Here is a 57,671-nt window from a genome sequence, read left to right on the forward strand (position 1 = left end):
ACCTACCACGCTTAAAAGGAAGTGTGACGTTAGATAATCACGCATATTTACGCTATATGGGAGAATTACAAATTGCCAAAAGAGATTTGGTTAAAGACGATAAAGTCAATGTTGTCGCATATGTGATTGAAAAAGACATTCCCATAATAGACCACATCAAAGCAGGCATGCGTTATGAATTAAGAAAGGATGATGATAATGAGTAAAGTCGATTTAACTAATTTAACTACCGAACAGCGCAACCAAGATACATTAGGTTTAGATACGATGAGTGTCAAAGAAGCTCTTTTATTAATGAATCAAGAAGATGAAAAAGTAGCCGAAGCAGTTAAAGATGAATTAGCTAGCATTGAACCAGTGATTATCCAGACAATTGAAGCCTTTAACCAAGGAGGACGTCTTATTTATATGGGGGCTGGCACAAGTGGCAGACTGGGTGTTTTAGACGCAGCTGAATGTGTCCCAACTTTTGGTGTTAGTCCTGATATGGTGATTGGTTTAATTGCCGGTGGAGAAAAAGCGATGACTATTGCAGTCGAAGGGGCTGAAGATTCCATGGAACTTGGTAGAAAAGATTTAGTTGATTTAAATCTTTCAAAACACGATATGGTCATTGGGATTGCCGCAAGTGGTAGAACTCCTTACGTGATTGGTGGTCTCAACTACGCTAGAGAAATAGGGGCAAAAACAGCTAGCTTATCTTGTAATAAAAACGCGTTGATTAGCCAAAGTGCTGACTTTCCAATTGAAGTTAGCGTTGGTCCAGAATTTTTAACAGGATCCACTCGACTAAAATCAGGAACAGCTCAAAAACTCGTTTTAAATATGATTTCAACTATTAGCATGATTGGAATTGGAAAAGTCTTTAATAATTTAATGGTCGATGTGAAAGCAACTAATGAAAAACTCGTAGAGCGTGCAAAACGCATTATTATGCAAGCAACAGAAGTAGATTATGAGACAGCTGAAACGTATTTTTATGAAGCAGATGAAGATGTCAAATTAGCTATTGTCATGATTTTGACAAATAGTAGCAAAGATGACGCAACGGAAAAGTTAACTCAGGCTAAAGGTTTTATAAAAAAAACATTATAAAGGAGAATCACTATGGCAAAGAATGACTTAAGTTTAAACGAATTATCACAACAAATTTACAATCATGTTGGTGGAATGAAAAACGTTGTCTCTATTGTTCATTGTATGACACGCGTTAGAATGACTCTTAAAAATCGTGATTTAGTTGATTTAGATGGGTTAAAAGCTATTCCTGGCGTACTAGGAGTAGTCGATGATGATCAATTACAAATTATTATTGGACCAGGAAAAGTCAATAAAGTAGCTAAAGAGATGGTTGATATGGCTGGCGTTGATTTAGGTGAAACGTTCCCTGAAGCCCATTCAGGAAAAGAAATGGTTAATGAAAAAGCAAGAGAAATGAAAGAAGCTCAAAAAGCCAAGCAAAAACAATCTACCTTAAAAGTCATTCTTAAGGACATTTCTAATATTTTCGTTCCGATGATTCCAGCTTTTGTTGGTACTGGTATTGTTGCAGGGATTGCTGCTATTTTAACCAACTTAGTAACAGCTGGTAGTATTAATGGGGCAACTTGGCAACAGTATATCGATGTGATGAATATTCTAAAAAATGGGATGTTTGGTTATTTAGTTATTTATACAGGGATTAACGCTGCTCAAGTATTTAAAGCAACACCCACTCTAGGTGGGGTTATTGGGGCTGTTGTCATGCTAACAGGTATGAACCCTGAAGCACCACTTAAAAATCTCTTCACCGGGCAAGCTCTTTCTCCTGGCCAAGGTGGGATTTTAGGTGTTATCTTTGCTGTTTGGTTACTTTCTCTTGTTGAAAAAAGATTACATAAGATCATTCCTGATTCGATAGATATTATTGTGACTCCAACTCTATCTTTGATTATTATTGGACTAATTGAAATATTCTTTATTATGCCTCTAGCTGGATTTATCTCTGATGGTATGGTTGGTGGGATTAATTGGGTACTAAACGTTGGTGGAGCCTTCTCTGGATTTATTTTAGGAACATTCTTCTTACCAATGGTGATGTTTGGTTTACATCAAATACTAACACCCATCCATGTCCAAATGATTAATGAAACAGGACAAACCATGTTACTACCAATTCTAGCAATGGCAGGTGCTGGACAAGTCGGAGCTGCGATTGCACTATGGGTTCGATGCAAAAAAGACAAAGAATTAACAGAAATGATTAAAGGAGCTTTACCTGTTGGGATTTTAGGTATTGGTGAACCTTTAATTTACGGTGTAACCTTACCTTTAGGCCGTCCATTTATTACTGCTTGTATCGGTGGTGGTATTGGTGGGGCTGTTGTTGGATTAGTTGGAAATATCGGCGCGATTGCTATTGGCCCTTCTGGTGTAGCCTTAATTCCATTAATTGCGAATGGTAGATGGTGGGGATATGTTTTAGGATTACTTGCTGCTTACGCTGGTGGATTTTTAGCGACTTACTTCTTTGGTATTCCAAAAGAACAATTAGAAAAAAACACCTTAGCAGAAACAACAGAGGATATTATTGTCAAACCTACAACTCAAGTAAAAGAAGTGAGTTTAACTTCTATTGCAAATGGTGTAGCTCATACATTAGAAGAAGTAAGTGACCCTGTATTCCAAGAAAAAATGATGGGCGATGGTTATTTTATTGATCCAAGTGATGGTCATATCTATTCTCCAGTTGACGGAACAATTACCACTGTTTTCCCAACAAAACATGCCATTGGTATCACAACAACTAATGGACTAGATGTTTTAATCCACATGGGAATTGATACTGTCAATCTTGATGGAAAACCTTTTGATGTTAAAGTAACACAAGGTCAGAAAGTAAAACAAGGTGACTTATTGGCCAGGGTTGATTTAGAACAAATTAAAGAAGCGAAAAAAGAAACTTCTATGATTGTTGTTTTAACTAACATGGATGATATTGACACATTCGTTTTAACAAAAACAGGCACTGTAACACATACAGACCATCTTTTAAATGTAAAAATGACATAACGAAAAACGCTTGGAAAAATTTTCCAAGCGTTTCTTTTATCTTGTTTTTGTCACTTTTAACGCATCTTTAAATACTTGCATCATACTCTTATCACTATAAATTAAAACAGTTGATTTGTATACTTTAGCTGAAAGTTTAAGTAATAAAATAATTCCAACTAATAGTATGCCTAAAGAAATAAGAATTTCTGTATTGGTGACACTATCATTTGCGATTCTAACAGGCATAGCAAATGATGAGAAAAACGGTATGAATGAAAAGATTTTAATTAGCATATTTTGTGGATCAGACATTCCTAACATCATTGTTGGTAACGAGGCAATCATAATCAAATAAGTCACAGGTGTTACAGCTTTTGCAGCATCTTCTGATTTACTTACTAACGAGCCTGTAAAAGCTGATAAAATCGTATAGATTAACACACCTAATAGTAAATATAAGAGATTGTAACCTAAAATTCCTTTGATTAATTCATCAATTGATACTGTTTCCAAAAATCCTTTTACCATATCTATGTCTTTTGCTAAAACATAAGCAATCACGCCAGAAAACAGATAGATGAGAACTTGCGTTGAAATTACGAGGAAAATCCCCATAATTTTCCCGTAAAAATGTTTTGCTGCCGTTGTACTGGACAAGATAATTTCCATAATACGTGTCCCTTTTTCAGACGCCACTTCTTGCGCTGTAATAGAAGCATATAGTAAGACTATCATATACATCGCTAAAACAATAAAGAATCCCACTAGTGTTAATGCCATCCGATTATCTTTATTTTCCTTAATCTGTCCATCTGATACTTTGACTTGTTTTTCTGATAAAGTTGCTTGAGATAACAATGTCGTCACTTGCTCTTGCGTTAACCCTAATGAACCTGAATTAATACCTAGCTGCATTTGATTTAGAAATCCAAGTAGTATTTGTTGATTTGTTGTACCAAGTGTTTCTACTCCTGTATACTGTCCTTTTAATTGATTTTCAGAAACCGAAATAGAAAGATACCCATCAATTTCTTCGTTTTCAAGTGCTTTTTTTGCCTCAGATTCTGTCGTAATCTTCTTGTTTATATCGAAATCATCTTTAGCCATTTCTCTATAGGTTTCACTAATAGCCTTATCATCCGAGACAATCGCTATTTCATTTACGTCTGAAAATTTATCTCCAAAGTAACCCATTCCTAAAGAAAAGCCAATTAATAAAAATGGTGCTAAAACCATCATAATAAAACTTGCAGATTTAACATGTTTCTTATACGTTTCAAGTGCAACAACCCAAAATTTATTCATCCTCTTCACCAACCTTTAATTTAAATATTTCCTCTAATGTCGGTGGCTGTTGATTAAATATTGGAATATAATCAGTCACCTTGATTACTTCTTCAAATACATCTCGACCTACCTCTGAAGATTCCAATCTTAGATGATAATAATTTTCTCTTGAATTTTCTACTCTTAATACTCCAGGAATAGCCTCTAATTCTTCTTTAGATAGAGTTGTTTCTATCTCTAAGTGAGTTCTTCCAAATGATTCTCTAATAGCCTGAACAGATCCATCCAATACCATTTCACCATCTCGCAACATGACTAGATGATCACAAATTTTTTCAACATTTTCCATATTGTGACTAGAAAAAATAACACACGAACCGTTTTCTTTTAATTCGATAATACCTTCTTTTAAAAGCTCAGCATTTACTGGATCTAATCCACTAAATGGTTCATCTAAAATAATCAATTTAGGTTCATGGATAAGTGTTGCAATCAACTGAACCTTTTGTTGATTTCCTTTAGATAACGATTTTACTTTATCTGTTTTTTTCCCTTTTACTTGAAATTTTTCCATCCATTTATCAATTAGCGGAACAATTTCTTTTTTCTTTTTTCCACGTAAGCGACCAAAATAAATCAACTGGTCTTCAATTGTTACTTTAGGATAAAGTCCTCTTTCTTCTGGTAAATAACCAATAACATCATAATCTTTCTCTTTTAATGGTTTTCCATTCCATGAAATCGTTCCATCATCTGCATCTAAAAAGTTTAAAATCAAACGAAAGGTTGTTGATTTTCCCGCACCATTTTGTCCGATTAATCCTAAAATCTTGCCATCAGGTATACGAAAAGACACATCATCTACTGCTGCCATATCCCCAAAATATTTTGTTAATCCTTCTACTTCTAACATTCTTTCCCCTCCTATTGATTAAAAAATAACATACTACTAATAAATCCGAAAAGAGCCCCAATAATCATCGCAATAACCATATCTCTTCCAAATTTTTGGCTTCTATCTATTGCCTTGGGATTGTTATACAATTCTGGCCGTTTACGATATATCATTTTGAAATATAATAGTAAAACAGCCAACATCATTGGAAAAATAATCCCCAAAAATAATATGCCACTAATGATTGCTTTTAACCACAAGCCCATGTCAAAATGATTGAAATAAAACAACATCAGATATATAGACAAACTTGGAAAAAAAGCCCATAAAGACTGTAATAACATCCAGACTGTTTCATTTTTCAAACGTTCTTTATAAGTTTGTCTGTCAGTATAGTTAAAAACATGGTTACCAGTTGATTTAAATACAAAATAACGATTTCGATAATTTTCGACTAGCGACCAACCTGAATCTTTATAAAACTCAACATACTCATTAATATCTTCTTTTTTCCCACTATAAAAATCAATGACCCAAGTTGATTCTTCTTCTGCTGCTTTTTTAAATACATAAAATCCTAAAGGACTAATTTTTTTTAGTTGCCACCCCTTACTAGCTTCTTTCGAAAAATAAATACTTTCTTTTTCAGCATAAAAAGCTAAACCTTTAGATAGTTTAATTTTCGTGTTTTTCCATATCATACACATCCACCCTATCTCCCATTAATAGAGAACGTCCCGCTTCATAAAACATACGTCGTCTGTCAACTTCTTTTATCAATTCTTCTTGTCCTTGAGAAGTTATCACATATATTTTTTTTCTATCTTTATCCTCTTTGAGACGAATATCTCCTTTTTTTTCTAATTTTTTTAAAATAGTATACATACTTGCTGGACCAATTGTTACACTATCATGCGTCATCTCACTGATACCCTTCATTATTGCATAGCCATGTCTTGGCTCTAATAAACTTAACAAGATTAAATACGTCGAGTCTGTCATAGATTCCATTTTTTCACTCTCCTTTAATCCATATCCAACTATATCATTATATAATATATCTTTAACTGATATATTATATAATGATATAGTTTTTGTCAACAAAAAAAGATGATTTCAAGTTTCTGCTTGAAATCATCTTTTTAATAATAATCGTTTAAATTAGTTAACTCTTACACCAAAATCTGGTGAATAATATGACATACTTGTCACTTTAACTGATTCTCCTGGTTGTGGAGCATGAATATATTGACCTCCACCAACATAGATACCTACATGGTACGTCGCACCTCTAGAACCCCAGAATACCAAATCTCCTGGTTGTAATTCACCCAACGAAATTTGTGTTCCAGCACTTTCTTGTGGGACAGTCCATCCACCTATTTCTTTTCCTGCCGCTTGACGGAATACATAAGATGTAAATCCTGAACAGTCAAATGAACTAGGTCCTTTTGCTCCCCAAACATATGGTTTTCCAATATGTTTGTATGCTTCAGATACAACAGCATTACCATTTGCAGCTGGTGTTGTAGAAGTTGGTATTGGTGCTGGCGTTGTCGTAACAGGCGTACTTGTCTCTGTTGTATTTGTTTCTTCTACTTCTGGTTGTGTTTGAGCAGGTTTATTTTCATTAATATCGTTTGGTGTTACAACAGTCACTTGTTTATCGACTTTTCCAGAATTATCTGTTGTATTATTAATAGTTTCATTAGAAGTATTATCAGTATCATTACTATTAGCAGTATTATTACTGTCGCTATTAGTTTTAGCAGTGTCTACTTTTTCATTTTTGACAGTTTTAGCTTGTTCTTTCGCTGCTTGAGCTGCTGCTTCTACAGCTTTGCGTTGCTCTTCACGTTTTTCTTCTGCAGCTTTTTGTTCAGCTAAATACTGTTCTTTTTTATTTTCTTCTGTCGCTTTTTCAGCAGAAATTTGGCTAACAGTTGCTCGTTGTGCTAACTCTTGATCTTCTAATTCACCTTTTTTTGCTTCTAAAGTAACAGCTGTTTCCTGTACTTCTTTTGCTTTTTCTTCCGCAGATGCTTTTTTCGCCTCTACTGCTTCTTTATCTTCTTTTTGTTGTTTCATCATATCATTATTAGCACCTACTAGACGATTAGCCGCCATAACTTTTGTCAAAGCATCTGAAACAGAATCAGCGTTTAACACTAAATCAATAACATTTGAGCTGTTTGATTCTACTTGAACCGATCTAGCTTGTTCTTTGATTGATGCATCACGTTTTGCAATACGTGCTTCTAAATCTTTTACTTCACTATTTAAACTAGAAATTTCTTTTGTTAATTCTACTTGCTTCGTTTGCAATGCTGATGCTTCTTCTTTAATAGATGAAATATTTTCTTTTATACTTGATAATTGCGTAGTTGCTTCTTCTTCTTTAGAGGCTAACTCCTTAATTTTTTTATTTTGTTCTTCTACTTTTGAGTCTGTGTTAGCTGCAGTAGCTAACGCTGGGGTACCCACCGTACTTAATAATATACTACTTAATAAAATCGTCGATAATACTTTCTTTTTCAAAGCTAGCCATCCTCCATTTTTTCATTTCACATTTATTTTTATTTGATTAAATTTTTATTCATTTGTTTAAATTTACGTTAACTTTAACAACAATCAGATTCTAACATAGATACATGTCACTGTGATGATAGGAGTGTTACAAAAACATTTCAAATAATCACTTTTTTCTTGTAAACTCCATATACCTTTGATAGAGGTATAACTAACAGACATATATATAATACATTGATTAATAAAGATGGAGCCAGATTTCGCGTAAAAAAGTCTAAAAAGTTAGCATTAGTTAATTTAAAAATACTAAGTAAAACCGCTCTTCCTATGGACATAAGCGTGACAAACACAATAAAACTTAATATAAGTGTCAGAGTATTTGGTTCGACATATTCAAAAAGTCTATACATAAAAAAAACGAGGATAGGTAACAGTATTAAATTAATCCCCAAAACGTTATAAAAATAAGAATCATATAATAATCCAATAACTGTTGCACAAATCATTAAATAAGTTTGATTTACTTTAAACGTCGAAAACATTAAAATTAACAAAACTAAATGACTTGTAAATGTCATAGGAATAGATAACATCCCCATCATTGCACTACTTACATGACCATCAACTAACATTGCAACAAACAATAAAATGGGTAAATAGTATGGATAATATGAATTTTTTTCCATTACTCCACCCCTTGATTTCCAGCGAGGCGTTTAATTACTGTTACGCTTGAAACGTCATACATATCAGCAACAGGAGTTACCAATACTTCAGCATTTAACCCTGTTTTATTTTTTTTCACTTCTTTGACTTCCCCAACAACTAACCCTTCTGGAGAATTATTTCCCAAACCTGATGTTGAAACCAGATCTCCTTTTTTAATGTTATCCACACTCGTTAATTGGGAGACGACTAAAGTATGCGTCTTACTGTTATAACCTTCCATTAATCCATACGCAGATTTATCATCTTTCGTCTGAATCATTACAGGAAAATGATTGGTATTTTGATTTTGAGTCGTTAATAATTCTACCTTTGAACTACCCGATTCAGCAATAATCACTCGACCAATTAATCCTTTATCACCCATAACAGCCATATTCACTTCTATACCATCTTTCGTTCCTTTATCAATAATCAACACATCTTGCCAACTATCTGGTGAACGATTAATGACACTTGCATTAATCACATCATAATCAGTTAATGTATCATTCAATTTTAATTGTTCTTTCAACTTTCTTGTTTCGGCCTTTTGACTTGCTAACTCGGCTTCTAAAGAAACACTTTTATCAATTTGTTTTTTTAACTCTTCATTTTCTGTATAAGTATTAAATAAATTATTTATACTTTTCACTCCGCTTTCAAGCATTCTAAAGGGAGCTTTCACGACATAATCTACTTTCGAAATCACATTATTCATTTGAGATTGCCCTGGCAAACTTTTTTTATTATCATCTCGCTGCATTGCACTAAATGTCACTAATAAAATAATAACAATCACAACAGTAATGGCTATAATAATATTTCGACTCGAATTATTTTTTTTCACTATTTCACCCCGTAATATCTTATAATCTAAAAAACATACATCCTTGATTTTACCATTATTCTTCAATATAAACCACATAACTACCTATTTGTTTTCAAAATTTTAATAAACTAATTTACTATTGTCAGACTCTTTAGACTAATAAGAAGATTATCAACTCATCAGGAGGGTGTATTATGACAGTCAATGGTAATTATTGGTACCTGTCCGAACATTTAATTAACGTTGTATTACCTGTTATCTTATTTATAGTAGCTATCATTCTATTTATTTTATTTGATATTATCCCTTCAACTACAAATGCTAAAAAATTTATAAAATCATTGGACTGACTTTTCTTATCACTACTATCTGTATTTCCACTATTTTTTTAATAACAAAAGATTATCGTAAGCTCATTTCTTTTGAAACAAATGCTAATCAAAAAATAAAAATGGCTGTTTTACATTATCAAACACGACCTAATGATTCCTCAAATCGAGCCTCATTATACGATGTAGATAAAACATTAAATCTTCCATTTTATAAAAAAGAAGTCTCAATAGAACAAAATAGCATAAAATATCTTGGAAAAAACGACGTGTTTTATTATTTTACAGATGATAAGGACATCTACCAATTGGATATATCCCGTGACCTAATCCAGTTTAAACCTGTCAATCAAGTATCTATTTCCAAAGAATACGCTATTTTAACTGATGCCTCTTTTGCATCTGTTGGCTTCAAAGAAAAAATTGGACCAGGTATATCCTCTATTATGGTTCCTATATCTAAAGAAAATGTGCTCTATCAACCCAAAACAAAAACTTACGATTTATTAAAATAAAAGGTCGCCCCAACATTTGGGACGACCTTTTTTAACATGATTCTTTTAGTTACCTTCGTAAGAATCAATAATAATTTGTTTTAATTCACTAATTAATGGTTCTTTAGGGTTAGCAGTTGTACATTGATCTTCGTAAGCAAGTTCAGCCATACGATCAACTGTTTCATCCAATGTTTTTTTGCTTAATCCTTGTGCTGATAAGTTCATGTCGATTCCAACACGTTTTCCTAAATCATCAACAGCTTTAGCTAAAGATTCTACTAATTCTTCTGTTGTGTTACCTTTAAGTCCTAAGAAACGCGCGATGTCTGCATAATCCGTATCAGCTCTAAAGTAATCATATTTAGGGAACAATGCATGTTTTGAAGGATCTTTTGCATTGTAGCGAATAATATGTGGTAAAAGAATCGCATTAGTACGTCCATGAGGAATACCGTATTCTCCACCAATTTTATGAGCAATTGAGTGACAAATACCTAAGAATGCATTAGCAAACGCCATACCAGCCATTGTAGAAGCATTATGCATTTTTTCACGGTTTTCTAAGTTAGGATTTTTAACTGAGTCTTCTAAGTTTTCAAATACTAATTTAATAGCTTGTAAGCTTAAACCTCTCGTGTAATCACTTGCCATAACAGATACATATGACTCGATTGCATGTGTTAATACGTCCATACCAGTATCAGCTGTAACAGAAGCAGGAACACTCATAACAAATTGTGGGTCAATAATTGCCACATCTGGAGTTAATGCATAATCTGCTAATGGGTATTTCACGTGAGTTTCACTGTCAGTAATAACCGCAAATGGTGTTACTTCCGCACCAGTACCTGATGTTGTTGGAATAGCAACCATTTTAGCTTTTCTAGCTTCAGGAATTTTGTAAGCACGTTTACGAATATCTAAGAATTTTTGTTTAGCGCCAAAGAATTCTGTTTCTGGGTGTTCATAGAATAACCACATACCTTTAGCCGCATCAATAGCAGATCCACCACCAATAGCAATAATTGTATCAGGTTGGAATTTCATCATTTGTTCTGTACCAGCATAAACTGTATTTGTTGAAGGATTTGGTTCAACATCTGAGAACATTTCGAATTTCACTTTATTTTGACGTTTCATTAATTCATCAATCACTTTTTGAGCATACCCAAATTCAACCATACCTGGGTCACAAACGATGAATACACGTTCAACGTCTTTCATTTTTTGTAAATATTGAATTGAATTTAATTCAAAGTAGATTTTTTCAGGTAATTTAAACCATTGCATGTTATTTCTCCGTTTCGTTAAAGTTTTAGTGTTAATCAAATTAACTGCTGAAACGTTTTTAGATACTGAGTTTTTACCATAAGATCCACAACCTAAAGTTAATGATGGAATCATTTCATTGTAGATATCACCAATACCACCTTGAGCCGCTGGAGAGTTAATTAAAATACGACAAGCATTCATTCTTAAACCAAATTCCAATTGTAAATCTTCATCTTCAGAATGTAGAACAGCTGTATGTCCTTCACCATTAAGTTTTAACATTTTTTCACATAATTCTAAACCATGTTCAGTATTGTTAGCTTTAAACATTGCTAATACTGGAGATAATTTTTCACGTGATAATGGGTAATCTGGACCAGCATCTTCTAATTCAGCTACTAAAATTTTAGTTCCTTCTGGTACTTTAATTCCAGCATCTTTAGCAATAGATACTGCCGAGTGTCCAACAATTTTAGGGTTAACAGCAGTTTTTGTTTCATTCATTACTGCTTTTTCTAATTTTTCTAATTCGTTTGGTTTAACAAAGTATACTTGATGCGCTTCAAATTCTTTTTTCACTGCATCATAGATTTCTTTATCAACAATGACACCTTGTTCTGACGCACAAATCATCCCATTATCAAATGATTTAGATGTAATTAAGTCGTTTACCGCACGTTTAATTTTAGCTGTTTTTTCAACGTAAGCTGGTGTGTTACCAGGACCTACACCAAGAGCTGGTTTACCAGTAGAGTAAGCTGCTTTAACCATTCCAGAACCACCCGTTGCAAGAACAATTGCAACACCTTCATGGTTCATTAATGTATTTGTTGCTTCAATAGATGGCGTATCAATCCATTGAATACAATTTTCAGGAGCGCCAGCTTTAACTGCTGCATCTCTTACAACTTTTGCTGCTGCTGCAGATGATTTTTGTGCACTTGGATGGAAAGCAAAAATAATTGGGTTACGTGTTTTAATCGCAATCATTGATTTGAAAATGGTTGTTGATGTTGGGTTTGTTGTTGGTGTTACCCCACATACCACTCCGACTGGGTCAGCAATTTCAATGATTTGTTTTTGTTCATCTTCATTAATCACACCAACTGTTTTATCATTTTTAATGTTGTTCCAAATACTTTCAGAAGCAAACATGTTTTTGATTGCTTTATCTTCATAAATACCACGGCCAGTTTCTTCTACTGCTAATTTGGCTAAAGGCATATGTTCATTCAAGGCAGCCATAGCCATTTGGTGAACGATATGATCCACTTTTTCTTGATCAAAAGTTTTCATTTCTTTTAATGCTTCTTGAGCATTAGCGACTAAATGATCAATTGTTTCTGTTACTGATTGTTCTTTTACTTCAGCTTTTTTATTTTTATCTTTCAAAGCAATACCCTCCTGAATTAAATTCGTTATGTATTTCACAAATATAATATACAACACTTTTTTCACCTTGTAAATACTTTTATGTGATTTTTTTCACTTTATTTAAATGAATACGTTTTCTCTTAATAAAACCTTAAAATAAACATTTAAATCTGATTTCATTCTTTATTCGAGTGATATTTTTCTTAATAATTACGATATTGTGACTTACATCACTTTATGTTTTCATTTAAGCTCTATTTAAGTCTTATATCTTAGACTGTATGCATATCCATTTTAAAGAGGTTGATTACGATGGGAATACTAGGAGTGCCTAGATAATAATTAAAAACGAATTAACTAATCAGTTTGTTTAAAACTGATTAGTTAATGTTTGTTTTTTGTGTACTTAAGGTACAAAAGAAGTGTAAATAAAGGAGTGAGATGATGATTAATATTTTAGTAATAGAAGATGAAAAAGAGATTTCTCAACATATCCGAGATATTTTAGTAGAGTTAGGTAATGTCACTCAAGTCTATGATGGAGAGGAAGCTCTTTATGAGGTAGAATCAGGCGGGTATGACTTTGTTATTCTTGATTTGATGTTACCAAATATGGATGGGGTATCTATATTAAAAAAACTTAGAAACGATAAAAATAATATACCTATTTTAATACTAACAGCCAAAGACAGTTTAGATAATAAACTGGAAGGATTTAAAGTCGATGCCGATGATTATTTGACCAAGCTATTTCACCGTGAGGAATTACTAATGAGAAGTAAAGCTATCTTAAAACGAACCTTCGAATTATATGAAGACAATACCCTTAGTTATGACGATTTGACCTGTCTTCTATTGCAACGAGAAGTCAAATACCAGGACAATATTCTACCCATTCAAGGAAAAAATATGATTTGCTTGTGTACTTGCTACAAAACAAAGGCAGAGTACTAACGAAAGAACAAATTTTTAATCGTATCTGAGACTATGACTCTGATACAGCATTATCTGTAGTGGAAGTCTATATGGGTCATTTAAGAAAACATTTGAAAGAAACTAATCTAAACAAACAACTATCTACTATCCGAAACGTTGGTTACATCTTACAAAAAGAGGAAACGCTATGAAGTCACCTGCATCAAAAAAACAACGTTTAAGATTTTTCCTTATTAACTGTAGCGCTTTTGCCGTTATATTTTCTTTACTATCTTTTATCACTATTCAAGTCATCCAATACTCTGCTTATACAGAAACCGATTCTACTTTAGAAAGAATGGCTAGTGATCCCAGTCTATTAGACAGAGAAATCAGAATGTTAAATAAAGTTGGAAAAGACAGCCCTATTGGAACCCCAAAATTTAATTTTGATGGGCCCAATAATCAGTTTAATACAGTCGTTATTCTGTGGGATAAAAATGGAAAAATTTTAAATAACTCTTCGGTAGAAGATAGGTTAGAGAATTTAGAAGAACCTACACTAGATAAAAAAAAATACCGGTATTATTTCTACTCTATCTTTGAAGAATAAAAATAATGACTCTAAATTTTCATTTCGTAGTGTTACCATCTCCCCAAGTGAAAATAACCTGAACATAGCCTATACTCAAGTACTAGTCAATGTTAATCAAATAGATGAAGCAGTTAAACAATCTCGTCTGATTATTTTAATTTGTATGTTTATTTTTTGGATTCTATCGTTAGTTATCAGCTACGGATTATCTAATTTTACGATGAAACCTATATTAAAATCATGAAAAAAAACAACAAGAGTTTGTTGAAAATGCCTCTCATGAATTACGAACTCCTTTGACAATTATTCGTTTAAATTTGGAAAAATTATTTACGCACCCAAATAATACAATAATTAATGAATCTGAAACTATTGCTCAAGCCCTGAATGAAGCACAGCGACTTACCAAACTGACAAGTGACTTACTTCTTTTAGCTAAGGGAGATTCTAATACTTTAATCCTTGATAAAGAAACAATCGATACCAATACATTTATCCATAAAGTATTGGATCCCTTTCAATTACTCGCTGAAGAACAAGAAAAACAATTAATATTTAAAGAAAATAAGTCATTTAACGCCGATATAGATGTAGTAAAACTCCATCAAGTATTGCTAATTTTATTAGATAATGCCTTTAAATACACAAAAACTGGGGATTCTATTACTGTCACTTCCTCTCTTACCAATAAAAAGCAATGGGAAGTTTCGATTAAAAATTTCGAACCTCACATTAATGAAGATAAATTAAATCATATTTTCACTAAATTTTACCGTGAAGATGATTCAAGAAACAAAGAAACTGGTGGAAATGGTTTGAGGTTATCCATTGCTAAGCAGATTGTTGAAGAACATGGAGGCAATATACAAGCAAAAAATCTTACCCCTGTTGGTGTATCATTCACCTTTCGATTGCCATTAATGCATGTAAAAAAACCAAAACACTAATCATGTTTTGGTTTTTATTTACACTGTTACTAGCTTATCATTAAATTTTGTTTTTACAAAAATGAGTAAAATAATGATGGCTAACCCTAGTGCTTGTATAGTTAGCATCAATGAAACATCATAGTGAAACATGCCAAAAATAGCTGATACTAATGTTGGGATGAATAACGCATTCATCACTAAATTGGTTGCTTCACGGTAAGTTTTGATACTAGATAAATCATTTTTTCTAGTTAAATAGATGAACAAACTGGTGCCAAAAATTAGAAACACGCTACTCACTAATACCAACATGCCAATTAAAAAGGTATAACCGATTGTTCGATAGAAAACAGTTTGTTCATTCCAATTCTCCTCAACAAAAGAAATAAATTCTTCCATTGACGCTATTCCATGTATCGTCAGATCTTCATCGTATGCTATTTTTATTGTTTTTTCCCCATCAACTAGCTCTAATCTATCTGAGAAGAAAACAACGTTATTTGTTAATGATGCTTGATCTGTTTTTTCAGGATTTATAACGATATTGCTACTTTTAATGTCACTTGATTTGCCCATTAATTTTCCATCAACAATAGAAATTTCTTTAAGTAACTCTTTGTTAGATGGCTCAGTTTTTAATTGCTGTACTAATTTTGGGTATAGCGCATCTAATTTAATAGAAGGGACATTTTTTGATTGGATTGAAATTGGAATCAACATCAATGACAGTAAAAAGAACACAATCACCATTTTTTGATACCAACGTAAAGAATCTCTACCTAAAAACATCTTTTTAGGACTAAACGACATTTTAAAATAGTTCATTGGAAATTTGTCTTCTATCATAAGTTAAATCATCCTTTCGTTCCACCTGATAGTAAACCTGACACAAAATTCTTTTGTAAAAAGAAGAATAAAATTGAAATTGGTAAAGCAATTAATATTGCTCCAGCTGAAAACAGTGCGATTTTTTGATCTCTTGAATTATTGATAAATGTTTGTAGACCCACAGCTACTGTAATACTTTCTGGGCTTCTTAGTAAAAATTTAGCTAACATAAAGTCACCAAATGGTCCCATAAATGCCCACAATGCTTGAACTGCAATCATTGGTTTCACAAGAGGTAAAATAATTTGCCAAAAGATTCTAAAATGGCCTGCTCCATCTAACTTAGCTGATTCATCCAAATCAATTGGTACAGTATCAAAATATCCTTTCATTAACCATGTGTTCATAGGGATTCCTCCACCGATGTAAATCAATGTTAAAAACCATGGTTGATCTAATGCGTTTAACAACAGTGCCATAACGTAGAAGGCTGTTAAAGCTGCCATAGTTGGTACCATCTGAATTACTAAAAAGAATTTCAAACTTTTCTTTCTTCCCACAAAACGATATCGACTGTATGTGTATCCTGCTAATGTTATAATCAGCACTTGAAAGAACATAGTGGAAGCTGCAATAATGAGTGTATTTTTATACCATGTACCATACATTGTTTCTGAAAATAATCTAGAGAAATTAGATAATGTCCAATCGCTAGAAAAATCTAATGTAAATGCCCCAACGTTCCCTGCTTTAAATGCCGTACTAGCTGTAATCAACAGAGGATATATAACAATAATTGACAATATTATTAAGAAAAGATAGGTAAAGAAATGACTTAAAAATCTAGCTCGCTTAACTGAATGATTTGTCTTCATTTTTACATTCCCTCCATATCAAAGGCTTTTGTTTTCTTAAATACGATAAGTGACACACTAATAACAATAAATGAAATGATCAGTGTAATCGCTGCAGCAACAGAATATTGTGGTGCATTTCCTGTTGTTAATTTATAAATCCAAGAAATTAGGATATCTGTTGAGCCAGCTCCCCCACCAACACTTCCTGGTCCTCCATTATTGAACAAATAAATCATAGAGAAATTATTAAAGTTACCAGTATATTGTGTGACAAAAATTGGAGCTGCCACAAATAAAATCATTGGTAATGTAATCGTTCTAAAACGTTGTAAAGCATTTGCGCCATCTATTTTGGCTGCTTCGTATAATTCACCAGGTATTGATTGTAGGATACCTGTTGTCATAACGTAAATATATGGGAATCCCAACCATCCTTGTATCATAATAATGGCTGTTTTTGTCCAAAATGGATCTGTTTTCCATGCTATAGGCGAAATATCAATCAATGGTAAATGATTTAATAATGGTAAAATTTGTGTGTTGATTGCCCCGATACTATCATTAAAAATATTTGAAAAACTCATAATGGTGATAAATGCTGGTACTGCCCATGGTAAAAGGAAAATGACACCAAACAGACGCTTTCCTTTTATAAATGGCTGATTACTAATTACTGCTGTCGCAACGCCTAAAACAATTTGTAACGTTGAGGCACAAATAGTCCAGATAAGTGTCCAAGCTAAAACAGAAACAAATGTTTCTCTGTAAGAACTCAAAAAGAAAATACTAAAAAAGTTTTTAAAACCAATCCAGTCAATTAAGCCCGCTGGTGGGATATGTTTAAAATCATAATTTGTAAATGCCATGAACAAGGTTACCAAAACTGGAAAAATAATCGAAATAGTCATCACGATATAAGCAGGTAACGTTAAAATGTATGGAAATCCCTCGTCAAACACATTTAGAATAATTGATTTTGCTGTTGTATTAACTTTTTCTCCTTTTTGCCAACGAGTGGCAATTGTTTTAGCATCCTTGATATTTAAAACATAAAATACAATAAATAGAAACGTTATAATTAATTGTAAGGTTCCTTCAATTAACATAAATAATGAATGATCTACTATGGGTTCAGTTCCTAATGTAATAAATCCTTGAAGTGCACTAAAACCAAAAAATATAAATTCGACAACAAACAACACAAAAATAATTAAGAATATAATACCTTTAAATACCTGTTTGTTATAACATTGGCCTAAACCAGGTATCAATGACAATAACATTGCTTTTTTTACTGTAGACTGCTTTTCTTCATCCTTCATGGCTCTCTCCCCTACCTTCATTAGTATAAATAAAACAGCAAAAGAATCTCTTTCGCTGTTTATATTAGTCATTGCCTATTCACTGTATTTTTGTGAAATATTATCATTAATAATTTTAACAGCCGCTTCAGCAGCTTCTTTAGGAGTCATTTCTCCAGATGCTGCATCAAACATTAAGTTTTCTCCTCCTGTCCAAACTTCAGCCATTTCAGGAATATTTGGCATTGGACTTGCAGATTCATACTGCTCAATTACAGCAGTTGTGATAGAGTCATTTTTTGTTTTAGCATATTCTCTTGCTTCATTGTTAGCTGGTACTTCTTTTGTCATATCATAAAATACTTTTTGATTATCTACATTCGTTAAGTAATCAACAAATTTTTGACTTAATTCTTTATTTTTTGAATAGTTACTTACTACCCAAGCTTTTCCTCCACCAAATGGTTCGTAATCTTTTCCATTAGGTAACTTGGCAATTTTTGCTGCACCATATTCTACATTTGATTCTGTATACCCTTGCGCTGCCCATGGCCCATTGATTACAACAGCTGTTTTCCCATTGATAAATTGGTTATCAATGAAATCTCCAGCGCTCTTAATATCCATCATTCCTTTGGGCCAAACATCTTGGTACCATTTAGTCGCATATTCGATTCCCTCAATAGAACCTTTACTTGCTAAACCAACATCTTCAGGATTTGTTCCATTGTCACCAAATACATATCCACCATATCCTGCTAATAAACCATATGCACTATAGAAATCTGTCCATTTTGCTAAAAACGCAACATTTTTTCCTTTTTCACCTTCGAACGCAAATTTATCATCTTTAGACATTTCTTCTAATTGTTCAAAAGTTGTTGGCGCTTCATCAATTAATGCTTTGTTGTAATACATAATCAACGTTTCAATAACGGCTGGTGACCCATAATATTTTCCATCAACTGTTACTTGTTGTTTATCTTTATCATTGTAATGACTATCTTCAGATAACTTAACTTCTGCAATATGTCCTTGTTGTCCTAATGGCCCTAAGCGATCATATGCTGACATCATAACATCAGGTGCTTTTCCAGCAGGACCATCTAAAGATAACGCATCTAACTGATCAAACATGTCTTTCTCAACTAATTTAATCTTAATATCATTCTCTTTTTCAAAGTTACCTTTAACTTTTTCTAGATACTTTATATACCCTTTATCTACTGAGACTGTCAGTGTGTCACTACTACTTTCCGCTTCCTTTTTACTTGTTTTACTCCCACCACATGCAGTTAAAGCCACTACTGCACTTAAAGTTAATAAGCCTAATCCGATTTTTTTCATCTTATTCATCTAAATTATCCCCCTATATTTCAACTAACTACATTCTTAGATTATGTTGTTACACAACTTATTGCAAACGCTTTTTTATTGTTATCGGTAACATTTTTTATACACGACAAACCCTTTAGGTTTAATAATGATTTTTTCTGAATTTAATATAATATTCTGACTAAATATCACATTTTCTTTATTATCTAAACCAATGTTTTCCGTCAAACTGTTATTAAAAATTGCAATCAGTTCTTGGTTATCTAATACTCGTTTGAAACCAACAATATTTTTCTCATTATCCAATAGATTAAAATCTAAGGAACCATAACTTATAATATGTTGCTCGTTATGTCTAAGTTGTATCAACTCTTTTATAAACTCATAAAATTCTTTATCTTGTTTGTCCTCTTCCCAAACCATACATCGACGGCAATCAGGGTCATTTTCTCCTTCCATCGCATACTCTGTTCCATAATAAATACATGGTGAGCCTTGTTGCAAAAACGTAAAAGCTAATGTCATTTTTACTAAATCTTTATCGCCATTACATAATGTCAATACTCTTGTTGTATCATGTGAATCTAAACAATTAAACATTACTTGATTAATTTGATTTCGATATAACATCAATTGTTCGTACAATCCACTTGCTAACTTAGTTGAACTAATATCTTTTTTAACAAAATAATTTATAATTGTTTCCGTATAGGCATAATTCATTACAGCATGGAATTCATCACCGTTTAACCAACTTTGAGAAGAATGCCAAATCTCTCCTAGTATATAGAAATCTTCTTTTAAAGAAGTTGTTTCATGATAGAAAGCTTTCCAAAAATGATGATCTACCTCATTAGCAACATCTAATCGCCATGCATCTATGTCAAATTCTTCTATCCAATACTTAGCTATTTTTAATAGATACTCTCTTACTTCTGGATTAGCTGTATTTAATTTTGGCATGCGAGGTGTAAAAGCAAAAGTGTCATAAGCAATTGTTGTTGCTCCCTCAAAATTACCATTTTTTCCGAATTCTACCGGATAACGATTAATATGGAACCAATCTTTATATTTAGACTTTTCTCCATTTTCTACAACATCCAACCATTCTTTCGAATAATATCCTGTGTGATTAAACACAGCATCCAACATAATTTTTATTCCTTTTTCGTGTGCTTTTTCAACTAATTCTTTAAAAAGTTCTTTTGTACCAAATTGAGGGTCAATCTCAAAATAGTCGATTGTATCATATTTGTGATTTGAGCTTGCTTTAAAAATTGGACAGAAATAAATACCATTAATTCCTAGGTCTACTAAATGGTCCAAGCGATTAATCACACCTTGTAAGTCTCCTCCAAAAAAATCATCACGATCAGGATTTTTTGAGCCCCATTCCAAAACATTATCTGGATCATTTGTTGTATCACCATTATCAAATCGTTCAGGGAATATTTGATACCAAACAGTTTTCTTAACCCATTCTGGCGTCTTAACTCTATCTATATCATGAAAATACGGTAACCTAAAATAATTTTCCGCTTTCATACGTGCCTGCTCAGTCATTTCAAATAACCCTCTATCACCGTAAAATACACGCTCTTTATTATCAGTTAGCTCAAACGCATACTGTAACCGCTTAAAACCGGCTGTTTTTTCAATAAACCAATAATCATAATCTTCTGTTTGCGCCATTATTTGCATGTTTTCTGAATGGTTATACCATTTAGTTTCATGAATTAAATACGGGTCTCCACTAATAAGTTTTACATTAGATACATCGTTTCTTTTGGTTCTTAACCGAATATGCATAGTATCTTTATCATATAAATAAGCATACTCACTTTCAGGTCTGTGATATAAAGCTGCTTTTTCCATCTTATAATCTCTCCTATATGTTTTAAGTTTTATATACAACAAATTCATATGATGCTATCTGTTTTGCATTCTCCAAACTACCTAATAAAATCTTTGATGTACTTGGAATAACGATGTCGATATCGTTTATTTGTTTATCTGATAAATTAGCTATAACTATTGCTTCTTCACTTTTGTAAAATCTTTTATAAGCTATAATCTCAGGAGGTGTATCCAAAAAATTTACGTGTCCTTCTTGGAATAGCGGAGTCTTTTTTAATTCAAGTAACTGTCTGTAAAAATTTAATATACTATGATCATCTTTTTCTTGCTCCGACACGTTAAAACCGTCTTCTTGATTGACACTGTTCCACGGAGAAACTGATGAAAAATCAGCATATTCTGTTGAATCCCACTGCATACAACCTCGACTAACTTCTTTATGTTTTTCGGCTAAACTTCTTAATACTTCCTTTGGTTTATATCCTTGCGTTATCAGGAACTGATATTCTTCAACTATTTTTTTATCTTCAAAGAAGTCAATTGTTGGAATGTCCAAGTTTTTCATCCCTATTTCTTCCCCATAATAAATAATAGGTATCCCTTTTAATAAATACATCACCGTTGCAAACGACTTAGCACTTTCGTTCCTATAAAAACTAGTGTTACCAAATCGTGACAACACACGGGGCATATCGTGATTATTCCAATAAAGAGTAGGCTTTTGCTCATCCGATAATTCATTTTGCCATTTATAAATTGATTCTTTAAAAGAAATAAAATCTAAGGAAGTAGGCAAATGACTCTCTTTTTCGGAATGACTTGTTTCTCTAAAATGATCAAATGAAATAATGGTGCTACATAAGTTTTCCGAAATATAATCTTTACCTATAATCGGCGTTGCTGATGCAGCTTCACCTAAAATAAAAACATCTGGTTTTATTTTTTTTATTTCTCTAACAAAATGAGATAAATAGTGTTTAACCTTTGGTAAATTTGCATAGTATTCTTCGGCTATCACAGGTTCACAATTATTAGTTTCTTTTTGTTGATTAAAATCAGCTTTAGCTATATGAATAAACGCATCTAACCTAAAACCATCTATGCCTTTACTTATCCAATACTTAGCTATATCTAACATTGCTTTTTGAACTTCTAGGTTTTCCCAGTTTAAATCTGGCATTTCTTTATCAAAAAGATGAAAATAATATTGATGACTCAATTTATCCTTTTCCCATACTGATCCGCCAAAAAAAGAGGCCCAATTATTTGGCTCTTCACCATTGATACCTGCATCTTCCCATATATAATAATCCCGGTAAATATTATCTTTTCCTTTTAAAGCTTCTTGAAACCATGGGTGCTTTGATGATGTGTGATTTAATACCAAATCAAAAATTACTTTTATTTCTCGTTTATGAGCTTCTTCTATTAACATTTCTACATCATCGACATTTCCAAAAATATCATCAATCGCATAAAAATTAGAAATATCGTAACCGTTATCAATTTGTGGTGAAACAAAAATTGGGTTTATCCAAATTGTATTAACCCCAATACTTTTAATATAATCTAATGATGAAGTAATCCCTTTAATATCACCTATACCATCTCCATTAGTATCTTTAAAGCTCTTGGGATACACCTGATAAATAATTGCTTCCTGCCACCAATTTTTTTGCATGCTCTCCCTCCTTATCTAACATCAGTCTAGAAAATGTTACACTAACATACAAGCACAAAAATAGTGTTAGCGTTAACATTATTGATATAGTAACACTAGGATAAGGGTATTTAAAAATATATGATGAAAATTATACGAATACAGGTATAATTATAATTAAGAGAACCTTGTAAAGGAGTGTACGACGTTTATGGTAACTTTATCTGATGTTGCTCGAAAAGCAAATGTTTCAAACATGACAGTTTCAAGAGTCATAAATCACCCAGAAAAAGTAACAGACGAATTAAAAGAACTTGTCTTTCAAGCAATGAAAGACTTAAATTATAAACCAAATGCTGCAGCTAAAGCATTAGTTAATAATAGAACACAAGTCATTAAATTCTTCATACTAGAAGAGATTGATACCACAGAACCTTATTATATGAACCTATTAATGGGAATTTCAAAAACCTTAGACCAAAACCAATACTCTTTACAATTAATCACTCAAAATAGTTTTGATTTAGGACAAAGTGATGGCTATATCATAACAGGTATGAGAGAAAAGCACTCTGAGTGGATTGAACGGCTTGAAAAACCATTTGTTCTGTTTGGTGAAAACCGTTACGGGTATGATTATGTAGACACCGATAATTCTTTAGGAACGACTTATGCTACCGAATATGCAATAGATATGGGATATACCAATATTGTATACATTGGCATCGACGTTAAAGAATCCTTTGAGTATTCTCGTGAAGCAGGATATATCAACACCATGCAAAAATACAAAATGATACCAAAAATATATCGTTTCGATAATCGCTCACGATATACTTTTGACTTTATTACAAAAAATATTCACCGTTTCCCTAAAAAAACTGCCTTTATTTGCAGCTCGGATAGATTAGCTATTGGGATTGAAAGAGGAATACAAAATAAAGGAGAAAAATTACCTGATGACTATGGTATCATCGGTTTTGACGGAGTATTTTTAGATCAAATTGCTCATCCACAACTAACTACTATTAAGCAGCCTGTCATTGAGATGGGAATGGCTTGTGCGACAATGATTCTTAATAAAATCAAACAAGATGGAGCACCTCAAGGAAATGAACTTTTCAATCCAACTCTTGTTATTAAAGGTACGACCATGGAGAAACTATAATAAAAACATTCCATTAATTTTTCAATGGAATGTTTTTACTCTCTATGATATTAAAGTTCAGTAAAAAACCACACTAATTTTTCAAAAGAAATCAATTCTTCCTTGTCGTATAAATCAACATGATTCACTCCTTCTACCACAAACAATTCTTTTGGTTCATTTGTCAAACCATATGCTGTTTCACTAAAAGCACATAAATGTGCTTGGCTTCCTATTATACAAAAATTAGACGTGATGAAATAGATTTAATAATAAGATAATAAAGTAAAAGATATTTAAATATCATTCTATTACAATTAACTATGTTAAAAGACCAATAAATGGATTTAAACCCATTTACTCGTTTTTCATACTTTAGATTTTAGCCACTTCGAAAATTCTTTCAATCAGTGCTAAGACATTTCTTACTTCGTCATTTTTTACAATTGGTGTTGCATTATTAACAACGACATCATAGAAGTTTTGATAAAATCCATCATAATCAGCTTCAACTTCGATAATTGGTAACGTCGTTGTCGCATCTTCAGAAGGAGGCGACATTGTTTTAGTTAATCCTTGTCCTGCTTTAATTGGCACTAAATTGTGATGATCAATCACACCGGTTTGTTTCACTATTTTACCCGACAAATCCCAATCATCAATGACAGCCGTTCCTTCAAGGCCTTTGACATACCAACGTGGTAATTTCACAAAATTAGTTGTGCCAACTTCAACTAATGCTTTGACACCATTCTCAAACGTGATGTATGCAATAAATCCATCATCCACTTCGTCACCCAAGATATAGCTTAAATCAGCGGACACCTCTTTTACTGGACTATCTACCATAAAAAGAAGCTGATCCAGTAAATGAACGCCCCAATCAAGCAACATGCCCCCACCATGTTTTTCTAAATGACGCCAATCTCCTGGAATGCCATTCGCTCCATGAACACGTGACTCAATTTGAAATAACTCACCAATCGGTTTCTTTTGATACATATCTTGAATGATTAAAAAGTCATTATCCCAGCGTCTGTTTTGGTGTACCATAAACACTTGACCCGTTTCTTTTGACACTTTAATTACATCATCTAATTCTTTGGTTGACATCATAGCTGGTTTCTCACAAATCACGTGTTTTCCACTTGTCATCGCTTGGATAGACAACTCTTTATGGACATCATTAGGTGTCGCAATCAATACTGCATCAATCGTATTATCTGATAATAACGCTTCTAATGATTCATAACTTGTTAGTCCTGCATTTTTTGCTGCGTCTAAACGTTCTTTTTTTATATCATACGCACCGACTACTTGTATCCCGTCTTCTTTTTTTATTAATTCCCGGTGATGGTAGCTTCCCATACCACCATACCCAATAATTCCTATATTAAGCATTTGACGACCTCCTATGCCCACCACATGTCAGTTGGTTTATCATGAATCATAATTGACTTAAGATTCGTCACTGCACGTGAGAAACCTTCATCAATCGACATCAACGGGTCTTCGTGTTCGATACTTAACACATAATCGTAACCATATAAACGCAACGCGCTAACTATATCTGACCAATCTTGTAAACTATGACCACATCCTACTGATCTAAATGTCCATGCTCTTGATTGAACGTTTGTATAAGGTTGCATATCTGTCACACCATACATATTCATGTTATCTTGATCTAGGTAAGTATCTTTTGCATGAAAATGATGAATCGCATTTTCTTTTCCTAAAATTTTAATCGCACCAACTGGTTCAATTCCTTGCCACCATAAATGAGAAGGATCCAAATTACACCCAATATTGACCCCAGCTGCATCACGTAATTTCAACATAGTGTATGGTGTATGAGCTAAAAACCCACCATGAAGTTCAATCCCAATTTTCACTCCAGCTACTTGGCATTCGTGATTGATATCTTTCCAGTAAGGGATTAATTTAGTCTCCCACTGATAATGATAGATATCTGTGTAATCTGTTGGCCATGGTAAAACAGGCCAGTTCACAGATGTATCTGTTTCGTTTCCTCCACCAACACCAGAGAATCCATTTACCACTGGTACATTCATTAGAGATGCTAACTTAATTGTTTTTCTTAATAGTTCGTCCGCTTCTTTTGCTTCTGCAGGTGTTGGTGAAATAGGATTATGATGCGCACTAAAGGCACTAATTTCTAATCCTTTATCATTTAATTTTGCTTGGTATTCTTTTCGTTTATCACTACTGGCGAGTAACGCATCCACATCACAGTGCGCGCTTCCTGGAGAGCCACCTGTTCCAATCTCAACCATTTGTAACCCTTGCTCTGCTACTTTTTCAATCATCTCATCAAATGATAAATTGTTAAATAATGGGGTAAAAACGCCTAATTTCATGTTTGTTTCCTCCTTTTATAACTCTTCTAATGGTTCATGATGTCCATATGTTGGGTAGGTGCTATCAATTGGCTGACACCACTTCACTGCATTTTTAATCACTAGTTGAACTTGTTCGTTGTAATATGATGGATACGTTTCATGCCCAGGTTGGAAATAGAAAATTTTACCGTTTCCACGTCTAAACGTACAGCCACCTCTAAATACTTCGCCACCTTTATACCAATTCACAAAAATCAATTCATCAGGTGCTGGTATATCAAAATGTTCGCCATACATTTCTTCTTTTTCTAGTTCAATGTATTCACCAACCCCTTCTAGAATAGGATGACTAGGATTAACATTCCAAATACGACAGGTTTCATCTGCTTCACGCCACTTTAAATCACATGACGTTCCCATTAACGACATAAAAATTTTAGACATATGCCCTGAATGGAGTACAATCAATCCCATCCCTTGTAGGACACGTTGATGCACACGTTGAACAATTTCATCACTCACTTCATCATGAGCAATATGTCCCCACCAAACCAATACATCTGTGTTATTCAGTACACCTTCTGTTAAACCGTGTTCTGGTTCATCAAGTGTCGCTGTTTTAACGTCAAACTCTTCTTCTAAGAAAGAAGCTAATTGGTTATGAATGCCTTCTGGGTAAACTTTTTTTACCTCTTCATCTGTCTTTTCATGTCTGTATTCATTCCACACTGTTACGTGAATCATTTTTTCACCTACTTATTAAGATATACTGGCTCGCCAGTTTTTGAAGACTGGTAAATCGCTTCTAAAATTTCTGTGACAACTAAGGCTTGTTCTGGTAAAACAACTGGTTCTGTGTCATTTATAATTGCTTGTACCCAAGATTGTGCTTCTAAAAAAGCTGGGTCATTTCCTTCACCATCATAAAAATCAACGCCACCTGTTTCTAATTCAATGTGTTTTTCATATAGTAAACCATGATCCTCACCATTAATAGTCAAGCCATCAAACATATCTGCCCCACCTTTTGTGCCAGATAAACTGGTTTTGGCTTCTCCTATTTGACGACTATTTAATGCCCAACTTGATTCTAAAGAAATCGTTGCGCCATCTTCCATCGTAATAAAACCAAATGCTGAGTCTTCTACAGTAAATTTTTCTGGATCCCAAGGTCCCCATGCATTGGCTGCATTTTTTGTTGGTGACAGTTTATGATAGGTATTTCCTACCACATATTTCGGTTTATAATTATTCATCATCCACAAGGTTAAATCTAGTGCATGTGTCCCAATATCAATCAATGGACCTCCGCCTTGTGCCTCTTCATCAAGGAATACTCCCCAAGTTGGTACCGCACGGCGACGAATCGCATGTGCTTTTCCATAATAAATATCTCCCAACTCGCCTTCTTCACATACTTGATGTAAATAGTTAGCAGCTGTTGTAAAGCGATTTTGATATCCTATTGTTAATTTCTTTCCTGTTTCTTTCGCTGCTTCTAACATGGCTCTTGCTTCCTGACTTGTTTTAGCCATTGGTTTTTCACACATCACATGTTTATTCGCTTTCATTGCAGCGATGGAAATTCCCGCATGAGAATTATTTGGTGTACAAACGTGTACCACATCGATACTTTTATCTGCTAATAACTCATGATAATCTTGATACACAATTGCATCCATCGTCCCATACTCTACTTTTGCTTTTTCAGCACGTTCCACTATCACATCACAAAATGCGACCATTTCAACTTCTTCTACTTTGCTTAGTGCTGGCATATGTTTTCCATTAGCAATACCACCACAACCAATAATCCCTACTTTTAATGTCATAAAAAAACCTCCATCGTTTTCTTGTTGATAGATTCATCATACAAAAAAATGATAAGGTTTTCTTCCTGTTATTTTGGTCAATTATTCCCATATATTGTCTTATGGTATTTTAAAGGGGATAGTCCAACATGTTCTTTGAATACATGATGAAAGGTTTTAACACTATTAAATCCTGAACGTTCTGCCACTTCTATCATTGGAATATTTTCATGGGAAAGAATATATTTAGCTTGATTTAATCGGTACTCTGTCAGGAATTGACTAAAATTTTGCCCTGTATTTTTCTTAAAAAAACGTGAAAAATAATATGGGCTAAATCCTACATATTTGGCAACATCCTCTAGTGTAATCACCTCTTGAAAATGATTTTCTATGTAAATAAACACATCATTCAGTCTTTCTAACGTCTGTTTTTGATGGGTTGATTCAACAAAATTTCCTTCTTTGAGAGTACGATTTTTTTGAGGAATCTTACGATAATAGAAGACCAATAGTTGATGCAACAAACTTAATATAGCATAATCATAGCCCAACTTTTTTTGCTGTACTTCTTTAAATAATTTTTCTACAAGACTTCTCATCTCTTGCTCGACGTCGTTCCCCCAAAACCGACTAAGATTTTCCGCTTTTTCAAATAGCGTGACAATGTCTTTATAATCTGATTGATTTACTAAATAATTTTGAAAAACTGCTAAATCAAATTGATAAACAATCCGTGTACTGCCTGGTGAAGCTAAAAAATAATGAGATTCACCACTACCAAACATAAAAATTTCTCCCTCTTGTACTTGAAATAATTGATTATCATACCCAATATTGACTAGCCCTTTTGTCACATATATCATCTCAATTTCTTTGTGCCAATGTGGTGGTACAACAATCTCTCCTTGGTTTTCAAATGCCCTAAAAGGTAGGCTATTATCCCATTCTGGTATTTCTAAATATAAACTCATTATCTTCCCTCCCTAATTATCTCAAGTTGTCTTTCTTGTATTATATAAAAAAATCCACCAATATTCTAAAAAGAATGTGGTGAATTTTTTTATTAATAGTCTATGACACTTTCTCGTTCAATTAATTTGTGTGGAATAATCACTCTTTTTTTCAACTCATCCGGATAATTGACTTGGTTTAGACACTCCAGTACAGCTGACTTTGCTAGTTCACGTGTATTAATATCAACTGACGTAATATAAGGGTGAATTAATGTTGAAAAAATAGAATTATTAAAACTAATAACAGATACATCATCAGGAACTGTTAGACCAATCAATTGGATAAACTGAATCACTTTTAAAGCAAACATATCATCAATCGCAATGCATGCTGAGATTTTCCTTTCACTTAACAAGGTATCTAACTGAATAAATTCATTGCTTTTTTCTAAATCACATACCGGATAACAGGGTAAGTGATTATCTTTTAAACACATTTCATACCCATAAAAACGTTCCTTAAAGAAATTTTCAGTTGAATTATTTGTTACAAATAAAATATCCTTGTGTCCCTTATCAATAAGGTACTGTGTGACACTCCTACCTAGTAGCTGATTGTCATTATCAACACAGCTAGTGTCATTATAATAACGATATGGGTGTCCAATAATTGTAAATGGAATATTTTTCTCAATTAAAAAGTCTAAAATGAGGTCATTTTCTTTTACATACATCAAGATAAAAGAGTCCACTCGTCTTTGTAAATAAAGTAGTGTCACTGCTTCCAGTAATTCGGTTTCGTTATTACCTGATGCTATAGCAAGACTTACTTGATGTTTACTTGCTTCTTCATTCATTGCCGTAATCGCTTCTAAATAAAACGGCTCACTTGCTCGCTCTTTGGATTCAATAATTGGCAAGACTACCCCAATAGCATTAGATAGTTTACTAACTAAGTTTCTTGCTGAAATATTTGGAACATAGCCTAACTTATCCATCGCTTTTCTTACGCGCTCTTTGGTTTCTCCTGAAATACTTGGATGATCTTTCAAAACACGCGATACTGTTGAAGGGGCAACACCTACTTCTTTTGCAACATCTTTAATTGTAACTCCCATAATCTACTCTCCCATTAGTTATTCCATATCAATCGACACAACGACACCATAATGATCACTAATACATGGATAATTTTCTCCATCGAAGATAACATCATGCGACCTCACCTGACAAGGTTCAGAGGCAAATATATAATCTATTCTTAACTGTTCTTTCGTGTGTTTCCATCCATCAATCTCTTTTGGGATGGTGTAACGCCCACTTGGATGTTCGGCTAATTCAAATGTATCCACAAAGCTTTTCGTGACTAAATCATATGTTTCATTTTTAATCGTATCAGGGCCATTAAAATCTCCACATAGCAAGATGAAACCAGATAATTTATCTAAAAAGAGTTTGCTTAAAGTCCATTCATCTTGAAACCCTTGTTTCGTTTCTTCATTCCACCAAGAATAATGACTACTTGTTACAAATAGTTCTTTATCCTGCACTGTTAGCTTTGAACAAAGCATCATTCGTCGTGTTACATCTGTCTTCTTATCCACTGATGATACTAACACTGCTTGTGATTGTAAAGGTTTTTTTGATAAAATTGCCACACCTTCTTCATAGATACCATATCCCACATGACTATAAGTCCAACTCCAATGATACTCTTCCCCTAACTCAGCTAATCGTTTAACTAAGCATAAGGCATAATTATCCTGTTTAATGATTGTCTTTTCATTGATTGGTGGAACAAAATGAAGTGGATTTTCCTCTGGTAACGCATCAATTCGTTGATTGACTTCTTGTAAAGACACTCCATCTAACCCACTAGATATAATATAGTGCACCAGTATATCCATCTTTTCTTCAGTATCTTCTTCCATCCAACTATGTATATTTAGTGTTAACCACTTCATCTTTTTTTCCTCACTTTATAATGATACTTGACCAATTTTTTCTGATGATTTATGTTCACCAACAGTTGATAACTCGAGCGTTTTAATTTCTTGTGTATTTGTAAAAACTACTACAATCGTGGTACCCTTCCCTTCATTCTCAACTGTTTTCCAATCGACTGTTGCTAATAATTGACCCGCTTTTACAGTATCACCTTCTTTAACTGATACGTCAAATACTTGTTTAGTCATCTCTACAGTGTCTAGTCCCATATGTACTAACACTTCTAATCCTTCAGGTGTTAATAATCCTATGGCATGTTTTGTTGGAAAAATAGACTGAACCACACCAGATACTGGTGAAACCACTTGACTATTCGATGGTTTTACCGCAAAACCATCGCCCATCATTTTTTGCGAAAACACATCATCTGAAACAGTTTCTATCGAAATGACTTCTCCGTCTGCTACAGAAACAAATGGAATGGTAACATTTGTTTGAACAGTTGTTTGTTCGTTTGGCTCATTAATAACGGTATCAACAGTAAGAGAATCAATGTCAACCCCACTATCCAAAGCATCTTGCACATCAGATTTAATGACATCAGCTTTTGGTCCATAAATCGCCTGAACACCTTTATCTTTTATCACTAAACCAAGTGCTCCTGCTTTTTTCCATTCCTGTTCTGAGCCGACAAGTTCTGCATCTTTGACACTAACTCTTAAACGGGTCATACAAGCATCTACTTCAGAAATATTTGATTTTCCACCAAGTAGTTGGATGATTGATACAATTTGTGGAGAGATTCCTTCATAACTTCCTGATGAAGTTGGGTTATCTGACGTATCCACATCATAGTTTCCATTTCTACCTGGTGTTGCTAAATTAAATTTCTTGATCATAAATCCAGCAATAAAATAAGAAACAATAGCAAACACAATAATACAAATTACAAAGTTAATCAAATCTTGTGATAAACCTGCTTTAATGGCTAATGGTGTTCTTGTTAATAACTCAATATTTCCAAATGAATGGACGCGTAATGAGATGATGTCGGCCATCGCAAATGCCGCTCCTTGAATCACTGCATACACTAGATACAACGGAACGGCTGCAAACATAAACATGAATTCTAACGGTTCTGTAACACCGGTTAAAAATACTGCCAACGCTGCTGAGACGTACATTGATTTATATTGTTTTCTCTTATCACTATCCACATTTTTATACATCGCCAAAGTGAAGCCCATTAAAATACCTGATGCGCCAATCATTTGCCCTACTTTAAAACGAGCTGGTGTCCAATTTGATAACACATAATTATATTGTTCGATATTTCCAGCATTTTTTAAGTTAAATAAATCAGTTGCCCAAGCAAGCCATAGAGGATCTTGTCCGTAGACAAGCGTTCCAGCTTGTGCCCCAGATAAAATCTCATAGGTTCCACCTAACTGAGTATAGTTGATTGGTATGGTCAACATATGATGCAATCCAAATGGTAGTAATAATCTCTCAAGTGTTCCATATAAAAACGGTGCCAAAATTGGTGCAGATTCTTGTGATTGAGCAATCCACAAACCAAAATTATTAATGCCTGATTGAATAACTGGCCATACAATAGCTAAACCAATTGAAACAATCGTTGACCAAAGTATGACAACAAATGGAACAAAGCGCTTACCATTAAAGAATGATAATGCATCTGGTAATTTACGATAATTATAGTATTTATTGTAAGCCATCGCTCCGACAAATCCCGCAATAATTCCGACAAAAACACCCATATTTAATGCTGGTGCTTCAAGTACACTAGTGAAAAATCCTTTAACCATGATTTTAGTTCCAAATAATGTGTGAGTAAATGCTTCATCGTTTGTCAGCATTTCTGAAGTCACACCAAAAATTGAGCCAGTAATGCGATTAATCAAAATAAATGAAATACCTGCAGCAAAAGCTCCACCTGCACGTTCTTTAGCCCAACTACCACCAATTGCTAGTGCAAATAATAAATGAAGATTTCCAATAATTCCCCACCCTATATTTTCAATTACTCCACCTGTTGTTACTAAAAACGCCATATCTGGTGACATCATCGGAATCGTTTTTCCGATACTAATCATTAATCCAGCAGCAGGCATGACAGCTACCACAACCATTAATGCTTTTCCAAATTTTTGCCAAAACTCAAAACTTAGTAACTTTTTCATTGTACCTTACCTCTTTCTTAAATTAATCTTAAATGAAATCGTTTGCGTAATTCATATTATACGTATCAGTTTATGAAAAGTAAACACTTTTTTAAATCATAATTAAACAATATAAACAAAACATTTTTATTTTTATATTGCTTTCGCAATCGTTTGCGTATATCATGTAATTAACAACTTTAATCCATGGAGGGAATAGTATGACTCATTTAAAAAGACTGTTTGACATTAACCCATTTAAATTAACCACTCACTCATTACACAAAGAAGACATCCGTTTGCAAGAATCTTTAACAAGTATTGGAAATGGCTATATGGGATTAAGAGGAAACTTTGAAGAAGGTTTCTCAGGAGATAATCACAAAGGAACTTATTTGGCAGGTGTTTGGTATCCTGATAAAACACGTGTTGGTTGGTGGAAAAATGGTTACCCTGACTATTTTGGAAAAGTCATTAATGCAATTGATTTTATTGCTGTTGATATATATGTTAACAATCATAAAGTTGATTTAAATACGATAACACCTACAGATTTTTATCAAGAATTAGACATGCAACATGGCATTCTATCACGCCAGTTTACAGTAACTATTAACGATTGCACTGTTAAGTGTTCTTTCAAACGCTTGCTTAGCTTAACTATTAAAGAACTGGCTTTAGTTAACGTATCTGTCGAAATGTTAGAAGGTTCAGGCGAAATTACATTAGTCTCTAAATTAGATAACCATGTTCATAATGAAGATAGCAATTACGATGATATGTTTTGGGAACATAGACAAAGTGGTGAGAACTTTGTCACAGCGAAAACTATCAGCAACCCTTTTGGTATAGATGAATTCTGTGTGACAACGTTCATGCAAAATGATTTATCTCAACCAAACTTACCTACTAAAAAAGAATTCAAAGAGTTTGAAGCTTCAGAAATAATCACTACGACATTACAAACTGGCGATATCATCTCATTAGATAAAAAAGTGATTGTCGTTACAAGCCGAGATATTGCAGAAAATAATCAATTAGAGCATGCTAGAAATTTATTAAATCAAGTTAATAAAAATACTGTAGAAGAATTAATCTCTCAACATAAAAACGCTTGGTTAAAACGTTGGGAAGTAGCAGATGTGGTTATTACAGGTGATGACGAAGCTCAACAAGGTATTCGCTTCAATTTATTCCAATTATTTTCAACTTATTATGGTGAAGATGAACGCCTAAACATTGGCCCAAAAGGATTTACTGGTGAAAAATATGGCGGTGCTACTTATTGGGATACAGAGGCCTATGCTGTTCCACTTTATTTGTCCTTAGCAGAACCGAATGTAACGAAAAACTTATTAAAATATCGTCATAACCAGTTACCCCAAGCACAACATAACGCTAGACAACAAGGCTTACAAGGTGCTCTCTATCCAATGGTTACTTTCACAGGGGTTGAGTGCCATAATGAATGGGAAATCACCTTTGAAGAAATCCACCGAAACGGCGCTATTGCTTATGCTATTTATAATTACACAAACTATACTGGTGACACTTCTTACTTGAAACACGAAGGACTAGAAGTATTATCTGAAATTTCACGTTTTTGGGCTGACAGAGTTCATTTTTCTAAACGTCATGATGCTTACATGATTCATGGTGTTACTGGACCAAATGAATATGAAAATAATATTAATAATAACTGGTACACAAACTATATTGCACGCTGGGTATTAAGCTACACAATCGAAAATTATCAACTTTATAAAAACGATACAACTATATCCTTGTCTGAAGAAGAAATGGCACATTGGCAAGATATTATCGATAAAATGTATTTACCGAAAGATGAAGAACTTGGCATTTTTGTTCAACACGATACTTTTTTAGACAAGGATTTAATACCTGTCACTGATTTAGATAAAAAAGATGTTCCGTTGAATCAAAACTGGTCTTGGGATAAAATTTTACGCTCTTGTTTTATCAAACAAGCAGATGTACTACAAGGAATTTATTTCTTTAACGATCAATTTACTATTGAAGAAAAACGTAAAAACTTTGAATTTTATGAGCCAATGACCGTACATGAATCATCCCTTTCTCCATGTATCCATTCCATATTAGCTGCAGAATTAGGGATGGAAGAAAAAGCGGTAGAAATGTATCAACGAACTGCTAGACTAGACTTAGATAACTACAATAATGACACAGATGACGGGCTACATATCACATCAATGACTGGAAGTTGGTTGACCATTGTACAAGGCTTTGCACAGATGAAAGTTTTCAATGAATCACTTAGTTTTGCTCCTTTCTTACCAACAAAATGGGACAGTTATGCTTTCCATATAAACTATCGAGGTCGCCTACTTTATATCAGTGTATCAGACAACATTACCATTAATTTGTTAAATGGTGAACCTTTAGATGTCACAATTTATGGTAATAGGCACACACTAACCGACTCATTAACAGTTAAATTAATGACTAAAGGAGTGGAATAATATGTTTCAAGGAGTACTATTTGACTTAGATGGTGTCATCACAGATACGGCAGAATACCATTATAGAGCATGGAAAAGTTTAGCTCAGGAGTTAGGTATTGATATCGACCGAGAATTTAATGAACAATTAAAAGGTGTGAGTCGCGAAGATTCGCTAGACTTAATTTTGAAACACGGTAGCAAAAGGTCTAATATTGATGACGATACCTTTAAAGAGCTTGCTGCAAAAAAAAATGATGTTTACGTTGAGATGATACAATCTTTTTCAGAAGACGATATTTTTCCAGGAATTCTTCCCCTACTAAAAGAATTAAAGCAACATCATATAAAAATAGCCTTAGCCTCCGCCAGTAAAAATGGCCCATTATTATTAGAAAAAATGAAATTAACGAGTTATTTTGATGCTATTGTTGATCCTACTAGTGTGGCTTCTGGCAAACCTGCACCAGATATTTTTATCGCTGCTGCAAAAGCCATTGATTGTCCGATATCAAGTTGTATTGGGGTTGAAGACTCAAAAGCAGGTATTACAGCAATCAAAAAAAGTGGTGCTTTACCAATTGGTGTTGGTAACAGCCAAGATTTAGGCACAGACATCACACTAGTTTCAACAACTAACGACTTAACCTATGAGTTTTTAACAAAAAATTGGGTGGACTAATCTATAAAAGCTTCGAGCCATGGAATAACCCAAGGCTCGAAGCTTTTTTCTTTGTTATAAAACTTGTTCAAACCATCTATTTTGACGTAACGTTAAAGAAACTTATCTGCTCTTAAAGTCAACTTAACCTTTTAACTAGCTTAGTTATTTTATTCAAAAAAGCAGTTCCTTTATATCATATAAGCCATTTTGTTGGAAAATACCGCAATTTATACTTTTTAAACAATATGAGATATTATAAAATATGTATCATATGATAATATTTTATAATATCTCATATGGCTACAAGTCTTGTCAATCATGAAAAATTTACCTTATTCGGTAACGAAAATATTACTTTTAGTCTAATAAAACTAAAAATAATACGCATAAAAAATAGTCCAATACCTTTATTAGACTATTTATCATAATACAGTATTAACATTTATTGATACTTTTTACTAATTTCTTCAGGTAAAGTGCACAACATATTAATTTCCCAATATCTTTGTGCATCATTTATTATCTTTTTAACTTTTAATCTATCCCTACTTTGATTAAATTGGTCTAAAATACTATCCAATAATTCTAAATCACATAAACAATCCTCTTTAAATACAAGTAAAAATTGCATTAATACCATATTAGAAAGTTTATTTAAAGATATCGCTTCTTTCACACCTAGTATAACCTTACTATGAATATCATTTCTTCGGTACTCACTCCACTCATAGTTATCTCTTTCAAAATATTGACCATCATAAACTTTTAATATTCTCCTCAAGGATTCTTCTGTTAACATGTCCACTAAAATTTTTTGAACTTCTTCACAATCACTTTTGATTTGTGCATTAATAAAATAAGTTCCAGATTTATACACGATAATATCAGGATAACCATGTTTATCAAACTCTTTCCTAATTTGATAAATGGTTGTATGTAAGTTACTTCCGCCTCGCTCACCAGTCATATCTGGAAATAATATATCAACTAGATCATCTTTAGTCACCAACTCTTCTCTATAATGGAAAAGATAAAAAAATAATTCATATGCTTTCTTTGTACGAAGTAAAATACGTTCTCCTTTGTCATTAAGTAAACGCCCTCTGCCAAAACTATTTATATAAATACTTTTTTGTTCCACCATTATATACCCCTTTTTCATTGTAATATCTGGTAGTTTATCATATAGCATATGCATATAATCATCATATGTAATAATAATAAACTTTTAATAAAAAAATAATTGATATTTTACATTAAATATCATTTAAATATATTTGATAATAAAAAAGACAACTTTTCAAAAAAAGATGTCTTTTTTTATTTATTTATAAATTATTTCAAATTCTTCACATACTACTTCCATATTTGTTATATCTACTTCTTTATTATAGATATCTTTAAATAATGTTTGCCAAAAATTGTAATGAACTTGTTTCCAGTATTTAAGTGATAAATCCCCTTCTCCTTCTTTATAGGCATGTTCTGGTGTTACTTCACAAAATTTTGTCATATAGACTTTAGTTGTCATAAGGACTGCTACTGGATTTCCACTTCCATCTAACAACATATCATAATGATGATTAGATTTTGGTAACGCCTCGTTTTCCCAGTCATACTCAACTTTAGCACTAGCTGTTGCTGTCTTGGTACCATTTAGTACAAGCTTTGCTAATTCATCAGCCATTTCATCTGTAGCTCCAAATGACCAAGCTTCACTGAATATTGGATTTTCAATCGTTGTTTGACTAAGAAACTTTTGCCAAAAAGCAGCTTCTTTTTTATTCATGCGATTATCCTTATATGATTATTTTTTTGATTGGTTATGTGTCATTTCGTGTACTTTTTTAATCGTTGTCATCTTATGATTCCAACACTCTGTTGATAAATCAACTGGATATTTTTGAGGGTTTAAATTACGTTTGTATTCTTCCCACAATGAGTCTTGATTGTCTTTAGATAATTTTTTGATTTCTTCTAATGTGGGCAACTCATACACTCGATTACCGTCTATGTAGATATCTTGTAAAACTGGACGTGCTGTAAAGTTTTTCACTGTTTTATTAATATAAGTATGAACTGGGTGGAACATGTATAACTCTTCTTGATTTCGTGGATCTTCTGTCCAAAGTGTGATGTAATCTCCTTCAGATTTCCCATCTTTACCAGTAATTCGCCAAACTTGTTTTTTACCAGGTGTTGAAACTTTTTCTGCATTACTTGATAACTTGATTGTATCCACCATTTTTCCATCATCATTCTCAATAGAAACTATTTTATAAACCGCACCCAGCGCTGGTTGATCGTAAGCTGTAATGAGTTTTGTTCCGATCCCCCAAACATCAATTTTTGCCCGTTGCATTTTTAAATTTAGAATGGTCGATTCATCTAAATCATTTGATGCATAAATTTTAACATCTGGGTATCCTGCCTCATCTAACTGCTTTCTTACTTTTTTGGAGATATAAGCCATGTCTCCACTATCAATTCTAACACCAATAAAATTAATTTTATCACCCATTTCATTGGCTACTCGTATCGCACTAGGTACACCAGAACGTAATGTATCGTATGTATCAACTAAAAACACACAATCTTTATGCGTTTGAGCATACGCTTTAAACCCTTCATAATCATTTAAATACGATTGAATTAAACTATGAGCGTGTGTTCCTGCAATAGGTATACCAAACATTTTACCCGCTCTAACATTACTTGTTGAATCAAAACCGCCTATATAAGCTGCTCTAGTTCCCCAAATTGATGCATCAAGTTCCTGTGCTCGTCGTGTTCCAAATTCCATAATTAAATCATCGCCACATACTGCACGGATTCTCGCAGCTTTTGTCGCAATCAGTGTTTGATAGTTTATAATGTTGAGTACGGCCGTTTCTATCAATTGACATTGTGCAAGAGGTCCTTCTACTTGGAATATTGGTTCATTATTGAAAACTAATTCTCCCTCTAGAGCAGATCGTACTGTACACTTAAATTTAAATTCTTTTAAATAAGTTAAAAATTCCTCAGGGTAGGTTGTAACTCGTCTTAAATAGTCAATATCTGTATCAGAAAATACTAAATTATCAAGATAATCAATCACTCTTTCTAATCCTGCAAAAATAGCATACCCATTTTTAAATGGCATATCTCTAAAATAGCACTCAAATACAGCATGTCTATCATCACGTCCTAATTCCCAATATGTTTTCATCATATTTAATTGATATAAATCCGTGTGTAATGCCAAACTATCGTCATGTAATCGATTAATCATCATCTTCTCCAATTCTTTTTCCTTTTATTCTATCATTTACATTTTACGTCTTATAAACAAAATTCTCAACTTTTATCCTTTTGAGACAATAAAAAAAAGAGGAAGATTTCTCTTCCTCTCAATTATTAAAATAAATGATTATTTTAATGTAATTGAAGCGCCAACTTCTTCTAATTTAGCTTTGATTTCTTCAGCTTCTTCTTTAGATGCGCCTTCTTTAATTGGTGATGGAGCTCCATCAACTAATGCTTTAGCTTCTTTTAATCCTAAACCAGTTACTTCACGAACTGCTTTGATTACTTTAACTTTTGAATCTCCAGCAGAAGTTAATTCTACAGTAAATTCAGTTTGTTCAGCAGCAGATCCGCCTTCAGCAGCGCCACCAGCTACAGCTACAGGAGCAGCAGCAGATACACCAAATTCTTCTTCAATAGCTTTAACTAAATCATTTAATTCTAAAATAGTTGATTCTTTTAAATCAGCAATAATTTGTTCAACGTTTAATGCCATGTTGTTTTCCTCCATTTTAAATCTTTCGATTATTTAATTTTTATTTTTTAATAAACTAAGCTGCTATTAAGCAACTTCTTCTTCTTTTTCTGCCACAGCTTTGACTGCATAAGCCACGTTTCTGACAGGAGCTTGAAGTACAGATAGTAACATAGAAAGTAAGCCTTCGCGACTTGGTAGTTTTGCCAAAGCAATGATTTCTTCTTTAGAAGAAACATTTCCTTCGATAATGCCACCTTTAATTTCTAGCGCTTCTGCTTCTTTTGCAAAATCATTCATGATTTTAGCAGGTGCAACAACGTCTTCGTTACTGAATGCTACAGCAGTAGGTCCAAAGAATACATCTTCCATACCTTCTAATCCAGCTTTTTCAGCGGCACGACGTAAGATACCATTTTTGATAACTTTCATCTCAACGTTTGCATCACGTAATTGTTTACGTAAGTTAGTTACTTCTTCTACAGTTAAACCACGATAATCCACTACAACAACAGATGCAGCTTCTTTTAGTTTAGCAGAAATCACTTCAACTTCTTGTGCTTTTTTTGCAATTGATGCTTCACTCATTTATTTTCACCTCCGTTAATTAATAGATGGTGGAATTTTTTATACAAAAAAACTCCATGCCACCGTTGACATAGAGGGACTATTGATTGTATTAATCATTGTCCTCGGTAGGAAATTAAGGTTCTAGAACCACCTACTGTCTTCGGCATAATATTTTAACCTAGATAACTATAACATCTACAGTTATCTAGGTCAACTGTTTTTATTAATTAGAATGAAAATTTATCAACTTTAATACCAGGTCCAAAAGTTGTTGTAATTGTTAAGTTTTGAATATAAGTTCCTTTAGTAGCAGCTGGTTTAGCTTTTACGATAACATCATTTAACGCTTCAAAGTTTTCAATTAATTTAGCATCATCAAATGATACTTTACCAATTGGGACATGAATATTCCCTTGTTTGTCTACACGGTAAGTTACTTTACCTGCTTTAACTTCTTCAACAGCTTTTGTTACGTCCATAGTAACTGTTCCTGTTTTAGGGTTAGGCATTAATCCTTTAGGTCCTAATACACGTCCTAATTGACCAACTTGCGCCATCATGTCTGGAGTAGCTACGACTACGTCAAAACCAAACCATCCACCTTTAATTTTTTCTACCATGTCAGCTTCACCAACAAAGTCAGCTCCAGCAGCTTCTGCTTCTTTAGCTTTTTCACCTTTAGCGAAAACTAATACAGATTGAGTTTTACCAGTTCCATTAGGTAATACCATAGCTCCACGTATTTGTTGATCAGCTTTTTTAGGGTCTACATTTAGACGGTAAGCAACTTCTACAGTTGCGTCGAATTTAGCAATGTTTGTTTCTTTAGCTAAAGCTACTGCTTCTGCTACAGAGTATTCTTTTGTTACATCTACTTTTTTCAATGCTTCTTGCATTTTTTTACTTTTCTTAGCCATTTTGTTTCCTCCTTGATTGTGGTTATAACGGTTGTACCTCCCACGTATTTATATTTTTCAATATAAATTCGACTGAGAAGCTACTTCAAGACTCGCTGTAGAAGTTTACTCTACAGTGATACCCATGCTTCGTGCAGTACCTTCTACCATGCGCATAGCTGCTTCAATATCAGCTGCGTTTAGGTCTTGCATTTTAGTTTCAGCGATTTCTTTTACTTGATCTTTAGTAACAGTTGCTACTTTTTTAGAGTTAGGCTCTCCTGAACCTTTTTCAATGTTAGCTGCTTTTTTAAGTAAAACTGCAGCTGGTGGTGTTTTTGTAATAAATGTAAATGAACGGTCTTCATATACAGAAATTACAACTGGAATAATTAAACCAGCTTGATCTGCTGTACGAGCGTTGAATTCTTTTGTGAATCCCATAATGTTAATACCCGCTTGACCTAACGCTGGACCTACCGGTGGAGCTGGTGTTGCTTTCCCTGCAGGAATTTGTAATTTAACTAATTTTTCAACTTTCTTTGCCACGAGACATACCTCCTTAAGTCCGTGATGTGGTTTAATGGAGATGTAAATTTCTCCTCCCACACTGTAAATAAAAAAGAAATACGTGTATTACACGCACCTTCATATTATACTATCATTTTTAAAATAATCAATACTCTTTTTTATATTTTTACTTTTTTGCAAGTTGCTACTATATTATACGCATGATATAGTAACAGTACTTAATTTATAGCAAAAGGAGGAACCGTTCAAAATGATTCGTTTTGCAGAAAAAAAAGATGCTAGCCAAGCCATCGACTTAGTGATGATCGTTCTAAGAGATATGGAATTAGATATCTTCGATAAATTACCTGAGGATGAGGTAAAAAATTTACTCGTTACTGGTTTTATAGAAAAGCCAACCCATCGTTACGGTTACAAAAATGCATTGGTAAAAGAAATTAATGGTGAAGTCGCTGGTGTGGCTTTTGGCTACCCACAACATTTAGAAAAAAATATTGATGAAGGATTCTTTGACATTCTAGAACAACACAACTTACCAATAGAAAAATATCGTTTATTTACTGAAAAAGAAGCCTTTGATAATGAATGGTATTTGGATACATTAGTAACCTCTCCTAATCATCGTGGTAAAGGTGTCGCAAAAGAGTTGCTTAACTCTCTTTCTGAATTAGCGACACAATCAAATCTTTCTACTATAGGTTTGAATTGTGATTTAGTTAATGACAATGCCAAAAGAATTTATTTGAACAATGGTTTTGAAAAATCAGGTGAAATTGATATTGCCGGTCATAGATACGAGCATTTACAGAAACATATTTAGCCAAAATTATAAAACCTCGATTATTCGAAAAAATAATCGAGGTTTTATTTGCTTTTTCTTGTATAAGGATATATAATTTAAACATGAACAAACATTCATATGATTGCCCACTTATATAAAAAGGAGTTGAACCACATGTCACAATCACAACATGCCGTTGACCATAATCATGAAAAATGTAGCCACGCACATAATCACAATCATGGTAATCTACCAGTCGTTCTATTCTTTCTAGGTTTCGCAACATTTCTGATTAGTTTATTTTTACCAGTTGGCACTTTAAAAACCATTCTTTCCGTTTCAACTATTGTTCTTTCTGGGTATCACATTATGATTGAGGGTTTTGAAGATACCATTAAAGAAACCAAACGACTTAAAAAATTTATGCCAAATGTCCATGTTTTAATGTCCCTTGCAGCAATCGGTGCAGTACTTATCGGAGATTATACCGAGGGGGCTCTTCTAATTCTTATCTTTGCTGCCGCTCACTTTTTAGAACATTATGTGGAAAATAAAAGTAAAAAAGAAATTACTTCTTTAATGAAAATGAATCCAACTGATGCTAAATTAATACTTTCAGACGGTTCTACTAAGACAGTAGATATTGCTCAACTAAAAATTGGCGATCATTTGAAAGTATTAAATGGGGAACAAATTCCAACTGACGGAATCATTCTAACTGGATACACATCAATTGATGAATCATCAATCAACGGTGAAAGTATTCCTGCTGAAAAAACAGTTGGTGATAATGTTTTTGGTAGTACAATCAATGGTGATGGAACTATTACAATGGTTGTAACAAAAGATAGTACAGACACTGTATTTGCTAAAATTTTACAGTTAGTCAATGAATCTCAATCAAACCTATCTAAAACTGCCACAAAGATTAAACGTTTAGAACCCAAATATGTCACGAGTGTTATGGTTCTTGTATTCTTATACATTGTATTAATGCCACTTGTTTTCAATATGGCTTGGTATGATAGTTTTTACAAAGGCATGGTATTCTTAACAGTTGCTTCGCCTTGTGCCCTTGCTGCGAGTGATATTCCAGCGACACTATCTGCCATTTCAAACTTAGCTAAACGCGGAGTTCTATTCAAAGGCGGCTCTTACCTTTCAAACCTTTCAGAAATTAAAGCTATCGCATTTGATAAAACTGGTACATTAACCGAAGGAAAACCAAAAGTCACTGATGTTCACTTTATTGATCACATCACAAACGAAGAAACATTCTATACTGATTTAATTATAGCCATGGAAAAACAAGCCAATCATCCATTAGCTAATGCGATTGTCGAATCAATTGAAATAGTTAATGACATTCCATTAACTATTGAAAATCAAATTGGGAAAGGACTCGTATCAACTTATAAAGGACATACATACAAAATCGGGAAAGCTTCTCAATTTACTAACGTATCTTCTGACATTGAATCATTTGAAAGAAAATATGCTGAAGAAGGAAAAACAGTCGTACTATTTTCTGAAGATGATGTGGTCATTGGCTTAATCGCCATGATGGACTTACCAAATCCAAAAGCACAACAACTTGTTGCATATTTCAAAGAACATAATATTCACACTACAATGATCACCGGTGATGCTGAACGTACTGGTCGTGCTGTAGCAAATACACTTAAAATTGACGAAGTTGCAGGAAATGTTCTACCTGAAAACAAATCACAAATTGTTAGCTCACTTCAAGACAAATATGGTTTAACAGCCATGGTTGGTGATGGGATCAATGATGCACCAGCTCTTGTAAAAGCTGATATTGGTGTGGCTATGGGTGATGGAACGGACGTTGCCATTGATGTAGCAGATGTTGTTTTAATGCAAAACGACTTAGACAAACTAGGTTACGCTTATCGTCTATCTAAAAAATTAGATAAAGTGGTTAAACAAAACATTATTTTCTCTATGGGTGTTGTCGCATTACTTGTTGTATTAAATATTTTTGGTCAAATGAACTTACCTATTGGTATTTTAGCCCATGAAGGATCTACATTAGTTGTCTTATTTAATGGATTAAGACTTTTAACACCACTTAAAAATTAAAATATATCATTATATTCAGGAGAGAGACTAAATTCTATCTCCTGTTTTTTTGTATCGCCGATTGTAAAATTAAGCTAGACAACCAAAGAAAACAAGGAAAGTGATCACAATAGTTTAAATAATTGGTTTAAAAAAATTTCCATGCCATCTATTTAAATCAATCAGCAAGCTAAATAATATTGATATTTATTTTGCCAATTCAGGAACACCCTAAAAAAGACTTAAACGAACTCTTTAATGGGTTATTACGCAAAGATAGATTACCTAATCAAATTGATTTCAATGGAGTTAAGGAATCTTTTATCCAATCTATCGCATCTAAAAGAAATAATATCCCTAGAAAATCATTAAACTATAAAACACCATTGGAAGTATTTTTGAGTTATATAGATAATGATATTTTGTCTAGCTTAATTTGACAAATAAAAAAAATAAAAAATAGCACTTAAAAAGTACTATTTTCTTATTATTCGTTATCTTTTTTTTCTTCTTCAGTGACTGGTTCTTCAACCACTTCAACTTCAGTTACTTCAACTTCTGACGTATTATCCTCTATAGGTTCATTAGATGTAGGTGCTGCAGGTGCTTTAACTGTTTTAATTGCTCCTCGTTCAAATTCTAAATAGATTCCTTCACAATCAAGAGTCACTGTGCCTTTTTCTTTATCTACTTCATGAACGATTCCGTATAGTCCACCAATAGTCACAACTTCACTACCAGGTTGCATACTATCTAATAATTGTTGACGTTGAGCTTGTTGTTTCTTTTGAGAACGACTCATAAAAAACATCATTCCACCCATCACTAATATCAATGGTATCAATGTTTGCATAACTTAGTTCACCTCTTTCTTATTTCACTCAACTATAACTGTAACAAATTTTTAATTATTTAACTACAAAAATTCTATAAATTTTAGAAATTCTTGGCATTTTCTTTATTAAAGCCATACTCTTCAAAAAACGCTTGTCTAAATTCTAATAAGTTATCATCCATAATAGCTTGTCTGACTTGTTTCATGGTATTTAATAAGAAATACAAGTTATGATAAGACGTCAAACGAATACCGAATGTTTCATCACATTTAATGAGATGACGAATGTAAGCTCGTGTGTAATTGCGACAAGTGTAGCAATCACATTTCTCATCAATTGGACGATAGTCTTCTGCGTATTTTGCATTTTTAACGACCAAACGTCCTTGACTTGTCATACATGTTCCGTTTCTTGCAATACGTGTTGGTAACACACAATCAAACATATCAACTCCACGAATTACGCCATCAATTAATGAGTCTGGCGTTCCAACACCCATTAAGTAACGAGGTTTATTTTCTGGAATCAGTGGTGTTGTGTATTCAAGCACTTTGTTCATCTCTTCTTTAGGTTCTCCTACTGACAATCCCCCGATAGAATAACCAGGGAAGTCTAAGCTAACTAATTCACGCGCACTTTGTTCACGCAAATCTTTGTACCCAGCTCCTTGAATAATACCAAATAGTCCTTGTCTATCAGGATTTTGATGAGCTTTTAGTCCACGTTCAGCCCAACGTGATGTTCTCTCAATAGATTTTTTCACGTAGTCATGACTTTCTTGGAATGGTGGACACTCATCAAAACTCATCATGATATCTGGTCCTAATTTATTTTGAATTTGAATAGCTTTTTCTGGTGATAAAAACATCTTAGAACCATTTAGGTGGTTTCTAAAATGAACACCAGATTCTTCAATTTGTCGCATATCTGATAATGACCAGACCTGGAATCCTCCAGAATCGGTTAAAATTCCTTGGTCCCAGTTCATAAATTTATGTAGTCCACCTGCACCTTCTACAATGTCCTCACCAGGGCGTAACCATAGATGATAGGTATTACTTAAAATAATTCCGGCACCCATCTCTTTTAATTCTTCCGGTGCCATTGTCTTTACAGTGGCAAGTGTTCCAACAGGCATAAACATTGGCGTTGGGAATGTTCCATGAGGGGTAATAATTTCACCTAGTCGTGCGCCAGTATGTTTTTCTTTTTTTATCAATCGGTATTTAATTGCTGGTTCTGTCATGTCTTTTCTCTCTTTCTTTATTTAACAAACATCGCATCGCCAAAGCTAAAGAAGCGATATTTTTCTTTTACAGCATGCTCATAGGCATTAAGGACGTTGTCTTTTCCGGCAAACGCACTGACTAACATAATCAATGTTGACATTGGTAAGTGGAAATTAGTTAAAAACGCATCGACTATTTTAAACTCATAACCTGGTTTAATAAATATATCTGTCCAACCGTTGTCTTCTTGTAATTTTCCATCAAACTTTGTCCCAATGGTTTCAAGTGTTCTGATAGATGTTGTTCCAACTGCTACAACTTTTCCACCTTGTTCTTTGACTTCATTCAATGTGTCTGCCGAATCTTTAGTTAAACGATAAAACTCACTATGCATTTTATGATTTTCCACATCATCCACACTGACTGGTCTAAATGTTCCAAGTCCAACGTGAAGGGTTAAATATACTAATTTAACCCCTTTATCTTCAATTTTTTTCAAGACATCTGGTGTGAAATGTAACCCAGCTGTTGGAGCGGCTGCTGACCCATTTTCTTTCGCATAAACGGTTTGATAGCGATCGTTATCACTTAGTCTCTCTTTGATATATGGTGGCAATGGCATTTCACCAAGTGACTCCAAAATCTCTAAAAAGACACCATCATAAGAAAAAGTAATCATGCGACCACCATGTTCTAGTTCTTCCTCAACGACTGCTTTTAATGCCCCATTTCCAAATGAAATCACGGTACCTTTTTTGGCACGTTTGGCTGGTTTAATTAAGGTTTCCCATGTGTCACCTGTTGTATTCGTTAACAATAAAACTTCTAAATGACCACCTGTATCAGGTTTTTCTCCGTGAAGCCTTGCAGGAAGAACTCTTGTATCATTCATAACAAGAGCATCTCCTTCATTTAATTCATCTATAATTGCAGGAAATTGCGTGTCCTCAATTGCTCCATTTTTCGAATCTAATATTAATAACTTTGATGCCGCACGATTTTCTAGTGGTGTTTGTGCGATTAACTCTTCTGGTAAATCAAAATCAAAGTCAGAGGTTTTTAATGTCATATCCTCACCTATTTCCTTTCTGTTCTATCTCCTGTTGTATTTTAACACTTTTACTCTTAAATAAAAACAGTCAAGATAGCTTAACTATTTTGATTATAAGGATAACCTAAATGTTGATACGCGTATTCTGTCACAACACGTCCTCGTTGTGTGCGTTTGATGAACCCTTTCTGTATAAGGTAAGGTTCATACATATCTTCTACTGTTTCACGTTCTTCGCTGATATTTACAGAAATGGTCGTTAATCCAACTGGTCCACCATTGTATAACTCAATCATCGCACGAAGCAATTTCTGATCGACATAATCTAATCCTTTATCATCGACTTGGAGCATTTTTAATGCATCATCAGCAATTTGTTTTGTGACTACACCTTCCCCTGTGACTTGAGCAAAATCTCTCACACGTTTTAATAAACGATTGGCAATACGCGGCGTGCCACGTGAACGTCTAGCAATTTCATACGCACCACTTTCCTCTATCACCACATCAAAAATATCTGACGAGCGAATAACAATTTCTTTCAAATCAGCTTCATCATAGTATTCCATATGACAAATAATCCCAAAGCGATCTCTCAAAGGTGCTGATAACATACCAGCTCGTGTCGTTGCCCCTACCAAAGTAAATGGAGGCAACTCAAAATGAACAGGATGAGAAGTAGGCCCTTGTCCTATCATAATATCGACATAAAAATCTTCCATAGCTGAGTACAAAAGTTCTTCCGCCACACGTGGTAAACGATGAATTTCATCAATAAATAACACGTCCCCTGGTTCTAACTCATTTAGTATTGCCACTAAATCTCCTGGTTTTTCAATGGCTGGTCCACTCGTTGTTTTAATGCTGACATCCATTTCATTTGCTATCACCATAGCCATCGTTGTTTTTCCTAATCCCGGTGGTCCATAGAGTAAGACATGGTCAAGTGCTTCATTTCGTTGTTTGGCTGCCTTGATGTAAATTGTCAATTCATCTTTCACTTTTTGTTGACCAATGTATTGCGATAATCGTGTTGGCCTAAGCGACTTTTCTACCATTTCTTCCGCGTCTAATGTTTCAGAAGAGACAAGTCTTTCTTCTTGTTCTGACATCTTCTTTACCATCCCCTACTTTTTCATTAATAATTTCAACCCAATACGTAAGTACTCGTCTGTTGTCTTATCTTGATAACTTTCAAGCTCTTTTTTGATTTTCTTAATCTCTCTTTCAGAATACCCAAGTGCTTTTAGGGCTTCGATTGCTTCATCTAATTGTTGCGTTGTCTCTACAGTAAATAAATCTTCTTGTGTGGAAATAGTGGTCGTTTCAGATGCTTCGACTGCAACATCATCTAATTTACCTTGTAAATCTAAAATCATTTGTTGTGCTGTTTTCTTTCCAACACCTGGGAATTTCGTTAAATACGTCGCGTCTTGCGCTTCGATTGCTTGAACTAAACCTGAATGGTCATCTAACGCCATAATCGCTAATCCACTTTTTGGTCCAATTCCTGAGACACTAATTAATTTTAAAAATAGTTGTTTTTCCTCTAATGTGGCAAACCCATAAAGTAAATGGGCATCATCACGAATAACCTGATGCAAGTAAACCGTCACCTCTTGATTTAAATAAGCTGAATAGCGAAATGGATTTGCCACCGCAATTTGATAACCTAATCCATTTGTTTCAACGACTATATAATAAGGACTAGTAAATGTTACTGTCCCTTTGATGTATTCATACACTTGTTTTCTTCCTTTCACGTACGCATGTTCCCTAAAATTGTACCATATCCCGAACAATTATCCTATGCTTTCCTTATTAAAAAAAGCCCCCATAAATATGGGAAGCCCTAGTTAATTAAACAGTGCTAAATATTCAGCATAGCCTTCTTTTTCTAAATCTTCAACTGGAACAAAACGTAACGCAGCACCATTAATACAATACCTTAGTCCACCTTTGTCTTGTGGTCCGTCTGGAAACACATGACCTAAGTGTGAATCAGCTTGGGAACTTCTGACTTCAGTTCGCACTCTTGCAAGCGTAGTGTCTTCAAGTTCTTTTAATGTTGCTATAGGCTTTGTAAATGATGGCCACCCACATCCAGCGTCATATTTATCCGTTGAAGAAAACAATGGTTCCCCACTAACGATATCTACGTAAATGCCATCTTTATCAAACTGGTCATACTCACTTGAAAAAGGACGTTCTGTGCCATTTTCTTGAGTGACTTGATACTGTAAAGGGGTTAATGTTTGTTTTAACTCTTCTTTATTTGCCAACTTTCTTCACCTCCCTAATTCTTTAAATAGTTGGTTTAAATAACCAACTGGTAAGCCAACGATAGAAAAATAATCCCCTTTTATCTCTTTGACAAACACACTTGCTTTTCCTTGGATACCATAAGCCCCTGCTTTATCCATTGGTTCACCAGTTTTAATGTAACCAGTGATGTCTTCTTCATCCAAATCATAAAACAACACATTCACAACTTCGATATGTTCATATATTTTTTCAGGGGTTATCACACAAACGGCTGTCATTACGCTATGTGTCTTACCACTTAGTTTTTCTAACATATCGTAAGCATCTTTTTCATCAATCGGCTTCCCCATAATGTCATTATCTAACACAACTGTTGTATCACACCCAATTACTGTTTCATTTGGATAAAGTTTAATAATTTCTTTAGCTTTTTCTCTGGCCATGCGACGAACATAATCTTTGGATAATTCATCTAAATTGACCGTTTCATCTATATCGGCTGGGCTTATCGTAAAATGACTTGTCACAAATGACAATAACTCTTTTCTTCTAGGTGATGCTGACGCTAGTATCATGTACGTCTTCCTTTCTAATGTGGCTCTTGAATTCGTTTAAATAATTTTTCCATATCCTGATTGGTAAAGTGAATCAACACAGGGCGACCGTGCGGACAATTAAACGGATTCTCACATGTTTCTAACTCGTCTAATAAGGCTCGTGCTTGACGTTCATCCAAATGATGGTTGGCCTTAATTGATTGCTTACAACTCATCATAATTGCTGTAGCCTCACGAAAGGATTTTACTTCAACTTTTCCTTCTTCTAGGAAAATATCAATCATTTCACGGATGGTCGACTCTTCTTTTCCAACTGGATACCACGTTGGATGAGAACGGATAATAAAACTCTGTTGTCCAAAATCCTCTAACTCAATCCCGACTTCTTCAAACACCGATAGATTTTCTTTAATCTTTATGTAATCATCTACTGAGTATTCCAAAATAATTGGCACAAGAAGTTGTTGTTTGTCTTCCCCAACGTCTCCTATTTTTTCTCTAAAATACTCATACTTGATACGTTCTTGAGCGGCATGTTGATCAATAATATAAAGTCCCTCATCACTTTGGGCAAATAAATAGGTGCCATGCATTTGACCAAAATATTCTAAATGGGGAAAACTGTGCGTTGATGTTTCTTGCGTATCAGTTTTTGGTAGATCAACCACTTCTTCAATCACTTCATGAGAAACAGTATTTGATTCTATGTCACTCTCTTGCGTATAAGTCGCATCATCTAATTTTTCTGAGACACCATTTGTGTAATCTTTTGCTTCTTTAAATAGTTCTTTTTCTTCATTATTTTTTAAATAAAATTCACCCGTCAATGAATCATACGCTAAATTGGTATCTTTAATTTGTTGTTCACGCTCTAGTGGTTTAGCAGAATGCTCAAATGGTAATTGTTGTTGCTCTACTTTAATCGTTTCAACTTGTTTTTTAAATGGTTTGCTATCATTCACGCGAGGAATCAGCACTTCCTCACCCAACGTTTTAGCAATGCTTGTTTCAATTAGCGTAACGAGTTCTTTTTCTTTACTTAGGCGAACTTCTTGTTTAGTTGGATGAACATTCACATCAACAAGCAATGGGTCCATCTCAATTGATAACACGGCAATCGGAAATCGACCAACCATCAGTTTTGAACCATATCCAGATACAATGGCTTTATTTAAAATAAAATTTTTGATGTAGCGACCATTGATGATGAGTGAGATATAATTACGGCTAGCTCGTGTCACTTCTGGTAAAGACACATAACCTGTTAGCTTAAAATCCAAATCATCCCCTGATACTTCAATCATTTTTTTTGCTGTATTAACACCATAAACACCGGCAATCGCTTGTTTTAAATCACCACTTCCTAGTGTTCGTAACATTCGATGACCATCATTAGTTAATGAAAACGAAATATCTGGATGGCTCATAGCTAACCGATTGACTACATCACCAATATTAGCTAACTCTGTTTGTAATGTTTTAACATATTTTAGTCTAGCTGGTGTATTAAAAAAGATATTTTCAACCGTTATACTAGTTCCTTTACGCAATGAGTGAGACTTGTGCTCTTTTACTATACCACCTGATAGAAAGAGATAGCTTCCTTCTTCACCAGTTGATGTTTCAAGTGTCACCTCAGATACTGAAGCAATACTGGGTAATGCTTCACCACGAAAACCGAGTGAACGAATACGAAACAAATCTTCACGGTTATGAATTTTACTGGTGGCATGGCGCTTAAAGGCATTTAACACGTCATCTGAAGAAATTCCTTCCCCATTATCAATTACTTGAATTTTCTTTAATCCTGATTCTTCAATAAAAATATCAATTTTCGTACTACCAGCATCAATCGAGTTTTCAAGCAATTCTTTAACGACTGAAGCGGGACGTTCCACTACCTCACCAGCAGCAATTTGGTTGGCTAAAATCTGTGATAACTCTTCAATTTTCGCCATGCTTCTAGCCTCCTTTTACTGCACTTTTTTTTGTAATTCAGATAAAATATTTAACGCTTCGAGTGGCGTTACACTTAACAGATTTAAATTTTTAATATCATTCACCACTTCAACTGATTCAGGTGTTTCTTCTGAAAACAGTGATAGTTGTGCCGCATCTTCTGTTGATGTTATTTCTTTTTCAAAAATTAGATGTGCGTCACTAACTTCTGTTGTGTGAACTGCTTGTGATTCAAAATTTTCTAATAAATCAGATGCTCTATGTAGTAAATTCGTTGGTAATCCTGCTAGTTTAGCTACATGAATCCCGTAACTTTTATCAGCTGGACCTTCCATCATTTTGTGTAAAAAGACGACTTCACCATTTTCTTCCACTGCTCCAACATGACGATTGCTAACACCTTTTAATTCTTGTTCAAGTGTTGTAATTTCATGATAATGCGTAGAGAAAAGAGTTTTAGCTCCCACATATTCGTGAATATATTCGATAATTGCTTGAGCTAATGCCATTCCGTCATACGTTGCAGTTCCACGACCTAACTCATCAAATAAAATCAAACTATTTGGTGTCGCATACTGCAATGCTTGATTTGCTTCCATCATCTCAACCATAAACGTACTTTGTCCTGATATCAAATCATCTGATGCCCCAATTCGGGTAAAAATCTGATCAAAAATAGGTAAAACTGCTTTTTCAGCGGGAACAAAACAGCCAATTTGAGCCATAATAACTGTTAGAGCTAGTTGCCTCATATAGGTACTTTTTCCTGACATGTTTGGTCCAGTTATTAGTAAAATCATCGTGTCTTTATCCATCTCAATACTATTTGGCACATATTCTTGACTGCCTAATACTTTTTCAACAACCGGATGTCTTCCATTATCTACTTGAATAATCAATTGATTCGTTGTCATTTCAGGTCGAACATATTGATATGTTTCACTAATTTCAGCAAATCCTTGTAAAATATCAAGTGTTGCCACAGCTTTTGCGAGTGACTGCAACCGTTCAATTGACTCTTTGACCGTTTCTCTTACTTCTAAGAACAAACGATATTCTAATTCTTGTGATTTTTCTTGTGACTCTAAAATTAGTGTTTCCATCTCTTTCAACTCAGGTGTAATATATCTTTCTGCGTTGGCTAGTGTTTGCTTTCTTTCATACCGATCAACTGGTACATCTTGAATATTACTTTTTGTCACTTCAATAAAATAGCCAAATACTCGGTTAAATTTAATTTTTAATGTTTTTATGCCTGTCGCTTGGCGTTCTTTGGCTTCCATTTCGGCTAACCATTGTTTGCCATTTTTCATAGCATCACGGTATTTATCTAACTCATCATTAAAGCCATCTTTAATAACATTCCCCTCAGTAATCGATAAAGGGGCTTCTTCATTAATTGACTCACTAATAATCGCAACTAAATCATCCATTGGTGTAATTTGTTCTAACAATGTACCAAACTGACCATTATCTAATCCTTGAATGATATTTTGAATCATCGGAATTTGCTCAAGTGATTGTTTTAATTGAAGCAAATCACGCCCATTAACTGTCCCAAATGCCACGCGTCCGGCTAATCGCTCTAAATCATAGACATGGCGTAAATACTCTTTTAAATCCATTCGCTCAAAATAAGCTTGAGTCAAACTTTCAACCATTTCTTGCCTCTCTTTAATAGCTGATAACTTTAATAAAGGGCGATCAATCCATTGTTTTAATAAACGCCCACCCATCGCTGTTTGGGTTTCATCAAGTAGCCAGAGCAATGTGCCTTTTTTATCTTTTGATCGAATGGATTGCGTTAATTCTAAATTATATTTAGAGTAATAATCCATTTTTAAAAAGTGACTTGGCTCATAGACTTGAGCTTGCTGTAAATGACTTAACTGTCTTTTTTGTGTGTTGGAAAGATACGTTAGTAATATCTGTGTTGATAATTTGGCTAACTTATCCTCTATTTTTTCCATCAAATAACTAAATTCAGATTCTATTTCGCCTATCGTTTGAGGTGACTGAACAATCGATTGTGATTCAAGCCACTCTAATAACGACTGTGGCAAGTCACTTCCGATTACGATTTCTTTCGTTCTTAACCCACTGCACTCATTTTGAACTGTCTCTTCATCTAGCAATGTGGCAACATTCATTTCCCCTGTACTTAAATCCGTATAAGAAAAACCATAGCGGCCACTAACCTCATCATAGACAATCGCTGTTAAAAAATTATTTTGCTTTGCATCGGTTTCTTGCTTTCCTAGCGCAGTCCCTGGTGTGACTAACTGAACGACTTCACGTTTCACCATACCTTTTGTGGTTTTAGGATCTTCAACTTGCTCACAGATTGCCACTTTATACCCTTTTTCAACTAAAATATCAATATAATTGGCAGCAGAATGATGGGGCACCCCACACATTGGTATCGGATTTTCTGCATTTTTATTTCGACTAGTTAGCGTTAATTCTAATAATTGAGATACCTTTTCTGCATCCTCATAAAACATTTCATAAAAATCACCCAAACGATAAAATAAAAAAGCGTCTGGATATTGCGCTTTGATTTCAAAATACTGCTCCATCATTGGCGTATGTTTTGTTTTTTGTGGCATACAATCACTTCCCTACTCTTTTTCATTTAATAACTTTTCTAATGAATCGTTCACTTGCGATTGCAATAAAGACGTTAAATGATGCAACAAATCATTGGCTTCAACCAAACACTCCCTATATTCAAGTACTAGTGGATGATGATCAAATGCTTCTTGCAGTTCATCGGCTTGTCTTAACATTTCTTTTTCAGCATTTGGTTTGTCATAGTGAGCAAACTTCACTGCTTCTTTTTGCAGCTGTTTGATTTGTTCCACCATCTCTTTTAATCCATCGTGTTTATCAATTTTTTTCTCTATTCTTTTATAAGCTTTTATGGTGTCGTGATCTTCTAAACTCTCTAACAAGATAGATAAAGACTCATTTATTTGTGCATCATAGACTTCTCTTTTCTCCATCATAAAAGCCCCTTTCTTATTACACTATTCTCTAAACGGACTATCTGCACTAATGGTATTTGCTTCTATTTTTTTCGCTTTTCCTGTCTTATCATCAATATCAATCACACAATAAGATAAGATTGAACGCCCACTTGTAACCACTTCAAAACGATGTGGCAAAGCGGTACGAAACTTTTCAATAACAGCTGTTCTTTCCATACCTAAAATACCATCATATGGCCCTGTCATCCCAACATCTGATAAATAAGCTGTTCCTTCTGGCAAAATACGTGCATCATTTGTTTGAACATGTGTATGTGTCCCAACAATAGCAGAAACACGTCCGTCTAAAAACCAACCCATTGCTTGTTTTTCACTCGTTACTTCTCCATGAAAATCAATAAAAATATGAGATGTTCTTTGTGATGCTTCTTCAACTAATTTATCAATCACATCAAATGGATCATCTATTGGTATCATAAACGTTCTTGCTTGTAAGTTAATGACGGCTAACTCAATCGTATTTACTTTGACATAAACAATCCCTTTTCCAGGTGTTGTGTCTTTTGGAAAATTCACTGGTCGAACCATTTTTTTTGCGTCCTGTATAAACTCAAAAATATCGCGATTATCCCAAGCGTGGTTACCCAAAGTCACCACATCTGCCCCATATTGTAAGATTTCTTTGTATATTTTTTCTGTAATCCCACGACCTGCTGCGGCATTTTCACCATTCACAATCGTGACTTGGGGATGATATTTTTTCTTTAACTTTGGAAGATAGGTGCCTAAGGTTTCTCTTCCTAATGACCCGACAACATCTCCAACAAATAATAAACGCATTTATTTTCCTCTTTTCTAATTAGCTACCTATATATTTTAACAAGTTTCAAACCTAAATAAAAGAAATCAAAATTTTTTCTATCTTTCATTCTATTATTTTTATGTTAGAATGGAAAAAATAGTGTTTCTTGAAAGGGTGAAACATCATGCCAAACACACTACTTATCTTCGGAGGAAGCGGTTTTATTGGACAAAAAATTTGTCAAAAAGCGATAGAACAAGGCTATCACGTTTACAGCATTTCAACGCACGGTAAACCTAGTATAAATGAAAAATGGGTACATCATGCAAACATGACTTGGATTGCCAGTGATGTAGTAAAACATGACACTTGGCAAAACAATATTCCAAATTCTATTCACTATTGCATTAATTTAATTGGCATTTTAAAGCAAACAACGAAACAAACCTATGTTAATAGCATTATCAAACCAAATGACATTATTAGTAATTGGGCAACAACAAAGCAGATACCTTATCTGTTTCTCTCAGCAAAATTTGGGCCGTTAGGCTATATCAAAGCAAAAAAAGAAGCTGAATCTTTGATTATCTCTCAAGACAATCAAAATACTATTGTTTATTCTGGTTTAGTAACGGATAAAAACCATCTCTTAAAACAAACACAAGGCGTTTTATTGAAACTCGGTGCTAAGACACCTGTGCTTTCTCATTGGTGTAAACAAGTTTATCCAATAGACGTCAATCATTTGGCATGCGCCATTTTAAATGTCGTGAAGTCA

The 57,671-nt window shown here is 33.9% G+C and carries 53 protein-coding genes, 2 pseudogenes and 1 other annotated feature (2 of these 56 running past the window's edge); of the genes and pseudogenes, 15 read left to right on the top strand and 40 right to left on the bottom strand.

What is annotated here, in order from left to right; translation table 11 throughout:
* The 3 genes in view from MN581_RS06460 to MN581_RS06470 are tightly spaced (at most 12 nt apart) and all read left to right on the top strand, a layout consistent with a single transcriptional unit that may run on beyond the window.
* Positions 1-206: the 3' portion of a MupG family TIM beta-alpha barrel fold protein gene (locus tag MN581_RS06460; RefSeq protein ID WP_241699442.1), read on the top strand. It extends 859 nt beyond the left edge of the window; 206 of the gene's 1,065 nt are visible here — the last part of the coding sequence; its start codon lies beyond the left edge, outside the window; it ends in the stop codon at positions 204-206.
* Positions 199-1,095 (top strand): N-acetylmuramic acid 6-phosphate etherase, encoded by an 897-nt coding sequence (gene murQ / locus MN581_RS06465; protein WP_117973281.1) that lies wholly within the window; start codon positions 199-201, stop codon positions 1,093-1,095. The genes MN581_RS06460 and murQ overlap by 8 nt, the downstream gene beginning before the upstream one ends.
* A gap of 12 nt (positions 1,096-1,107) precedes the next feature.
* Positions 1,108-3,051 (top strand): glucose PTS transporter subunit IIA, encoded by a 1,944-nt coding sequence (locus tag MN581_RS06470; RefSeq protein WP_241699443.1) that lies wholly within the window; start codon positions 1,108-1,110, stop codon positions 3,049-3,051.
* A gap of 36 nt (positions 3,052-3,087) precedes the next feature.
* Here the strand turns inward: MN581_RS06470 and MN581_RS06475 are convergent, their stop codons facing one another.
* From MN581_RS06475 to mreC, 7 genes are all read right to left on the bottom strand, one after another.
* The gene (locus tag MN581_RS06475) at positions 3,088-4,338 is read right to left on the bottom strand and encodes an ABC transporter permease (RefSeq protein ID WP_117973283.1); all 1,251 of its coding nucleotides are present in this window, start codon (positions 4,336-4,338) and stop codon (positions 3,088-3,090) included.
* Positions 4,331-5,233 carry an ABC transporter ATP-binding protein gene (locus tag MN581_RS06480; protein WP_241699444.1) on the bottom strand — a complete coding sequence of 301 codons (903 nt, stop codon included), beginning with the start codon at positions 5,231-5,233 and terminating at the stop codon, positions 4,331-4,333. Before MN581_RS06480 ends, MN581_RS06475 begins: the two co-directional genes overlap by 8 nt.
* A gap of 11 nt (positions 5,234-5,244) precedes the next feature.
* The gene (locus tag MN581_RS06485; RefSeq protein ID WP_241699445.1) at positions 5,245-5,916 is read right to left on the bottom strand and encodes a DUF2812 domain-containing protein; all 672 of its coding nucleotides are present in this window, start codon (positions 5,914-5,916) and stop codon (positions 5,245-5,247) included.
* Complete coding sequence (locus MN581_RS06490; protein WP_117973286.1) at positions 5,891-6,226, bottom strand: PadR family transcriptional regulator; 336 nt, start codon at positions 6,224-6,226, stop codon at positions 5,891-5,893. Before MN581_RS06490 ends, MN581_RS06485 begins: the two co-directional genes overlap by 26 nt.
* 150 nt (positions 6,227-6,376) lie before the next feature.
* Positions 6,377-7,753 (bottom strand): C40 family peptidase, encoded by a 1,377-nt coding sequence (locus tag MN581_RS10095; RefSeq protein WP_277756556.1) that lies wholly within the window; start codon positions 7,751-7,753, stop codon positions 6,377-6,379.
* 149 nt (positions 7,754-7,902) lie between these two features.
* The gene (mreD, locus tag MN581_RS06500; RefSeq protein WP_241699446.1) at positions 7,903-8,430 is read right to left on the bottom strand and encodes a rod shape-determining protein MreD; all 528 of its coding nucleotides are present in this window, start codon (positions 8,428-8,430) and stop codon (positions 7,903-7,905) included.
* The gene (gene mreC, locus MN581_RS06505) at positions 8,430-9,299 is read right to left on the bottom strand and encodes a rod shape-determining protein MreC (protein ID WP_241699447.1); all 870 of its coding nucleotides are present in this window, start codon (positions 9,297-9,299) and stop codon (positions 8,430-8,432) included. The genes mreD and mreC overlap by 1 nt, the downstream gene beginning before the upstream one ends.
* A 176-nt stretch (positions 9,300-9,475) precedes the next feature.
* On the opposite strand from mreC, the gene MN581_RS06510 reads away from it, so the two are divergent.
* Both MN581_RS06510 and MN581_RS06515 read left to right on the top strand, forming a co-directional pair.
* Positions 9,476-9,631 carry a hypothetical protein gene (locus MN581_RS06510; protein ID WP_241699448.1) on the top strand — a complete coding sequence of 52 codons (156 nt, stop codon included), beginning with the start codon at positions 9,476-9,478 and terminating at the stop codon, positions 9,629-9,631.
* A gap of 248 nt (positions 9,632-9,879) precedes the next feature.
* A complete protein-coding gene (locus MN581_RS06515) occupies positions 9,880-10,125 on the top strand; it encodes a hypothetical protein (RefSeq protein ID WP_241699449.1) in 246 nt (81 codons plus the stop codon).
* A gap of 45 nt (positions 10,126-10,170) precedes the next feature.
* Here MN581_RS06515 and adhE read toward each other — a convergent pair whose 3' ends face one another.
* Positions 10,171-12,771 (bottom strand): bifunctional acetaldehyde-CoA/alcohol dehydrogenase, encoded by a 2,601-nt coding sequence (gene adhE / locus MN581_RS06520; RefSeq protein ID WP_117973291.1) that lies wholly within the window; start codon positions 12,769-12,771, stop codon positions 10,171-10,173.
* Positions 12,772-13,197: 426 nt separating this feature from the next.
* Between adhE and MN581_RS06525 the strand changes: the two are divergent.
* The 3 genes and pseudogenes from MN581_RS06525 to MN581_RS06535 all read left to right on the top strand — a co-directional run bounded on the left by MN581_RS06525 (position 13,198) and on the right by MN581_RS06535 (position 15,210).
* Positions 13,198-13,880: pseudogene (locus tag MN581_RS06525) on the top strand (response regulator transcription factor).
* Entirely contained in the window at positions 13,877-14,281 is a 405-nt protein-coding gene (locus MN581_RS06530; RefSeq protein ID WP_233519186.1) for a hypothetical protein, read from the top strand. The pseudogene MN581_RS06525 and the gene MN581_RS06530 overlap by 4 nt, the downstream one beginning before the upstream one ends.
* Positions 14,282-14,559: 278 nt before the next feature.
* Complete coding sequence (locus MN581_RS06535; RefSeq protein WP_241699450.1) at positions 14,560-15,210, top strand: HAMP domain-containing sensor histidine kinase; 651 nt, start codon at positions 14,560-14,562, stop codon at positions 15,208-15,210.
* A gap of 18 nt (positions 15,211-15,228) precedes the next feature.
* Here the strand turns inward: MN581_RS06535 and MN581_RS06540 are convergent, their stop codons facing one another.
* The 6 genes from MN581_RS06540 to MN581_RS06565 form a co-directional block, all read right to left on the bottom strand.
* Positions 15,229-16,038, bottom strand: coding sequence for a DUF1189 family protein (locus MN581_RS06540; protein ID WP_241699451.1), 810 nt, complete (start codon positions 16,036-16,038; stop codon positions 15,229-15,231).
* An 8-nt stretch (positions 16,039-16,046) separates the two neighbouring features.
* The gene (locus MN581_RS06545) at positions 16,047-16,895 is read right to left on the bottom strand and encodes a sugar ABC transporter permease (protein WP_117973293.1); all 849 of its coding nucleotides are present in this window, start codon (positions 16,893-16,895) and stop codon (positions 16,047-16,049) included.
* A gap of 2 nt (positions 16,896-16,897) precedes the next feature.
* A complete protein-coding gene (locus MN581_RS06550) occupies positions 16,898-18,199 on the bottom strand; it encodes a sugar ABC transporter permease (RefSeq protein ID WP_117973294.1) in 1,302 nt (433 codons plus the stop codon).
* A gap of 75 nt (positions 18,200-18,274) precedes the next feature.
* Entirely contained in the window at positions 18,275-19,534 is a 1,260-nt protein-coding gene (locus MN581_RS06555; protein WP_117973295.1) for an extracellular solute-binding protein, read from the bottom strand.
* Positions 19,535-19,615: 81 nt separating this feature from the next.
* Positions 19,616-21,388, bottom strand: coding sequence for a glycoside hydrolase family 13 protein (locus MN581_RS06560; RefSeq protein WP_241699452.1), 1,773 nt, complete (start codon positions 21,386-21,388; stop codon positions 19,616-19,618).
* Positions 21,389-21,410: 22 nt separating this feature from the next.
* A complete protein-coding gene (locus MN581_RS06565; protein ID WP_241699453.1) occupies positions 21,411-23,051 on the bottom strand; it encodes an alpha-glucosidase in 1,641 nt (546 codons plus the stop codon).
* A 190-nt stretch (positions 23,052-23,241) separates the two neighbouring features.
* Here MN581_RS06565 and MN581_RS06570 point away from each other — a divergent pair, with 190 nt between their 5' ends.
* Positions 23,242-24,198, top strand: a complete 957-nt coding sequence (locus tag MN581_RS06570; protein WP_117973298.1) for a LacI family DNA-binding transcriptional regulator — start codon at positions 23,242-23,244, stop codon at positions 24,196-24,198.
* 354 nt (positions 24,199-24,552) lie between these two features.
* Here the strand turns inward: MN581_RS06570 and MN581_RS06575 are convergent, their stop codons facing one another.
* From MN581_RS06575 to MN581_RS06610, 8 genes are all read right to left on the bottom strand, one after another.
* Positions 24,553-25,578 (bottom strand): Gfo/Idh/MocA family oxidoreductase, encoded by a 1,026-nt coding sequence (locus MN581_RS06575; protein ID WP_241699454.1) that lies wholly within the window; start codon positions 25,576-25,578, stop codon positions 24,553-24,555.
* Between the two features lie 11 nt (positions 25,579-25,589).
* Positions 25,590-26,558 carry a sugar phosphate isomerase/epimerase gene (locus MN581_RS06580; protein WP_241699455.1) on the bottom strand — a complete coding sequence of 323 codons (969 nt, stop codon included), beginning with the start codon at positions 26,556-26,558 and terminating at the stop codon, positions 25,590-25,592.
* Between the two features lie 15 nt (positions 26,559-26,573).
* Entirely contained in the window at positions 26,574-27,284 is a 711-nt protein-coding gene (locus MN581_RS06585; protein ID WP_117973301.1) for a ThuA domain-containing protein, read from the bottom strand.
* Between the two features lie 8 nt (positions 27,285-27,292).
* Complete coding sequence (locus MN581_RS06590; RefSeq protein ID WP_241699456.1) at positions 27,293-28,372, bottom strand: Gfo/Idh/MocA family oxidoreductase; 1,080 nt, start codon at positions 28,370-28,372, stop codon at positions 27,293-27,295.
* Between the two features lie 77 nt (positions 28,373-28,449).
* Positions 28,450-29,325 (bottom strand): AraC family transcriptional regulator, encoded by an 876-nt coding sequence (locus MN581_RS06595; RefSeq protein WP_241699457.1) that lies wholly within the window; start codon positions 29,323-29,325, stop codon positions 28,450-28,452.
* Between the two features lie 92 nt (positions 29,326-29,417).
* Positions 29,418-30,425 carry a LacI family DNA-binding transcriptional regulator gene (locus tag MN581_RS06600; RefSeq protein WP_117973304.1) on the bottom strand — a complete coding sequence of 336 codons (1,008 nt, stop codon included), beginning with the start codon at positions 30,423-30,425 and terminating at the stop codon, positions 29,418-29,420.
* 18 nt (positions 30,426-30,443) lie between these two features.
* Entirely contained in the window at positions 30,444-31,271 is an 828-nt protein-coding gene (locus MN581_RS06605) for an endonuclease/exonuclease/phosphatase family protein (protein ID WP_071457512.1), read from the bottom strand.
* A 15-nt stretch (positions 31,272-31,286) separates the two neighbouring features.
* Positions 31,287-33,458 (bottom strand): PTS transporter subunit IIBC, encoded by a 2,172-nt coding sequence (locus MN581_RS06610; RefSeq protein WP_241699458.1) that lies wholly within the window; start codon positions 33,456-33,458, stop codon positions 31,287-31,289.
* 200 nt (positions 33,459-33,658) lie between these two features.
* On the opposite strand from MN581_RS06610, the gene MN581_RS06615 reads away from it, so the two are divergent.
* Both MN581_RS06615 and pgmB read left to right on the top strand, forming a co-directional pair.
* On the top strand, positions 33,659-35,938 hold the full coding sequence (locus MN581_RS06615) for a glycoside hydrolase family 65 protein (protein WP_241699459.1): 2,280 nt from the start codon (positions 33,659-33,661) through the stop codon (positions 35,936-35,938).
* A 1-nt stretch (position 35,939) separates the two neighbouring features.
* Positions 35,940-36,599, top strand: coding sequence for a beta-phosphoglucomutase (gene pgmB / locus MN581_RS06620; RefSeq protein ID WP_241699460.1), 660 nt, complete (start codon positions 35,940-35,942; stop codon positions 36,597-36,599).
* A 424-nt stretch (positions 36,600-37,023) separates the two neighbouring features.
* On the opposite strand, the gene MN581_RS06625 is transcribed toward pgmB, so the two are convergent.
* The 7 genes from MN581_RS06625 to rplK all read right to left on the bottom strand — a co-directional run bounded on the left by MN581_RS06625 (position 37,024) and on the right by rplK (position 42,359).
* Positions 37,024-37,722, bottom strand: coding sequence for a hypothetical protein (locus tag MN581_RS06625; RefSeq protein ID WP_241699461.1), 699 nt, complete (start codon positions 37,720-37,722; stop codon positions 37,024-37,026).
* 183 nt (positions 37,723-37,905) lie between these two features.
* A complete protein-coding gene (locus MN581_RS06630) occupies positions 37,906-38,370 on the bottom strand; it encodes an ASCH domain-containing protein (RefSeq protein ID WP_241699462.1) in 465 nt (154 codons plus the stop codon).
* Between the two features lie 18 nt (positions 38,371-38,388).
* Positions 38,389-39,855: a nicotinate phosphoribosyltransferase gene (locus tag MN581_RS06635; protein WP_117973310.1), complete on the bottom strand. Its 1,467-nt coding sequence runs from the start codon at positions 39,853-39,855 to the stop codon at positions 38,389-38,391.
* Between the two features lie 138 nt (positions 39,856-39,993).
* Complete coding sequence (gene rplL / locus MN581_RS06640; protein WP_117973311.1) at positions 39,994-40,365, bottom strand: 50S ribosomal protein L7/L12; 372 nt, start codon at positions 40,363-40,365, stop codon at positions 39,994-39,996.
* Positions 40,366-40,431: 66 nt separating this feature from the next.
* Positions 40,432-40,932: a 50S ribosomal protein L10 gene (gene rplJ / locus MN581_RS06645; RefSeq protein ID WP_117973312.1), complete on the bottom strand. Its 501-nt coding sequence runs from the start codon at positions 40,930-40,932 to the stop codon at positions 40,432-40,434.
* Between the two features lie 36 nt (positions 40,933-40,968).
* Positions 40,969-41,096: a sequence feature (ribosomal protein L10 leader region), on the bottom strand.
* A gap of 45 nt (positions 41,097-41,141) precedes the next feature.
* Positions 41,142-41,831 (bottom strand): 50S ribosomal protein L1, encoded by a 690-nt coding sequence (rplA, locus tag MN581_RS06650; protein ID WP_241699463.1) that lies wholly within the window; start codon positions 41,829-41,831, stop codon positions 41,142-41,144.
* Between the two features lie 105 nt (positions 41,832-41,936).
* On the bottom strand, positions 41,937-42,359 hold the full coding sequence (gene rplK, locus MN581_RS06655; RefSeq protein ID WP_071457521.1) for a 50S ribosomal protein L11: 423 nt from the start codon (positions 42,357-42,359) through the stop codon (positions 41,937-41,939).
* 232 nt (positions 42,360-42,591) lie between these two features.
* On the opposite strand from rplK, the gene MN581_RS06660 reads away from it, so the two are divergent.
* The 3 genes and pseudogenes from MN581_RS06660 to MN581_RS06670 form a co-directional block, all read left to right on the top strand.
* Positions 42,592-43,161, top strand: a complete 570-nt coding sequence (locus tag MN581_RS06660) for a GNAT family N-acetyltransferase (protein WP_117973314.1) — start codon at positions 42,592-42,594, stop codon at positions 43,159-43,161.
* Between the two features lie 135 nt (positions 43,162-43,296).
* Entirely contained in the window at positions 43,297-45,225 is a 1,929-nt protein-coding gene (locus MN581_RS06665; RefSeq protein WP_241699464.1) for a heavy metal translocating P-type ATPase, read from the top strand.
* Positions 45,226-45,376: 151 nt separating this feature from the next.
* Positions 45,377-45,644 (top strand): annotated as a pseudogene (locus MN581_RS06670) (IS30 family transposase); the annotation flags it as partial.
* 47 nt (positions 45,645-45,691) lie between these two features.
* Here MN581_RS06670 and yajC read toward each other — a convergent pair.
* The 11 genes from yajC to MN581_RS06725 all read right to left on the bottom strand — a co-directional run bounded on the left by yajC (position 45,692) and on the right by MN581_RS06725 (position 56,931).
* On the bottom strand, positions 45,692-46,057 hold the full coding sequence (gene yajC / locus MN581_RS06675; RefSeq protein ID WP_117973316.1) for a preprotein translocase subunit YajC: 366 nt from the start codon (positions 46,055-46,057) through the stop codon (positions 45,692-45,694).
* Between the two features lie 83 nt (positions 46,058-46,140).
* On the bottom strand, positions 46,141-47,286 hold the full coding sequence (gene tgt / locus MN581_RS06680; RefSeq protein WP_117973317.1) for a tRNA guanosine(34) transglycosylase Tgt: 1,146 nt from the start codon (positions 47,284-47,286) through the stop codon (positions 46,141-46,143).
* A 17-nt stretch (positions 47,287-47,303) separates the two neighbouring features.
* A complete protein-coding gene (queA, locus tag MN581_RS06685) occupies positions 47,304-48,338 on the bottom strand; it encodes a tRNA preQ1(34) S-adenosylmethionine ribosyltransferase-isomerase QueA (protein ID WP_241699465.1) in 1,035 nt (344 codons plus the stop codon).
* An 80-nt stretch (positions 48,339-48,418) separates the two neighbouring features.
* Positions 48,419-49,432 (bottom strand): Holliday junction branch migration DNA helicase RuvB, encoded by a 1,014-nt coding sequence (ruvB, locus tag MN581_RS06690; RefSeq protein WP_241699466.1) that lies wholly within the window; start codon positions 49,430-49,432, stop codon positions 48,419-48,421.
* A gap of 15 nt (positions 49,433-49,447) precedes the next feature.
* Positions 49,448-50,065, bottom strand: a complete 618-nt coding sequence (ruvA, locus tag MN581_RS06695; protein WP_241699467.1) for a Holliday junction branch migration protein RuvA — start codon at positions 50,063-50,065, stop codon at positions 49,448-49,450.
* 111 nt (positions 50,066-50,176) lie between these two features.
* Positions 50,177-50,602 (bottom strand): peptide-methionine (R)-S-oxide reductase MsrB, encoded by a 426-nt coding sequence (msrB, locus tag MN581_RS06700; protein ID WP_241699468.1) that lies wholly within the window; start codon positions 50,600-50,602, stop codon positions 50,177-50,179.
* Positions 50,603-50,608: 6 nt separating this feature from the next.
* Positions 50,609-51,160, bottom strand: coding sequence for a Maf family protein (locus MN581_RS06705; protein WP_241699469.1), 552 nt, complete (start codon positions 51,158-51,160; stop codon positions 50,609-50,611).
* 14 nt (positions 51,161-51,174) lie between these two features.
* On the bottom strand, positions 51,175-53,100 hold the full coding sequence (gene mutL / locus MN581_RS06710) for a DNA mismatch repair endonuclease MutL (protein ID WP_241699470.1): 1,926 nt from the start codon (positions 53,098-53,100) through the stop codon (positions 51,175-51,177).
* Positions 53,101-53,115: 15 nt separating this feature from the next.
* Complete coding sequence (gene mutS / locus MN581_RS06715; RefSeq protein WP_117973324.1) at positions 53,116-55,710, bottom strand: DNA mismatch repair protein MutS; 2,595 nt, start codon at positions 55,708-55,710, stop codon at positions 53,116-53,118.
* A gap of 12 nt (positions 55,711-55,722) precedes the next feature.
* Complete coding sequence (locus MN581_RS06720; protein ID WP_241699471.1) at positions 55,723-56,106, bottom strand: YlbF family regulator; 384 nt, start codon at positions 56,104-56,106, stop codon at positions 55,723-55,725.
* Between the two features lie 24 nt (positions 56,107-56,130).
* Entirely contained in the window at positions 56,131-56,931 is an 801-nt protein-coding gene (locus tag MN581_RS06725; protein WP_117973326.1) for a TIGR00282 family metallophosphoesterase, read from the bottom strand.
* 146 nt (positions 56,932-57,077) lie between these two features.
* Here MN581_RS06725 and MN581_RS06730 point away from each other — a divergent pair, with 146 nt between their 5' ends.
* On the top strand, positions 57,078-57,671 hold the 5' portion of the coding sequence (locus tag MN581_RS06730) for an NAD-dependent epimerase/dehydratase family protein (RefSeq protein WP_241699472.1). Its footprint extends 39 nt past the window's final position; 594 of the gene's 633 nt are visible here — the first part of the coding sequence; it begins with the start codon at positions 57,078-57,080; its stop codon lies beyond the right edge, outside the window.

The sequence above is a fragment of the Vagococcus sp. CY53-2 genome, from assembly GCF_022604695.1.
GTDB lineage: Bacteria > Bacillota > Bacilli > Lactobacillales > Vagococcaceae > Vagococcus.

Bases quoted from the DNA above. Each gene is read 5' to 3' on its own strand.
- MN581_RS06480 (WP_241699444.1), bottom strand. From the start codon at position 5,233: ATGTTAGAAGTAGAAGGATTAACAAAATATTTTGGGGATATGGCAGCA.
- mutS (WP_117973324.1), bottom strand. From the start codon at position 55,710: ATGCCACAAAAAACAAAACATACGCCAATGATGGAGCAGTATTTTGAA.
- MN581_RS06600 (WP_117973304.1), bottom strand. From the start codon at position 30,425: ATGGGAGTTACAATTAAAGATGTTGCAAAAGAAGTAGGTGTTGCCCCT.
- MN581_RS06705 (WP_241699469.1), bottom strand. From the start codon at position 51,160: ATGATACTAGCGTCAGCATCACCTAGAAGAAAAGAGTTATTGTCATTT.
- MN581_RS06585 (WP_117973301.1), bottom strand. From the start codon at position 27,284: ATGATTCACGTAACAGTGTGGAATGAATACAGACATGAAAAGACAGAT.
- MN581_RS06725 (WP_117973326.1), bottom strand. From the start codon at position 56,931: ATGCGTTTATTATTTGTTGGAGATGTTGTCGGGTCATTAGGAAGAGAA.
- mreD (WP_241699446.1), bottom strand. From the start codon at position 8,430: ATGGAAAAAAATTCATATTATCCATACTATTTACCCATTTTATTGTTT.
- MN581_RS06590 (WP_241699456.1), bottom strand. From the start codon at position 28,372: ATGACATTAAAAGTAGGGATTATTGGTTGTGGTGGTATTGCTAATGGA.
- pgmB (WP_241699460.1), top strand. From the start codon at position 35,940: ATGTTTCAAGGAGTACTATTTGACTTAGATGGTGTCATCACAGATACG.
- MN581_RS06530 (WP_233519186.1), top strand. From the start codon at position 13,877: ATGAAGTCACCTGCATCAAAAAAACAACGTTTAAGATTTTTCCTTATT.
- MN581_RS06485 (WP_241699445.1), bottom strand. From the start codon at position 5,916: ATGATATGGAAAAACACGAAAATTAAACTATCTAAAGGTTTAGCTTTT.
- MN581_RS06665 (WP_241699464.1), top strand. From the start codon at position 43,297: ATGTCACAATCACAACATGCCGTTGACCATAATCATGAAAAATGTAGC.
- yajC (WP_117973316.1), bottom strand. From the start codon at position 46,057: ATGCAAACATTGATACCATTGATATTAGTGATGGGTGGAATGATGTTT.
- MN581_RS06545 (WP_117973293.1), bottom strand. From the start codon at position 16,895: ATGAAGACAAATCATTCAGTTAAGCGAGCTAGATTTTTAAGTCATTTC.
- rplL (WP_117973311.1), bottom strand. From the start codon at position 40,365: ATGGCATTAAACGTTGAACAAATTATTGCTGATTTAAAAGAATCAACT.
- MN581_RS06660 (WP_117973314.1), top strand. From the start codon at position 42,592: ATGATTCGTTTTGCAGAAAAAAAAGATGCTAGCCAAGCCATCGACTTA.
- rplA (WP_241699463.1), bottom strand. From the start codon at position 41,831: ATGGCTAAGAAAAGTAAAAAAATGCAAGAAGCATTGAAAAAAGTAGAT.
- MN581_RS06630 (WP_241699462.1), bottom strand. From the start codon at position 38,370: ATGAATAAAAAAGAAGCTGCTTTTTGGCAAAAGTTTCTTAGTCAAACA.
- MN581_RS06580 (WP_241699455.1), bottom strand. From the start codon at position 26,558: ATGAAATTAGGCGTTTTTACCCCATTATTTAACAATTTATCATTTGAT.
- MN581_RS06540 (WP_241699451.1), bottom strand. From the start codon at position 16,038: ATGATAGAAGACAAATTTCCAATGAACTATTTTAAAATGTCGTTTAGT.
- MN581_RS06510 (WP_241699448.1), top strand. From the start codon at position 9,476: ATGACAGTCAATGGTAATTATTGGTACCTGTCCGAACATTTAATTAAC.
- murQ (WP_117973281.1), top strand. From the start codon at position 199: ATGAGTAAAGTCGATTTAACTAATTTAACTACCGAACAGCGCAACCAA.
- MN581_RS06470 (WP_241699443.1), top strand. From the start codon at position 1,108: ATGGCAAAGAATGACTTAAGTTTAAACGAATTATCACAACAAATTTAC.
- MN581_RS06720 (WP_241699471.1), bottom strand. From the start codon at position 56,106: ATGGAGAAAAGAGAAGTCTATGATGCACAAATAAATGAGTCTTTATCT.
- MN581_RS06490 (WP_117973286.1), bottom strand. From the start codon at position 6,226: ATGGAATCTATGACAGACTCGACGTATTTAATCTTGTTAAGTTTATTA.
- MN581_RS06575 (WP_241699454.1), bottom strand. From the start codon at position 25,578: ATGCTTAATATAGGAATTATTGGGTATGGTGGTATGGGAAGCTACCAT.
- MN581_RS06595 (WP_241699457.1), bottom strand. From the start codon at position 29,325: ATGAGTTTATATTTAGAAATACCAGAATGGGATAATAGCCTACCTTTT.
- MN581_RS06635 (WP_117973310.1), bottom strand. From the start codon at position 39,855: ATGATTAATCGATTACATGACGATAGTTTGGCATTACACACGGATTTA.
- MN581_RS06605 (WP_071457512.1), bottom strand. From the start codon at position 31,271: ATGAAGTGGTTAACACTAAATATACATAGTTGGATGGAAGAAGATACT.
- tgt (WP_117973317.1), bottom strand. From the start codon at position 47,286: ATGACAGAACCAGCAATTAAATACCGATTGATAAAAAAAGAAAAACAT.
- MN581_RS06615 (WP_241699459.1), top strand. From the start codon at position 33,659: ATGACTCATTTAAAAAGACTGTTTGACATTAACCCATTTAAATTAACC.
- rplJ (WP_117973312.1), bottom strand. From the start codon at position 40,932: ATGAGTGAAGCATCAATTGCAAAAAAAGCACAAGAAGTTGAAGTGATT.
- MN581_RS06555 (WP_117973295.1), bottom strand. From the start codon at position 19,534: ATGAATAAGATGAAAAAAATCGGATTAGGCTTATTAACTTTAAGTGCA.
- MN581_RS06610 (WP_241699458.1), bottom strand. From the start codon at position 33,458: ATGAAAAAGTTACTAAGTTTTGAGTTTTGGCAAAAATTTGGAAAAGCA.
- MN581_RS06565 (WP_241699453.1), bottom strand. From the start codon at position 23,051: ATGCAAAAAAATTGGTGGCAGGAAGCAATTATTTATCAGGTGTATCCC.
- MN581_RS06560 (WP_241699452.1), bottom strand. From the start codon at position 21,388: ATGGAAAAAGCAGCTTTATATCACAGACCTGAAAGTGAGTATGCTTAT.
- MN581_RS06550 (WP_117973294.1), bottom strand. From the start codon at position 18,199: ATGAAGGATGAAGAAAAGCAGTCTACAGTAAAAAAAGCAATGTTATTG.
- MN581_RS06570 (WP_117973298.1), top strand. From the start codon at position 23,242: ATGGTAACTTTATCTGATGTTGCTCGAAAAGCAAATGTTTCAAACATG.
- MN581_RS06475 (WP_117973283.1), bottom strand. From the start codon at position 4,338: ATGAATAAATTTTGGGTTGTTGCACTTGAAACGTATAAGAAACATGTT.
- queA (WP_241699465.1), bottom strand. From the start codon at position 48,338: ATGACATTAAAAACCTCTGACTTTGATTTTGATTTACCAGAAGAGTTA.
- ruvB (WP_241699466.1), bottom strand. From the start codon at position 49,432: ATGTCAGAACAAGAAGAAAGACTTGTCTCTTCTGAAACATTAGACGCG.
- mutL (WP_241699470.1), bottom strand. From the start codon at position 53,100: ATGGCGAAAATTGAAGAGTTATCACAGATTTTAGCCAACCAAATTGCT.